The 54,961-nt window shown below is 63.2% G+C and carries 57 protein-coding genes and 1 tRNA gene (2 of these 58 cut by a window edge); 21 read left to right on the forward strand and 37 right to left on the reverse strand.

Annotated features, from left to right (window positions below; genetic code table 11):
* Nucleotides 1–442, reverse strand: partial view of a sensor histidine kinase gene (locus ABIB66_RS16795; protein ID WP_354255045.1) — the beginning only. Its footprint begins 1,832 nt before the window's first position; only the first 442 of its 2,274 coding nucleotides appear in the window; the start codon lies at nucleotides 440–442; its stop codon lies off the left edge, out of view.
* Between the two features lie 311 nt (nucleotides 443–753).
* On the reverse strand, nucleotides 754–888 hold the full coding sequence (locus ABIB66_RS16800; protein ID WP_354255046.1) for a hypothetical protein: 135 nt from the start codon (nucleotides 886–888) through the stop codon (nucleotides 754–756).
* 150 nt (nucleotides 889–1,038) lie between these two features.
* Between ABIB66_RS16800 and ABIB66_RS16805 the strand changes: the two genes are divergently transcribed.
* The gene (locus tag ABIB66_RS16805; RefSeq protein ID WP_275168340.1) at nucleotides 1,039–2,019 is read left to right on the forward strand and encodes a helix-turn-helix domain-containing protein; all 981 of its coding nucleotides are present in this window, start codon (nucleotides 1,039–1,041) and stop codon (nucleotides 2,017–2,019) included.
* 560 nt (nucleotides 2,020–2,579) lie between these two features.
* Here the strand turns inward: ABIB66_RS16805 and ABIB66_RS16810 are convergent.
* Complete coding sequence (locus tag ABIB66_RS16810; protein ID WP_354255047.1) at nucleotides 2,580–4,019, reverse strand: DUF1254 domain-containing protein; 1,440 nt, start codon at nucleotides 4,017–4,019, stop codon at nucleotides 2,580–2,582.
* Between the two features lie 1,079 nt (nucleotides 4,020–5,098).
* On the opposite strand from ABIB66_RS16810, the gene ABIB66_RS16815 reads away from it, so the two are divergent.
* Complete coding sequence (locus ABIB66_RS16815) at nucleotides 5,099–7,114, forward strand: hypothetical protein (protein ID WP_354255048.1); 2,016 nt, start codon at nucleotides 5,099–5,101, stop codon at nucleotides 7,112–7,114.
* A 116-nt stretch (nucleotides 7,115–7,230) separates the two neighbouring features.
* On the opposite strand, the gene ABIB66_RS16820 is transcribed toward ABIB66_RS16815, so the two are convergent.
* Together ABIB66_RS16820 and ABIB66_RS16825 are read right to left on the reverse strand one after the other, a co-directional pair.
* Nucleotides 7,231–7,737 (reverse strand): hypothetical protein, encoded by a 507-nt coding sequence (locus tag ABIB66_RS16820; RefSeq protein ID WP_354255049.1) that lies wholly within the window; start codon nucleotides 7,735–7,737, stop codon nucleotides 7,231–7,233.
* 30 nt (nucleotides 7,738–7,767) lie between these two features.
* On the reverse strand, nucleotides 7,768–8,082 hold the full coding sequence (locus tag ABIB66_RS16825; protein ID WP_354255050.1) for a hypothetical protein: 315 nt from the start codon (nucleotides 8,080–8,082) through the stop codon (nucleotides 7,768–7,770).
* Between the two features lie 31 nt (nucleotides 8,083–8,113).
* Here ABIB66_RS16825 and ABIB66_RS16830 point away from each other — a divergent pair.
* A tRNA-Thr gene (locus ABIB66_RS16830) sits at nucleotides 8,114–8,179 on the forward strand.
* Nucleotides 8,180–8,331: 152 nt separating this feature from the next.
* Here the strand turns inward: ABIB66_RS16830 and ABIB66_RS16835 are convergent.
* From ABIB66_RS16835 to ABIB66_RS16880, 10 genes are all read right to left on the reverse strand, one after another.
* Nucleotides 8,332–8,526 carry a prolipoprotein diacylglyceryl transferase gene (locus ABIB66_RS16835; protein WP_354208644.1) on the reverse strand — a complete coding sequence of 65 codons (195 nt, stop codon included), beginning with the start codon at nucleotides 8,524–8,526 and terminating at the stop codon, nucleotides 8,332–8,334.
* Nucleotides 8,527–8,845: 319 nt separating this feature from the next.
* Complete coding sequence (locus tag ABIB66_RS16840; protein WP_275168346.1) at nucleotides 8,846–9,073, reverse strand: DUF6894 family protein; 228 nt, start codon at nucleotides 9,071–9,073, stop codon at nucleotides 8,846–8,848.
* 3 nt (nucleotides 9,074–9,076) lie between these two features.
* Nucleotides 9,077–9,808 carry a Crp/Fnr family transcriptional regulator gene (locus ABIB66_RS16845; protein ID WP_354255051.1) on the reverse strand — a complete coding sequence of 244 codons (732 nt, stop codon included), beginning with the start codon at nucleotides 9,806–9,808 and terminating at the stop codon, nucleotides 9,077–9,079.
* Nucleotides 9,809–9,989: 181 nt separating this feature from the next.
* On the reverse strand, nucleotides 9,990–10,403 hold the full coding sequence (locus ABIB66_RS16850) for a GFA family protein (RefSeq protein ID WP_354208641.1): 414 nt from the start codon (nucleotides 10,401–10,403) through the stop codon (nucleotides 9,990–9,992).
* 74 nt (nucleotides 10,404–10,477) lie between these two features.
* Nucleotides 10,478–11,908: an outer membrane protein assembly factor BamB family protein gene (locus ABIB66_RS16855; protein ID WP_354208640.1), complete on the reverse strand. Its 1,431-nt coding sequence runs from the start codon at nucleotides 11,906–11,908 to the stop codon at nucleotides 10,478–10,480.
* Nucleotides 11,909–11,955: 47 nt separating this feature from the next.
* Complete coding sequence (locus ABIB66_RS16860) at nucleotides 11,956–12,315, reverse strand: c-type cytochrome (RefSeq protein ID WP_354208639.1); 360 nt, start codon at nucleotides 12,313–12,315, stop codon at nucleotides 11,956–11,958.
* Nucleotides 12,316–12,417: 102 nt separating this feature from the next.
* Nucleotides 12,418–13,131 (reverse strand): class I SAM-dependent methyltransferase, encoded by a 714-nt coding sequence (locus ABIB66_RS16865; protein WP_354255052.1) that lies wholly within the window; start codon nucleotides 13,129–13,131, stop codon nucleotides 12,418–12,420.
* A gap of 254 nt (nucleotides 13,132–13,385) precedes the next feature.
* Entirely contained in the window at nucleotides 13,386–15,083 is a 1,698-nt protein-coding gene (locus ABIB66_RS16870; RefSeq protein ID WP_354208636.1) for a methyl-accepting chemotaxis protein, read from the reverse strand.
* A gap of 167 nt (nucleotides 15,084–15,250) precedes the next feature.
* A complete protein-coding gene (locus tag ABIB66_RS16875; RefSeq protein ID WP_354255053.1) occupies nucleotides 15,251–15,436 on the reverse strand; it encodes a hypothetical protein in 186 nt (61 codons plus the stop codon).
* 73 nt (nucleotides 15,437–15,509) lie between these two features.
* The gene (locus ABIB66_RS16880; protein WP_275168354.1) at nucleotides 15,510–15,674 is read right to left on the reverse strand and encodes a hypothetical protein; all 165 of its coding nucleotides are present in this window, start codon (nucleotides 15,672–15,674) and stop codon (nucleotides 15,510–15,512) included.
* Nucleotides 15,675–15,776: 102 nt separating this feature from the next.
* On the opposite strand from ABIB66_RS16880, the gene ABIB66_RS16885 reads away from it, so the two are divergent.
* On the forward strand, nucleotides 15,777–16,151 hold the full coding sequence (locus tag ABIB66_RS16885) for a hypothetical protein (protein WP_275168355.1): 375 nt from the start codon (nucleotides 15,777–15,779) through the stop codon (nucleotides 16,149–16,151).
* A gap of 303 nt (nucleotides 16,152–16,454) precedes the next feature.
* The gene (locus ABIB66_RS16890) at nucleotides 16,455–16,709 is read left to right on the forward strand and encodes a hypothetical protein (protein WP_275168356.1); all 255 of its coding nucleotides are present in this window, start codon (nucleotides 16,455–16,457) and stop codon (nucleotides 16,707–16,709) included.
* Nucleotides 16,710–16,748: 39 nt separating this feature from the next.
* On the opposite strand, the gene ABIB66_RS16895 is transcribed toward ABIB66_RS16890, so the two are convergent.
* The 4 genes from ABIB66_RS16895 to ABIB66_RS16910 all read right to left on the reverse strand — a co-directional run bounded on the left by ABIB66_RS16895 (nucleotide 16,749) and on the right by ABIB66_RS16910 (nucleotide 19,417).
* Nucleotides 16,749–16,991: a hypothetical protein gene (locus tag ABIB66_RS16895; RefSeq protein ID WP_354208635.1), complete on the reverse strand. Its 243-nt coding sequence runs from the start codon at nucleotides 16,989–16,991 to the stop codon at nucleotides 16,749–16,751.
* A gap of 250 nt (nucleotides 16,992–17,241) precedes the next feature.
* Nucleotides 17,242–17,949, reverse strand: coding sequence for an outer membrane protein (locus ABIB66_RS16900; RefSeq protein ID WP_354208633.1), 708 nt, complete (start codon nucleotides 17,947–17,949; stop codon nucleotides 17,242–17,244).
* A 287-nt stretch (nucleotides 17,950–18,236) separates the two neighbouring features.
* Nucleotides 18,237–18,632, reverse strand: a complete 396-nt coding sequence (locus tag ABIB66_RS16905; protein WP_354208677.1) for a hypothetical protein — start codon at nucleotides 18,630–18,632, stop codon at nucleotides 18,237–18,239.
* A gap of 389 nt (nucleotides 18,633–19,021) precedes the next feature.
* Complete coding sequence (locus ABIB66_RS16910; RefSeq protein ID WP_354208632.1) at nucleotides 19,022–19,417, reverse strand: His-rich protein BRANT; 396 nt, start codon at nucleotides 19,415–19,417, stop codon at nucleotides 19,022–19,024.
* A gap of 252 nt (nucleotides 19,418–19,669) precedes the next feature.
* Between ABIB66_RS16910 and ABIB66_RS16915 the strand changes: the two genes are divergently transcribed.
* Together ABIB66_RS16915 and ABIB66_RS16920 are read left to right on the forward strand one after the other, a co-directional pair.
* A complete protein-coding gene (locus tag ABIB66_RS16915; RefSeq protein ID WP_354255054.1) occupies nucleotides 19,670–20,212 on the forward strand; it encodes a tetratricopeptide repeat protein in 543 nt (180 codons plus the stop codon).
* A gap of 107 nt (nucleotides 20,213–20,319) precedes the next feature.
* Nucleotides 20,320–21,708 carry a serine hydrolase domain-containing protein gene (locus ABIB66_RS16920; protein WP_354208631.1) on the forward strand — a complete coding sequence of 463 codons (1,389 nt, stop codon included), beginning with the start codon at nucleotides 20,320–20,322 and terminating at the stop codon, nucleotides 21,706–21,708.
* Here the strand turns inward: ABIB66_RS16920 and ABIB66_RS16925 are convergent.
* Nucleotides 21,695–23,266: a S10 family peptidase gene (locus ABIB66_RS16925; RefSeq protein WP_354255055.1), complete on the reverse strand. Its 1,572-nt coding sequence runs from the start codon at nucleotides 23,264–23,266 to the stop codon at nucleotides 21,695–21,697. The two genes, ABIB66_RS16920 and ABIB66_RS16925, sit on opposite strands and share 14 nt — an antisense overlap.
* 255 nt (nucleotides 23,267–23,521) lie before the next feature.
* On the opposite strand from ABIB66_RS16925, the gene ABIB66_RS16930 reads away from it, so the two are divergent.
* From ABIB66_RS16930 to ABIB66_RS16940, 3 genes are all read left to right on the forward strand, one after another.
* Entirely contained in the window at nucleotides 23,522–24,301 is a 780-nt protein-coding gene (locus ABIB66_RS16930; protein WP_007602648.1) for an NAD kinase, read from the forward strand.
* Between the two features lie 88 nt (nucleotides 24,302–24,389).
* Nucleotides 24,390–24,935, forward strand: a complete 546-nt coding sequence (locus ABIB66_RS16935; protein ID WP_007602647.1) for a response regulator — start codon at nucleotides 24,390–24,392, stop codon at nucleotides 24,933–24,935.
* Between the two features lie 29 nt (nucleotides 24,936–24,964).
* A complete protein-coding gene (locus tag ABIB66_RS16940; protein ID WP_354208630.1) occupies nucleotides 24,965–25,543 on the forward strand; it encodes an Hpt domain-containing protein in 579 nt (192 codons plus the stop codon).
* Nucleotides 25,544–25,657: 114 nt separating this feature from the next.
* Here ABIB66_RS16940 and ABIB66_RS16945 read toward each other — a convergent pair whose 3' ends face one another.
* The 4 genes from ABIB66_RS16945 to folE all read right to left on the reverse strand — a co-directional run bounded on the left by ABIB66_RS16945 (nucleotide 25,658) and on the right by folE (nucleotide 29,336).
* Entirely contained in the window at nucleotides 25,658–26,833 is a 1,176-nt protein-coding gene (locus ABIB66_RS16945; protein WP_354208629.1) for a DUF2336 domain-containing protein, read from the reverse strand.
* A 202-nt stretch (nucleotides 26,834–27,035) separates the two neighbouring features.
* The gene (locus ABIB66_RS16950) at nucleotides 27,036–28,067 is read right to left on the reverse strand and encodes a lytic transglycosylase domain-containing protein (RefSeq protein WP_354208627.1); all 1,032 of its coding nucleotides are present in this window, start codon (nucleotides 28,065–28,067) and stop codon (nucleotides 27,036–27,038) included.
* 126 nt (nucleotides 28,068–28,193) lie between these two features.
* A complete protein-coding gene (gene hisI / locus ABIB66_RS16955; protein WP_275168366.1) occupies nucleotides 28,194–28,616 on the reverse strand; it encodes a phosphoribosyl-AMP cyclohydrolase in 423 nt (140 codons plus the stop codon).
* Between the two features lie 27 nt (nucleotides 28,617–28,643).
* Nucleotides 28,644–29,336 (reverse strand): GTP cyclohydrolase I FolE, encoded by a 693-nt coding sequence (folE, locus tag ABIB66_RS16960; protein ID WP_007602630.1) that lies wholly within the window; start codon nucleotides 29,334–29,336, stop codon nucleotides 28,644–28,646.
* A 231-nt stretch (nucleotides 29,337–29,567) separates the two neighbouring features.
* Here folE and ABIB66_RS16965 point away from each other — a divergent pair, with 231 nt between their 5' ends.
* Nucleotides 29,568–30,023, forward strand: a complete 456-nt coding sequence (locus tag ABIB66_RS16965; protein ID WP_354058546.1) for an iron-sulfur cluster assembly scaffold protein — start codon at nucleotides 29,568–29,570, stop codon at nucleotides 30,021–30,023.
* 58 nt (nucleotides 30,024–30,081) lie between these two features.
* Here ABIB66_RS16965 and ABIB66_RS16970 read toward each other — a convergent pair whose 3' ends face one another.
* A complete protein-coding gene (locus ABIB66_RS16970) occupies nucleotides 30,082–30,981 on the reverse strand; it encodes a COG3904 family protein (RefSeq protein ID WP_354208626.1) in 900 nt (299 codons plus the stop codon).
* 253 nt (nucleotides 30,982–31,234) lie between these two features.
* Here ABIB66_RS16970 and yidD point away from each other — a divergent pair, with 253 nt between their 5' ends.
* Nucleotides 31,235–31,579 carry a membrane protein insertion efficiency factor YidD gene (yidD, locus tag ABIB66_RS16975; RefSeq protein ID WP_275168369.1) on the forward strand — a complete coding sequence of 115 codons (345 nt, stop codon included), beginning with the start codon at nucleotides 31,235–31,237 and terminating at the stop codon, nucleotides 31,577–31,579.
* Nucleotides 31,580–31,664: 85 nt separating this feature from the next.
* Nucleotides 31,665–31,877 carry a hypothetical protein gene (locus tag ABIB66_RS16980; protein WP_354058540.1) on the forward strand — a complete coding sequence of 71 codons (213 nt, stop codon included), beginning with the start codon at nucleotides 31,665–31,667 and terminating at the stop codon, nucleotides 31,875–31,877.
* Between the two features lie 9 nt (nucleotides 31,878–31,886).
* Here ABIB66_RS16980 and ABIB66_RS16985 read toward each other — a convergent pair whose 3' ends face one another.
* From ABIB66_RS16985 to ABIB66_RS16995, 3 genes are read right to left on the reverse strand one after another with little or no spacing between them, the layout of a single operon-like run.
* Nucleotides 31,887–32,843, reverse strand: a complete 957-nt coding sequence (locus ABIB66_RS16985) for a PDR/VanB family oxidoreductase (protein WP_354208625.1) — start codon at nucleotides 32,841–32,843, stop codon at nucleotides 31,887–31,889.
* Complete coding sequence (locus ABIB66_RS16990; RefSeq protein WP_354208624.1) at nucleotides 32,840–33,361, reverse strand: MOSC domain-containing protein; 522 nt, start codon at nucleotides 33,359–33,361, stop codon at nucleotides 32,840–32,842. Before ABIB66_RS16990 ends, ABIB66_RS16985 begins: the two co-directional genes overlap by 4 nt.
* A gap of 55 nt (nucleotides 33,362–33,416) precedes the next feature.
* Nucleotides 33,417–34,730 carry an MFS transporter gene (locus ABIB66_RS16995; protein WP_354255056.1) on the reverse strand — a complete coding sequence of 438 codons (1,314 nt, stop codon included), beginning with the start codon at nucleotides 34,728–34,730 and terminating at the stop codon, nucleotides 33,417–33,419.
* A 354-nt stretch (nucleotides 34,731–35,084) separates the two neighbouring features.
* Here ABIB66_RS16995 and ABIB66_RS17000 point away from each other — a divergent pair, with 354 nt between their 5' ends.
* Complete coding sequence (locus ABIB66_RS17000; protein WP_354208622.1) at nucleotides 35,085–35,648, forward strand: helix-turn-helix domain-containing protein; 564 nt, start codon at nucleotides 35,085–35,087, stop codon at nucleotides 35,646–35,648.
* A 20-nt stretch (nucleotides 35,649–35,668) separates the two neighbouring features.
* Here the strand turns inward: ABIB66_RS17000 and ABIB66_RS17005 are convergent, their stop codons facing one another.
* Nucleotides 35,669–36,880: a hypothetical protein gene (locus ABIB66_RS17005; RefSeq protein WP_354208621.1), complete on the reverse strand. Its 1,212-nt coding sequence runs from the start codon at nucleotides 36,878–36,880 to the stop codon at nucleotides 35,669–35,671.
* 2 nt (nucleotides 36,881–36,882) lie between these two features.
* On the reverse strand, nucleotides 36,883–38,250 hold the full coding sequence (locus ABIB66_RS17010) for an APC family permease (protein ID WP_354255057.1): 1,368 nt from the start codon (nucleotides 38,248–38,250) through the stop codon (nucleotides 36,883–36,885).
* Nucleotides 38,251–38,612: 362 nt separating this feature from the next.
* Between ABIB66_RS17010 and ABIB66_RS17015 the strand changes: the two genes are divergently transcribed.
* Nucleotides 38,613–39,923: an alpha/beta hydrolase gene (locus ABIB66_RS17015; RefSeq protein ID WP_354255058.1), complete on the forward strand. Its 1,311-nt coding sequence runs from the start codon at nucleotides 38,613–38,615 to the stop codon at nucleotides 39,921–39,923.
* 165 nt (nucleotides 39,924–40,088) lie between these two features.
* Nucleotides 40,089–40,421, forward strand: coding sequence for a GrlR family regulatory protein (locus ABIB66_RS17020; RefSeq protein WP_354208617.1), 333 nt, complete (start codon nucleotides 40,089–40,091; stop codon nucleotides 40,419–40,421).
* A 30-nt stretch (nucleotides 40,422–40,451) separates the two neighbouring features.
* Here ABIB66_RS17020 and ABIB66_RS17025 read toward each other — a convergent pair whose 3' ends face one another.
* Nucleotides 40,452–40,829, reverse strand: coding sequence for a hypothetical protein (locus ABIB66_RS17025; RefSeq protein WP_275168379.1), 378 nt, complete (start codon nucleotides 40,827–40,829; stop codon nucleotides 40,452–40,454).
* Nucleotides 40,830–40,921: 92 nt separating this feature from the next.
* Nucleotides 40,922–42,094 carry an MFS transporter gene (locus ABIB66_RS17030; RefSeq protein ID WP_354208616.1) on the reverse strand — a complete coding sequence of 391 codons (1,173 nt, stop codon included), beginning with the start codon at nucleotides 42,092–42,094 and terminating at the stop codon, nucleotides 40,922–40,924.
* Between the two features lie 186 nt (nucleotides 42,095–42,280).
* On the opposite strand from ABIB66_RS17030, the gene thrS reads away from it, so the two are divergent.
* The 3 genes from thrS to ABIB66_RS17045 all read left to right on the forward strand — a co-directional run bounded on the left by thrS (nucleotide 42,281) and on the right by ABIB66_RS17045 (nucleotide 46,351).
* Nucleotides 42,281–44,362 (forward strand): threonine--tRNA ligase, encoded by a 2,082-nt coding sequence (thrS, locus tag ABIB66_RS17035; protein WP_354208615.1) that lies wholly within the window; start codon nucleotides 42,281–42,283, stop codon nucleotides 44,360–44,362.
* 93 nt (nucleotides 44,363–44,455) lie between these two features.
* A complete protein-coding gene (locus ABIB66_RS17040; protein WP_354208614.1) occupies nucleotides 44,456–45,019 on the forward strand; it encodes a nitroreductase family protein in 564 nt (187 codons plus the stop codon).
* A 63-nt stretch (nucleotides 45,020–45,082) separates the two neighbouring features.
* Nucleotides 45,083–46,351 carry a serine hydrolase domain-containing protein gene (locus ABIB66_RS17045; protein ID WP_354208613.1) on the forward strand — a complete coding sequence of 423 codons (1,269 nt, stop codon included), beginning with the start codon at nucleotides 45,083–45,085 and terminating at the stop codon, nucleotides 46,349–46,351.
* On the opposite strand, the gene ABIB66_RS17050 is transcribed toward ABIB66_RS17045, so the two are convergent.
* Nucleotides 46,337–48,799 carry a putative bifunctional diguanylate cyclase/phosphodiesterase gene (locus ABIB66_RS17050; RefSeq protein WP_354255059.1) on the reverse strand — a complete coding sequence of 821 codons (2,463 nt, stop codon included), beginning with the start codon at nucleotides 48,797–48,799 and terminating at the stop codon, nucleotides 46,337–46,339. The genes ABIB66_RS17045 and ABIB66_RS17050 overlap by 15 nt on opposite strands.
* A gap of 1,018 nt (nucleotides 48,800–49,817) precedes the next feature.
* On the reverse strand, nucleotides 49,818–50,669 hold the full coding sequence (locus ABIB66_RS17055) for a LysR family transcriptional regulator (RefSeq protein ID WP_354208611.1): 852 nt from the start codon (nucleotides 50,667–50,669) through the stop codon (nucleotides 49,818–49,820).
* An 86-nt stretch (nucleotides 50,670–50,755) separates the two neighbouring features.
* Between ABIB66_RS17055 and ABIB66_RS17060 the strand changes: the two genes are divergently transcribed.
* A complete protein-coding gene (locus ABIB66_RS17060; RefSeq protein WP_354208610.1) occupies nucleotides 50,756–51,748 on the forward strand; it encodes a zinc-dependent alcohol dehydrogenase family protein in 993 nt (330 codons plus the stop codon).
* Nucleotides 51,749–51,827: 79 nt separating this feature from the next.
* Here the strand turns inward: ABIB66_RS17060 and ABIB66_RS17065 are convergent, their stop codons facing one another.
* Together ABIB66_RS17065 and ABIB66_RS17070 are read right to left on the reverse strand one after the other, a co-directional pair.
* On the reverse strand, nucleotides 51,828–52,067 hold the full coding sequence (locus ABIB66_RS17065) for a hypothetical protein (protein WP_354208609.1): 240 nt from the start codon (nucleotides 52,065–52,067) through the stop codon (nucleotides 51,828–51,830).
* Nucleotides 52,068–52,411: 344 nt separating this feature from the next.
* Nucleotides 52,412–53,485, reverse strand: coding sequence for an RgsD C-terminal domain-containing protein (locus tag ABIB66_RS17070; protein ID WP_275168388.1), 1,074 nt, complete (start codon nucleotides 53,483–53,485; stop codon nucleotides 52,412–52,414).
* A gap of 241 nt (nucleotides 53,486–53,726) precedes the next feature.
* On the opposite strand from ABIB66_RS17070, the gene ABIB66_RS17075 reads away from it, so the two are divergent.
* Nucleotides 53,727–54,770: a patatin-like phospholipase family protein gene (locus ABIB66_RS17075; RefSeq protein WP_354058503.1), complete on the forward strand. Its 1,044-nt coding sequence runs from the start codon at nucleotides 53,727–53,729 to the stop codon at nucleotides 54,768–54,770.
* 17 nt (nucleotides 54,771–54,787) lie between these two features.
* Here ABIB66_RS17075 and ABIB66_RS17080 read toward each other — a convergent pair whose 3' ends face one another.
* Nucleotides 54,788–54,961, reverse strand: partial view of a CBS domain-containing protein gene (locus ABIB66_RS17080; RefSeq protein WP_007611784.1) — the final stretch only. The gene runs 255 nt beyond the window's last position; 174 of the gene's 429 nt are visible here — the last part of the coding sequence; its start codon lies off the right edge, out of view; its stop codon occupies nucleotides 54,788–54,790.

The following is a 54,961-nucleotide window of genomic DNA, read 5'->3' on the forward strand; positions in this document are numbered from 1 at the left end:
AAGTCGACCGGGTGACATCCGAGAATACGACGGGAACCGCCGGGCCGACCACGTCGCGATACTTCAGGATGAAAGGTATCGCCGAGACGCCGATTACGAACAGAAGGTCAAAATGTACGCCGTCGTATTTTTCGCGAAGGAAATTGGCCATTCGTGAGGCGTGGGCCTCATCCGGACGTCGGGCCAAATCCAAATATTCGGCGTCGATTTCGATCCGCTCGGCAGAACGTTCCAGAAAGCGCTTCCGGACCGCATCCGAAACCATTGCAGTAGCCGGGAACGTATAATTGTATGAGTGAAGAACTAAGACCCGCCGCGATGCATCTTCAGCCTGAGATTGCGCGATGAGAATCCAAGGCGCGAAAAAAATCAGCAAAAATACGCCGCGCCAAAAGCGCGCGTACCTAGCAGCCGGCCAACCACCCCGATCGCAGGCTTTCACGGAGTTCGTCCATTCGAAACTCGGGCGAGAATAGAGCATTCCTTCGGGAACTGTCGAGTCGTGAACTCGGCTTGGGGCCGTGGCGGGACAAAGCCGCATTGGATAGAGCCCAGCGCCCCATATCCTTCGGCTCTGCCAAGGTGGGACCTTGGTCCAATTCAGCGGTGCGGTTTGGCCGAATATGTTCCTCACGTAGATACCTTCGCTGCGGCGGCGGCACACCCGCACTCCACAGCGGGCGCGAAGACAACTCTTGATCCATCAATTCACGTTCCGGGCGACCAAACGCTTCATCTCGCAAGACGGCGACATCAATGCGCCAAATTCACTATTTCAAGTTGTTTTTGACCGGCCGGCAGACCGGCAGCTTGGTCGGCCAGTGCGTCGGCGACTTTGTCGCACTCGTCCGCTGTCAGCTTGATCGGCTGCTCTGGCTCCGTGCCCATAACCCTCCCCGACCCCCTCAAACCTTAAAGCAAAAGGGTGGCCAACCAGATCGCTTGATTTGGAGCCCGCGGCCGAGCCGCTAACCCGAACCGTCCGATAAGAAACACGCGCCACACTCAACACGTGTGCCGAAAACTGCGGAGGAGAAGATGGATCGGAGTGCGACCCTCAGTTTTGAAGATCCACTTTGTTACCAGGCCGCGATCACGACTGCGAATTTCGAGGTGCTACCCACGTCCGGCAGTTCCTTCAAAGGGGAACTGACCAAGGTTCGCCTAGGCGAGCTATTGCTCCAACGCTTCTTCCACAATTTGCCCACGATCAACTCCGGGTTCATCAAGCCCGGACGCAGCGTACTTACATTCCTGACGTCATCGTCCCCAGCTAGTATGCGGCACTGCGGGATGGACGTTTCGTCTGGGACCATTATCGTCAATGACAGTGACGAGATACACCAGCAGACCGAGGCCGAGTTTCGTCTAGGATCGATATCTCTTGAGATGCCCAGACTTGATGCGGCTTGCCAAGTCATAGCCGGTTGCGATTTGTTTTCGAGCTCTTCGCAAAGGCAGCTTGTTCGGCCAGATGCTGCTATGATGTCGCGGCTGCTGAACCTGCATGAGATAGTGGGCCAAATCGCTGCGAACGCGCCTGAGATTCTTATCGTCAACGAGGCGGCGCGCTCTTTGGAGAATCAGTTCATCCATCTATTGGTCAGGTGTCTCACCGAGAGCGCCTCTAGTCGATCCATTAACTGCGGCCTGCGTCAGGCTCGGATAATCGCAAAATTCCATGAATATCTCGAAGCTAACCCAAACGTGCCGCTTTATTTAGGAGACATATGCGGAGCGATCGGAGCTGCGGAGCGCAGCCTTCGCGCCGCCTGCGAAATACATCTCGGTATGGGTCCTATCCGCTACCTCGCGCTGAGGAGAATGCACCTTGTTCGCCGTGCACTCTTGCAAGCCGGTTCTTCCACGACAACGGTGACAAGAATTGCCATGGAGCACGGATTCTGGGAGCTGGGGCGCTTCTCGGTGAATTACCGCGCGATGTTTGGGGAAACACCTTCGGCTACGTTGTTCCGAGCCACCGCGCGACCGAGCCTACGGATGGCCGATGTGGCGTGAGCGCTCCCAGCAGAATTCATCTGGTAAGTGCAACATCCTTGAAGGAGGCGACTAGCGCCATCTCCAGCTTTCCCCTCCTGCCGCGATGTTGATCCCCGGCCTGTTCTGACGCGCAGTCGGGCATCAGCAACGTTGCGGTGACGGATTCGTTTTGGCTTCCGACATCTTCAAGATCCCGGTTTACTGTCCGATGGTTAGTCATGTAATTGGTCAGCTTCGAGCCAGACCGGAATATTCTCCGACGGGATTGACGCTCTTGGCTGGTGCGGGAGGATAGTCCCTGCCGTAACGATCAATCCGCCGTTCAACTTGGCTCGTGCAAACTCCTTGGCTTCTGATTCGGTTTCAAACGTCTTGGTTAAGCGGGGATGTCGCCGTCTCGAGACCGTGCCATCCGGCGGAACTTCGAAAGTGACGTACCAAGTGTGTTTCATTCCGTCATACCGCCAAGGGGCTGTCAGTAGCCTATCTCCTCGCTGAAGAAAAAAGCGGCCACCCTGCGCTGAGTTCTTCGCATTTCGACCCGCAGCAGATAATTTTCTATCGACGCATGACTTCCATCAGACACGCTTCACACCGGGCGGCCTCCACGTCCCTTCGCCAGCTGGCAGGATCGACGGCGGCATAGGGTTTGGCCAGTACAGGCGCATCACGAGATAGATCCTGTCATCGGGCGCAGGGAGCCAATTCGCCTCCTTGTCCGCGCCGGGACTGTCCTTTTGAATGTACAGCGTCAGGGAGCCGTCCGCGTCCTTTTTCATTGTCGACATCATTGGAGAGTTGATGAGGTACCGATTGAGCCGGTTCTTGACCAGTAGCTGGCTCTTGCCATCGTACATCGTAACTGACCAGAACGCATTTACTGGCGGCAGCTGGCCCGACGCGAAGGTGATTGTGTAGTTGTGCTTGCTGCTGTCGAGCGGCTCACCACTCGCGTCCACTCGGGTATAGGGATACATGGCTTCGACAGCATCATTGCCGTATAGGCCGCCCTTGGCAGCGCCCGCTCGCATGACCCAATCGCCGTTGTAGAAGGTCTCGTCGCCAAAGAACGAACCAACATTCCAGCCGTCGACGTTTTTGTTTCCGGCGGACAGCCATGAGTCTACCTTCTCCTCACCCCGCTTCATCCCCAGAAGGATTTCGGCTTTGTGTTCGACCGATAGATCTTTGAACGCGAAAGTCTTGCCGGGCCCGATGCCGATCTTTGCAAGTTTCGCACGGATCGATTTGTCTCTCGCTGTCTCGGGGACAAATTGCAGCGCCGCGTCGAGATATTGGAAAAAGTTACCTTTGATGCCAGCCGTGGTGGCAGGAAGAAAGTCGATCGGGGGCGCGGCGGGCGGCGCGGGTTGTCTACGGTATGCAGAAAGCGGCTGCGCCTTGTACCCGGACTGAACCTTCTCGACGTTCGACATATCGCCAGGATTGAAGAGCTGAGTACGGAAAATCGCGAGCGCGAACGGGGTCGTTGATTGAAAGACCTGCTTGACCCCGCTGGGCGTTTCACCCTTCCAGCCCGGAGCAACCAGCAGATAGTCACCCGCCTCGCTCCCAGTGGCTCGTGTGCCGATGTAGCCAAAATTGTAGGTATTGCCGTCGATGAACTGGACCGAGTAGTAACGGTCCTTTTCAGTCATCGGGACCGAGACAACGATTGCTTCAGCGCGGAGATCCAGCCAGAGCAACGAGTAAGGAGTGTCGCTGTTCGGGGTAATGACAGCGGTGTCCTCCGGGGTAGCGACGCGATGCTGGTTGTTGATTTCGTTGAAAGGCGCCTTGAACTGCCCCGAATTCCTATCAACCGCGAATTCCTGCATCACCGCATAGTTCATCACGAGCGGCAAGCCGAAGATGAAACCTTCTTCGGCGATGTCCTTCGCCTCAAAAATACTCGGCCATTCCGGTCTGTTTTGGGCATGCACGTCAGTGGATACCAACGTAGCGGACGCGAGCCCCGCGATTGCAGCAGAGCGGAGCAACTCCCGTTTTGTAAGCATCTAACAACTTCCTTCCGTCTCTCGCCTCGTCAATGACGTTCGGACAGGAAGCACAATAACCAGGGTTTTGGAGTGCTGACTATGCGAAATCGGCGAGCTCAGGCTCGCTTCTGGTGGCGCGAATGACCCTGGAGTGTGAACTCGAGATTCGCGCGATGCCCGGAGAATATCTCAACAACTGGTTTTTGACTGGTTCAGCGCTCTCATCAGTCGTCCGGGCCCGGCGAAGGTCAAGATGAAGGCGCGCGAGCGCTTCCGCGCGGCGTCCGCCAACCAAAAGACGGGATCATTATCGAGGGGGCCGCCGCCTCTGGATCATGACCTCGGTAGCCTAAGCCGAGGCAACCGCGTCGCCGAACGCGCCTTTCGCCCGTTCGTCTTCTCATCTACCACACCATTTCCAAGGTGCCTCTCGCAATTCATCCGCCCTCGCCAGGCGTAGGTCCTTCTTTGCAGCATCGTAGGCCGGCAACATCGCTTCCATCCACAGCAGCATGCCTGCATTTAACTAAACGACAGCAGCCTTCCACGATTGTACACCTCCGGCTGACGTTCCGTAGGAAAGGTAATTACCTTGCGGCCGGAGTTGATTGCTCCTTTGTGGACGCGCGGCAACTCCTCGCTAAAGCGCCGCATCCACAATTTGTTCATCACCATTTGAGTCAATTCGGCGCGGAATTGTCCTCTTTCGTGGGAAACCTTTTCCAGTCTCCAGCCCGGATCGCGGCTGGTAGAGTTGCGGATCTTCGAAGGCGAAGACTTTGCTCCAAGGCACTTTCATCTCCGCTAGATAATGCTTCGCACTCGCCCCCAGAGTGAATGGGATGCGTTCACCCTTCGAGCAGTGTTGAAATGACTACTCAAATTCGGCCGTGGGAAAAATCCTAGCAACCGCAGATTGGCTCGCCGCGGCCGCGAATTCGATACCGGGAATTACGTTTGGCCGTTTTCGCATAGTCGCGATTACCGAGAGGCATTATCGAACAAGAGGCCTGGCAAGAGACAATAACAAGCTCGAATATACACCCCGCTCATTGCCGGTGACTGCGTTGAGCAACTTTGGAAAAGGGGAGCCTCCGGTGATCAAATTTGCCAAAGTGCCCTTGGTTCTGGCGATCCTGACCTTCGCACTCGCATGTGCCTGCGAGACTGCTGCCGCTTCGGTGCGCGTCGCGGGCCAGGTCCAGGCCGGCGGTGGACCGTTCGTAAGCTCGACCATCACCCTGTGGGGTGCGAGTGCGGGCGAACCCAAGCAGTTGGCTCAGGCAAGATCGGACAGTGACGGCCGATTTGAGCTTCGAACTGACGAAACACCCGGCAAGGACGTAGTCCTGTATGTGATTGCTAAAGGTGGCGCAGGTACTAAAACCGGCAGCGGCGACAATCCGGCGACCACTCTGTTGAGCGTGCTGGGCAACAATCCTCCCGCGCAGGTCGTCATCAACGAGATGACTACCGTCGCGTCGGCGTTTACTGCCGCCCAATTTATCAAGGGCGACTCCATCTCTGGCAATCCACTCGGTTTACGCATCGCCGCTGGAAATGCTCCAAACTTGGTTGATCCGACCACCGGGGCATGGGGCAAGGTGCTCCTTGATCCGCTCAACAGCACGCAAACCACCACACTTGCAAGCCTAAACACTCTAGGCTCGCTGATTGCGGCGTTTGCGACCGCAGGTAATGATGATTGGCGAGCCCGCTTCCTCAAGGCCGCCACCACCAGCAGCGGCGTGACGCCGAAGACCACGCTCGAAGCGATGGTAAGCATCGCCCGCGAGCCCTGGGCAGACCCAAAGACACTTTACGCGTTGTTCGATGAAGCCTACCCGCAACCCAAGGACGGCGCCCGACGCAAGGCGCCGTTCGTGCCGTACTTGGCTTACGTCCCCGATGACTTCGCTCTCTCGCTTTGCTTCGCAGGCGGCGGGGTTTACTCGGCCGGTCGTCTGATGTTCGACCCCGAGGGCAATCTTTGGAGTGGACAAAATTGGATGGCCGGTTCGCAGTCTGGCGTCAATCAAAGTACCGGCGGCGGTGTGGCCAAACTCTCGCCCGCCGGAACCGCGCTCTCGCCACCAATCACGGGCTTCACCGGGATGGGTGTTGATGGAGTCGGCTGGGGCACCGCTGTGACGCGGGATAGGGTTTGGACCACGAGTTTTAACGGAAAGATTTTCGTGATGGATTTCGACGGTCGCCCCAGCGCCATGGAGAGCGACTTTCCTTTCAAGGAGAAATTTCTTGGCCTCATGGGCATCGGCGTCTCGGCAGGCGGTGATGTCTGGATTGCAGATGGCTCCGACAATCAGTTGCTGCACTTTCCTGGTGGGCGGGTGAAGGACGGCCGGATCGTCAAAGTCGCCGGTCTGAAGTCTCCCTTCGACATCGTCGTCGATGGCCAAAATCGGGTTCGGGTCAGCAACTCTCAGTCGGACACCGTCGTCCGGTTTGACGCCGGTGATCCCTCTAAAACGGAAACATTTCGCGCCGGGATTGGTGTTCGTGCTCTCGCGCTCGACAGTAAGGGGAACGCTTGGGTGGCCAGCAATATGTCGCTCGACCTCCCCCCGCCGGTCATTCCCGACGGCGCGTCTATCATGGAGCAATTCAAGATCGCGGCGGGACACATGCTCAAGGTCCTCGAGACCAACCCCAAGATGGTCACCGGCGTCGTCAACATGATCCGTCCCGACGGCTCCCAGCCTGCTCCGATGGGCTTCACCGGCAACAAAGCAGTCAGTGTGCCGTGGGGCTTGAATATCGACGGTAACGACGACGTCTGGATCGGCAATTTCTGGGGCCGTGGTGTCGTGTTGATGGCGGGTGACAACACCACGAGTCATCCGGCGGGTACGAAGACTGGCGATGCCATCCACGTTTTCAGAGGCGGCAGCATCCAAATGCTGACCGATGTATCAATTGATGCGGCCGGCAACGTTTGGGCGGCTAATAACTGGAATGATCTCAACGGAGCCGCCGCGCCTGACCCTCTTCGTCCCACTTCGACATGGGGTGGAGGTTCGGGCATCACGGTCATTTACGGAGTAGCGGGCCCGGTAAAGCCGCCGCGCATGGGCAAGGTCCAAAGGTACTGAACGAGATGAATTGAAAGATCCATTTTTGTGGGTGCCCCAGAAAATGTGGTGCCCACTTCTGGATCAGGGATGGAAAGATCACCCGCGCCTGGCGACTACACCCACACCGGAAGGATTTAGGCAAGCGCCCTCGCGGAACGCGCCTTGGCTCGCCCTCTCGTCTTTTCGTCCGGCAACCTCGTCGCCAACGCGGCCTTTCGCATTTCGACTGCCTTCGCCAAGCGGGGGTCCTTCTTTGCAGCTTCGTAGGCCGGCAACACCGCTTCCATCCACATCAGCATGCCTTCGGCCTTGAACACGACGCGGTCGGCGGCGCTGTAGACGGTCTGGGTAATGGCAGCGACCTCGCGCGACATTTTGTCTGCGCCGCTCACGCGATGATCCAGAAGCGCGGATGCATATGCACCTTCCCCGAAATTCTCAAAGAAACTCGTGACCGACCGACGCTCGTCATGAGGGCCAATCCGGTTCGGCAGCCCGACAACAGTAAGCAGATCCGGCCATCCCGGTTTGCGACCTGCCACGGCATCAAGCGCGTGATTGAGGGAGGAAGGGGTAATCGCCTTGTCCAAGTAGGCCGGTGCGCGATTATCGTTGCGTTGTTTCGCGGCAAGAGCGCGCACAAAATACTTGTTGCGATCTTGCGGAAACGCTCAGGCCGACACTGCGCCTAACTGTTGTTTCGAGTACCGCGCCACTCTTTCGAGGATCTCGATCGCAATAGGCGGAACGCTCAGCTTGATTTCGCGCTTGTTTTTCACCTCGTCGGGTTTCCAGGTATAGACGCGCCAACCGACACGTTCCGGGGCGGGATCAGGAACCCAGCGATCGGAGCGCAAGGCGAGCATATTCACCAGAGCGGAGCTTCGTTGGGAGATCATCCATGAAACCTGCAGGGCACCCAGGACGGCATCGTTGTTATTGCCTCCCAAAGGGCCTGCCGGATTAACCTCCTGTACCGTCAACAAATTTTGCGCTTTCCACCCCCTCCATGGGATAGCCTGTTTACAGAAGAGCGGTTTTGTAAACCGAAGGTCGGGGGTTCAATCCCCTCAGCCGGCACCATTCGCCGCCGGAATCGACAACTTAGCGGGCCCTACCCAGGGTAGTCGGCGAAACTTTCGGTTATTTGTCGATGCACCAGCTTTCACGACGGGGCAGCCGTGGTGCGTTACAATTGTCCTCACCGTGAAGCTTGGGTCCAGAAGTCGTATACGTCAAACGTTGTCGCGCATTTGCTTTCGTCCAATGCGATGGCCGATCACGCCAAAGACTACCGCCAGGAAGAGCATCACGGGGAACTTGCTCCAACCTGGTCCGCCGAAAACAAATTTGTTCACGGCGAGTGCAAGCATCACGCCGTGGCCAGCAAAGATCAGGCCCTTCCACCGAATCGTCCAGTCACGGCTCATTACCGATCCCCTTTTGAGAGTTGGACATCAGTGCCATACGGCCATCGCGCCATCTGTGAGCAACCGCACGCAAGAACTTCGTTGCAATGAGCCCACTTAAACTGCAACGCCCCCGCAAATCAGGCGCGGTATACGATTGTTTGAATCACGATGGTCCTGTCACTGAAAAACAGGAACATCTATAACGACCAAGCCCATCACCTTTGCGCTCGTGGCAGACCCATGCTCGTCCTTCAGCCATTTCATCGTCAGCAGCGGCCCAAGGGTCTCTTGAATGTCCTTAGGGGCTAACGACGCCTAGAATCGATTTCCGACGCAATCACGTCAGAGCTTTCCGAGCGACCGTCACACTCAACTCGAGCAGCGGGTGCTTCTCGTTCCTGACTGTAATAAGGACCTGCGTCCCCTTTGCCGACGCGACGTCCCTGGCAATGGAGGTCGCCATCGCGATCGCCTCTTTTTCGGCGGCTTCTGGGCCGGGCAAATCCATCCCATCCTCGTCGACCGCAGCAAAGAAGTCGTCCTTGATGTCGAAGTAAAACTTCATGGCTCACAGCGACGGATTGAGATGAAGGTAAAGCACATCGAAGTCTGCTATTTCGCGCAGCCTGGCTTCATCAAGGATCGATATTCGTCCCCGCTCCAAGTCCAACACGCGCTGAGCACGCAGCTGCTGAACGACGCGATTCATGTGAACCACACTCGTGCCAACGGCGTCGGCGAGGAGTGCCTGCGAGGCCGGAAAATCGAAGGATAGGCCGTCCGCTCGGCCGATCGCTTTCAATCTGGTGTAAAGCTCAAGCACGAGGTGCGCCACGCGGCTTGTGGCTTCGCGTTGACCGACGTTGCAAATCCACTCCCGGAAGATCGCGGCGTCAGTCAGTGTATCGCGCCAAAGCGCTTGAGCCACGTTGGGCCGCTTTCTTATCAGCGAACGCACCGCTGCATGCGGAATGAAGCCGAGAACGCTATCGCCAAGGGTGCTGACGTCATGGTCCATCACATGGAGAAAGAGACCCTGCAGATCGGGAATGTCACCGGGTTGGTGAAAGGCCATGATTTGGCGGTGGCCATTGCCGACGATCTTGGATCTCAGGATGAAGCCATCAACGACAAGGCAGCATGCCGAAGGTCGATCTCCGAGAGAAACGACCGGCTGACCGCCAGCCATCCGCTTCACCGTGATTGGCAGATCACGGATAGCGACCTCGTCCTCTTCATCAATTTCGGTGCTGACCCGCAACCGCTTCAAGAAAGGTTTGAAAATTTCCGCGTTATTCATCGTTAGCTCCGGTCGGCAAACGAGTTTTTGTGACGTTCGTTCCAATCCGGACCACTAGCTATTGTCTCACGCGAAGCAGAGGGGCTGCCGCAAATTCCAACGCCTCTCGGCGGGAACCGAACGGGAACGGCGTTAATTCATCCCGCCGCGAAGCATTGGCGCAAAATTTGACGCGCAACTCTCACTTCGAATGCTTCGGCGCGCTGCCTTGGTGGAAGTGCTCAGCACCTGATATCTCCACCCAGGCATGTTTCGACTGCTCGAAAACCGATCGGATGGGGGCCGGGTAGTTCGGAGCCGCGATCGCGCCGACGGCAACGCCGATCATCGCAGGCAGATTGTCTGCCTTCCAATAGACCGTCGAACCGCACTCGAGGCAAAAATAGCTACGGACCTGGCCGCCGCTTGCGGCTGTCCGGACGTACTCCTTCGACGCCCCCGAGATCGCAACGCCCTCCGCCGGATAGAACGCACCGACGCCGAACGGCGCGCCGGTTCGACGCTGGCAGTCGATGCAGTGGCAGGCAACGACGAGGCCGGACGGTCCTGGAAGCGACAGCGCCAGAGCGCCGCAACGACATCTCGCGCCGATCATCGAAACTCCTTCCTCTCAGTTGGCTGACGGGTTCTGTCGCTCGGCTGGAGCGCAGGGCGATCCAGGACGGACCCTCACTCCTTCGCAACCTCGAACGCCAGCAGTGCGTTGCCGGCGACGCCGCCCCACTGGCCGTAGCCGGAATTAGTGTAGAGCATGCCGCCGGCGATGATCGGCCCGGGGCCGTCGATCGCGCCGCCATGAGCAGGGGCGCCGTTCACCGTCGTATAGTCTCGCGCCGTGTCGTATTCCCACAACAGCTTTCCGTCAGCTGTCGCGTAAGCGCGCAGGAAGCCGCTGACGCCGCCGGAAAACACGACACCGGGGATCAGGCTCACGGCAGCCGAGAGCGCAGGGCTGCATTGGAGGCGATCGCCACAGGCGACAGGAGATACTTCCATCGCAATTTTTCCACTGGCGAGGTCGAGGCCGAACAGACCGCCGCCTTGGGTGGAATCGAGCCGCCGCGTACCATCGCGCAGGAACCGCACGTCGGAGTTCGCGACATAGATGCGATCCTGGTCGGCGGCCGAGCCCCACTCGCTGCCGCCGAGCGCACCGCCCTTCCCGATCCGCGTCTGCCACAGGATTTTGCCACCATCATCAGGATCGAGCGCGTGCACGACGCCGGACTTCTGCGCGATGGCGAGAACGCGCCTGCCGTCACGCAAGGTCACGAGGATCGGCGACTGGCCAAAATCGTGGTCAGGCCCGTGATCTTCCGGACAATTGGTCTTGTCCGCGCCGAAGCACGCGACGATGAAGGCGTCGCTCGGGGTCGCTTGCTGCTTCCAGAGCAGCTTACCGGTCGCAAGCTCGAAAGCGAGGACCGCATCGGCGGTTGCGGCCGGCGGATTCGAATAGGAATTGCTGGTCGCGACGTAGACGGCGTCGCGTTTCGGATCAATCGTCGGTGCCGACCACACCGCCGCGCCGGACGGGCCGAACAGCTGCGTGCCTCTTGCATTCTTGCCGGTCGGATGCGGCACCTCGGGGATCGTGTAAGCCTGCCACACCGGCTTGCCCGTCACTGCCTCGAGCGCGACCACGCTGCCGCGGAAAGTACAGCATTCGTAACTGGCCTGCGAACCGGCGGCCTCCTCCAGCGAGGAGACCGGGACGTAGAGCACGCCGGAATGCAGCGTCGGTGCTCCGGTGATGCGCGCTGCCGGATGCTCCTCGATCTTCGTCTTCCAGATCAGCGCGCCAGTCAGTGCGTTCACCGCATAGGCATTGGCGCGCAAGTCACCGAAGAAGATCGCGAACTGACCGGTGCCGGGAAGCGGCCCGAAGCTGATCGCCGCGCGCACCGCGGCATCGGTCGGCAGCGTCCACCGCGTGCAGCCGCTTCGCGCATCGAGCGCGTGCACCTTGCGGTCAGCGCCGCCGATGAACAGCAGACCGCCCAGGATGGTCGGCGGCGCAAACGACACCGAGGCGCCGGGAAAGGCATAAGCCCATTTCAGCCGCAGGCGCGGCACCTCTTCCGCGGTCAGGCCGGCCATGTCGGCCGGCTGGAAGCGGCTGTTGCCAGCGTCGACGCCCCAGCCATTCAGCGCGGACCATCGAGCGGCTGCGGAAAGAAGTTGACCTGCTGCGTGCAGCGTCCCTCCGCATCGACTGCATTGTCGCCCACCGCGGCCTTGCCGGTGACGAAGGCAGCAATCGAGCGCCGTTCCGAGTCGCTGCGGTCCTTCGCCATCGCCGCCATGCTGCCGGAAGTCAGCGTTCCCAGCACATGATCGAACGACATCGCCTGCATGGCGCCGCGGCCGGGCACACGGCTCTGGCCATCACCGCCGTCGTGACATTGCGCGCAGTGGCTTGCGTAGAGCGCAGCGCCGTCCTGCTGCGCCAGCGCGGGCGCACAGCACCAGACCAGCATGGCGACCACGACAACACTCGGTCTCATGGCGTGCTCCGGCATCGTCACCGCAATGCGAGACGGCATCATGCAACCCAAAGTATAGCGCGACGGCAATCACTGACGCAACGGACGTTCCGCTCGCGTCCGTCATATCCCCCGGGCAGTGAGGACACCATCGGGCAGTTCATCCATCGCCCACAGCCCGAGGCTCTTGTCCCGCCAGCCGCCGTCGCCTTCTTCGCAACGCTCGTTGATCAGCGCGCGCGGTGCCGGCCAGTCGAACGGCGCCTTCTCCATGTTCAGCGCCCGCCAGTCGCCGTCCTCGCAATCGCGATTGCCGTCCCATTCGGGAAAGGTCGTGACCAACAGGAAATGCGCCCCGCTGGCGCGAAAGTTCGCGACGGCACGGGCGATATTGCCGAAACTCAAATGCACCAGGCAGTCCCGGCACAGAACGACATCCGCGCGCGGCAGTGCATCGCGCGTGATGTCGGCAACGAGAAATTGGCCTGACAACTCGCCGCCAGCCACCCGCTGGCGATTGGCCGCGATCAGCGACGGCACGATGTCGATGCCGGTATAGTCGATATCCAGCTTGATGCGGCCGATCCAGCCCGCGTCGCCGCAGGGCGCATCGAGCAGCGAGTGCGCGCCGAGCCGTTGCAGCAGTGCAGGAAGCGCCTCGCGGATCGCGGCGGTCGCGGGATCCTCGGAGCCGAGGCCCGACACCGAACTGGCTGCGCCCCACAGGTTGGTCTGCTCGATCCGCTCGAACCGCGCGGCGAGATCGAGGCCCGCGAAATTATCGCGGTCGGCGACGAACCGCTCATGGGCGAGCACGGGTGAACGCTTGGAGATCATGGACGGGATGTGAATTCCGGCGCAGCCGCACTATACAGGCAAAGCGAGCGGTCCGAAACGGTCCGTAAGCGAACCTGCTTACGTCATCTGTCGCGTCTGGTCCCATGCGCCCCACCACAGCCAAAGAGAAGGCCAGGATCGCCGCCGGCGCGGCGGCGGCCATCGTCATGACGGCCGTGCTGTTCGCATTCGCAATGGGATTTCTGCTGGCGCGATGAGTGCGTAGCGCGGCGGACGAAAGCCGCCGCGCTGACTCAGGCGGCGCGCACCGTGTGGAGGAATTTCCCGACTTGGTCCTTCAGCCGGTTGCTGTCGGTCGCCAGCATCTTGGCGGTGGAAAGCACCTGCGAGGAGGCCGAGCCGGTCTCGGCCGCACCGCGCTGCACGTCGGCGATGTTGGTGGAGACCTTCTGGGTGCCGTGCGCGGCCTGCTGCACGTTGCGCGAAATCTCCTGGGTCGCGGCGCCCTGCTCCTCGACGGCCGCGGCGATGGTCGAGGACACCTCCGACAGCCGCTCGATCGTCGCGGAGATGTCGCGGATCGCGTTGACGGATTCCTGGGTCGCGGTCTGGATGCCGGAAATCTGCTGGCTGATCTCGCCAGTCGCCTTCGCCGTCTGCTCGGCCAGCGTCTTCACCTCGGCGGCGACGACGGCAAAGCCGCGGCCGGCCTCGCCGGCACGTGCCGCCTCGATCGTGGCGTTGAGCGCCAGGAGGTTAGTCTGGCCGGCAATGGTGTTGATCAGTTCGACGACATCGCCGATGCGCGTCGCCGCAACCGAGAGCTCGCTGACGCGCTCCGTCGTGGTGCGGGCCTGGGTGACGGCCTCGCCCGCCATCCGCGCGGATTCCTGCACCTGCCGGCTGATCTCGTTAACCGAAGAGGACAGTTCTTCCGTCGCGGTCGCAACCGACTGCACGTTGACCGTGGCTTCGCCCGAGGCGACCGCGACGACGGAGGTCAGTTCCTGCGCACGTTGCGCGGTGGTGGCCAGCGTCGAGGACGACGCTTCGAGCTCGGTGGACGCCGAGCCCACCGTCTCGATGATCTCGCCGACCGCGCGCTCAAAGCCGTCGGCAAGGTTGACCATGTCGCGCTTGCGCTGATCGGCGGCCTGCTTCTCCACTTCGACCTGCGCAGCCTTGAGGCGTTCGACCTCGATCCCGTTGGTCTTGAAGATTTCGACCGTCCTGGCCATGTCCCCGATCTCGTCGCGGCGGTCCTTCTCGGGCACTTCGGTCTCGAGATCGTTGCGGGCAAGGCCCTCCATGGCGAGCTTGAGGCGGGCAATCGGCCGCGACATCGCATTGAGGCCGATGAACAGCGCGATCGCGATACCCAGGATCAGGCCGCCGGCGCTGACGCCGATCACGGTCCAGGTTGCGGATCTGGCGTCGCGGTTGATGGCGTCCTTGCGCTTGGCAACCGCCTGTGCGGTTTCGCCCACGAACTGGGCAATGCGCCCCAGGGCCGCATCCATCACCGGGTCGCACTCCTTGTGCGCGCGTTCGGATGCCGTCGCGTTCTCTTCCGGGCTGCTTGCGAGCGAGCCTGCCTTCAGCACCGGATCGCAGCCGGCGAATACGGCTTTCAGCTGGTCGCCGATGCTCTTGATCTGGCTCGCGCGCGCGGGATCGTCCTGCTCGGCTGCGTCGAGGTATTGGCGGATTTCATCGCGGTTCTGGGTCGCGGCCTTGAGGCGGTTGGCGTTGCCCGCCTCCGTCGCCTCGGTGAAGACCGCATAGAGCGCGGCATGATAGGTCTCGGCGCGGCGCTGGGCTCGCGTCAAGTTGAGCGCCGAGGATTGCGCGGCGGAAAGCTCGGCGAAGCCGTCGACAGTCGCCGAGAGTTCGCGCGTGCCGAAGCCCGCGACGGCGACCATGGCAAAGCCCATCACGGCCACGATCAGCGCGACCTTCCACACGATCTTCAGATTGTTCAAAACGCTCATTGCAGCGCCCCAGTGATTTCCGCCGGGGCATATTCCCAGCACCGTGCATTGGAACCAGCTGACGTTAAGATTTGATGCCAAACATCCCGAGTAGTCTTACGGAAAACTAACTATTTGGGCTTTCGCCGTAAGCTTCGCGTAAGCTTCGGACTATTCGGGGTGCGAGCCTAGCGTGGAAAACCGGAACCGGTCGCCGGCGTCAGTCGTTGTCGGTCCATGCGGATCAGGGAAGAAAACCGAAACATATTTCTGCTGGCGACCGTTACGCTGTGCTGTAGCGCACTGGCTGGAGCAATTGCGCTGTTCGAACCGGCTCCGGCAAAGCAGCAGGCAGAAGCGTCGGCGATCGGCATGATCGCTCCGACGCCAGTTCGGGTGGTCGGGGCCCCGTTCGAGCCCAACCTCAATCCGCGGGAGCGCTAGCGCTCACACCGGCGAGACGTCGGCGCCCTCCTCGGGACGGCGTTTGGCGCGGGCCAACTCCTCAACGATCGCGATCACCTCCGCCCGTTTGTCGGGCGGCAGCGACAGGAACGCGCGGACGAGTCTCAGGCCCTCCGCTTCGGTCGAATGGTCTGCTTTGGCATCCATTCCCCACTGTCGGGCGGTCGGGAAAAATATGCAATCCCCAGCCCAACACCTTCTTGATTCGGCTGGCCAGCTTTGCTGGAATAGCCCCAACAGGGGTGCACCATGAAGTGGATCGCGGAACGCGACGCGCTGATTGCGCAGACAATGGCCTTCGTCCAATCGGTAACCGGCAAAAAGGATGACTTGCATCCACCGGAGATCCCGACGGCGGCAGTGGCCGTGTCGGTGCAGATCGTCCCCGCCAACACCGTCGTCGAGACCGAGCCACTTCAGGCCGCTCCGCCGCAGCCCTTACCTCTGCCTCCGCCGCGGATGGCGAGCCACGACGTCCGCACCGAGATGCAGGCCCGCATCGCCAATTTCCGCAAGCATCAGGAGCGGTTCGAGCGCGAGCGCGAGGAATATTGCGCGGCCACCCTGACCAAACTGCGCGCCGCCATCGGCGACGCCTCCCCCCGTCCGCCGGCTGACAAGTAAAGCCGGGGCCTCCCGTCGCGGGCTACAGCCAGGACCACACCAGCCAGAGATTGGCCGCGCAGGCGCCGAAAAGGGCCAGCGTGAGGGGCAGCAGCATGTGCCTGCAAGAGGTTTTCAGGTCGGTCGTCATGCCCGAAAACATCCCCTGATTCCGCCAAACGAGTCCCGGGGATTCTTTTTTTCGGGATTCAGGACTCGTTAAGGACTCAGGCCCCCGCGACTTCGATCACGGCCGCGTGATCGACCGACGAACGGAACCCCTCCCCCGCAAAGTCGTTAATGCGCTTTCCGGGAGCGGGAAGAATGCCCTACGCCCTGTTCTGCAACGACGCCCAGATCAGCAAGGCCTATCCTGACGAGGCCGACGTCTGGAGGCTCGCGCAGCGAAGTGGCCTCGTCGTGGACATCTCCGCGGATGACAACCGTCCCGGGCCCCGCCGGGTGCTCGACAACGATTATGAGATCAAGCCGTGCCGGGCCGCACAGGGTGAGGACCCGGCCCGGAACAAAGCCGAGGCCGATCGCCAGGCCAGGATGGAGCTTGAGCTGAATTCCTGAGGACAGCTCGAAGTCGGGAAGCCAGAGCTCAGGAAAATCTCAGGGCGTTGCGGTCGCGAGCGAGGCCTGCTCGCCAGCCAGAGCCACGCAGGCCTTCCGGCGATGCAGCCCGCGGATCGCGCCGGTGACCTTCAGCACCTTGCCGGAAGAGCACGAGGCATCCTTGACGAAGGCCACCTCATAGGGTGCCAGCATCAGAGGCTCGGATTTGAGGATTGTTTGGGCAGCGCACGGCAAACCGAGGAAGCACGAGAGCACCACTGCCGACACCAAGATACGCATGTCCGTCGTCCCACCAGCCCGGTAATCGTCATATAACGCGTTCCGGCGCGCGAGTTCCGTAAGCGGCAAAAATTATTTTTGCTTTACCCGAGCTCCATGACGCGCGTGAGAACGCGCCCGCCAGAAAGTTTGCTTGCAAATGACGCGCCAGATGGTTGACGCAATGCAAACAAATCTCGCCAACGAGGGCCGGGCAAACGAAAGGCCGGCGAGAGCCGGCCTTTGTTAGTTCGTGGTCATTGGTGGCGCGTCAGTAGCGCGAGGCTGCCGGACCGCCCCAGCCAAAGCGGTAGTTCACACCGACCTTGACGGTATGCTCGTCCTCCCGGCCGCGGACGCCGACAACGTCGACCGGACCGGAGGTGATCGTCGTGCTGCCGAAGTTGTAATACTGGTACTCGGCCTTGGCCGACCAGTTCGGCGCGAACATGTATTCGAGGCCAGCGCCGACAGTGTAGCCGTCCTTGCTGTTGCCGGTGGCGGTGAAGGTCTGCGGAACGCCGGCGATATTGACGCCAAGGCCGCCGTTGCGCCAGGCATAACCGCCCTTGGCGTAAAGCAGCGTCGGACCCCAGGTGTAGCCGATGCGGCCAGTCACCGAGCCGAGCTGGTCGGTATTGGAGGTCACCTGCGTGCCCAGCGGGAACGTGGCACCGCTGTTGTTGGTCGGCAGCCAGGAATACTGGGCCTCGACACCCATGACCCAATTGGGCGCGAACTGGTAGTCGAAGCCGCCCTGGACACCGCCGAGGAAGCGCGCGTCGCTCGACTGGAAGCTGCTGTCGCCGGCAAAGGCGCCGCCGACATGGCCGCCGATGTAGAAGCCGGTCCAGTTATAGATCACCTGCGGCGGCGTGTAGGCCGGAGCCTTGGTGTAGGTGCGCGCCTGCATGTCGGCTGCGGCAGCCGGCGCGGCCAGCGCAAGCAGGGCAACTGCACCCAGCAAAATCCTCTTCATGATCATCCCCGTTCTTTCAATTACGACACTCAGGAAACAACGTGGCGTGAATTGGGTTGCTTCGCGGCGATGCCGGAACGTTGATCGTTCGTGACTGTGACGGAGCGGCAACAACGCCGTTTTGTTCCGTCCCGCAGGCTGGTACCGACGGTTTTTTTCCGTCGGCTGCAACCTGCCGTACCGATTAGTCGCAACGCAAAGCCACCCCGTTCAAAGCTCGCCGAAATGTGATCCCGCAACTCCGGCGGGCTCTGTTCTATCACCCGGCGATGAAGGTGGGCTTTGCGCTACCGCGTCATCTTTTCAAGTTCCGGAAAGGCTACGTAAACCGCGCCCGCGCACAGCTCGTTGGCGCGATCGACGACGCGGTCCGCCCGGCCGTTGACGAAGATCACGGCGCGTTCTCTCATGGCCTTGTAGGTGCCGTCGGTCTCGCGTGGGGTGAAGTGCAGGCAGCTGACATAGAACTGCCGGCCGCCGACCTCGCGCTGCACCGGCTCGGCCATACTGGCGTCACGCACGCCGACGGGGTTGTTCAGGTAGGTGCGCATCAAGGCCAGCGTATCGCCGCGGAAATTATCCGGGAACGGTTGTGGGCCTCCGGCCTGGGTCCCCTCCATCAGAGCCGGACGATCACCGCCGCTGCCGAAACATCCCGTGAGCGCCAGCGGCAGTGCCAGCATCAACGCCAAGCTCACTGCGCGTTCCGCTAGTCGCCGCACCGCTCACGCTCTCCGCTCGATCAGTCTCGGAGACGTTCCAGCCCCAAGGTTGCAATGATGCATTGTCTACAGGTGTTTTGCCCGACAAGTCAAACGGCTTCGTAAAATCCGCAGATGAGCCACCCGTCAAACCATTGATTTATCTAGCATCGGCTACTGTGCATGGGGTTGTTTTCGAGGTTTTGGTTGCGGCCGCCAAATCTGGGACGTTGCTCGCGGGCATCATCACGGTCGTACCGGCCCGCCGCCAGCACCTCGAGCTTTCGCGCAAGGCGTGACGAACGGGCCGGCCTGAATTCCTCACGCGGCGGCTGGGGCAATGCTAGGACGCCGCCGCGCAGGATCAGTGGTTAGCTGCGCTTGTCCATCGTCGCCGGCTTGGTCACGTCCGGCTGCGTCTTCAGCGACTTCTTCGCTGAGAGATGCTTGTGGTGGTGGCGATGCGTGCGCACGGTCTTGTGCTCGTCGGGTGTGACCGCGGCGTTGGCATTCATCGCCTTCGACTTCGCGTCCACCTTGGCATCCACCTTGGCGTCGGCCTTGACGTCCGAAGCCTTGACGTCCGAAGCCTTGGCACCAGCCTTGAGGCCGGCGTCGGGTTTCGCGGCGGTGGTCGACACCTTGGTCTGGCTCTGGTCCGCCTTGATCACCGGCGTGGTCGTCGTGGTCTTGCCGGTCTCGGCTGCGAAGGCCGGGGCCGCGATTACGGAAGCTGCGAGCAAGGCTGCGGAAATCGTCTTCAACATGGTTGGTCTCCTCTTGGAAGGATCTTGAGGCGGGCGCCCTCTCGCCAACCCTTTGATCGTAGGTTGGAGGCTAGAGGGCACGCACTGAACCCAATCTGAAGCCCGCAGCAGGCTTCCGTTCATCTGGATGACAAGTTTGTCATCCGGCCGCAGGACGAATAGGCCGGGATGCCGGGAATGTTTTTGCCTGATGGGTGTTCCGGTCTTTGGGCAATCGTGTAGGATCGCCACGTTCCATACCGGAGAACTTCGATGCGCAAACTCTCAACGCTTCTTGTGCCGGGACTTGTCGCCATGACATTGGCGGCCGGGCCGGCTCTGACCAGCGCCTATGCCGCAGGTGGCGACACCCCCTCGTCACCGCCAGCGTCGGACACCTCGACCAAAAAGGGCAAGAAGAAGAGCTCCTCCATCAGCGATCCGAAATTCCTTGCTGCCTATCGCACCGCCTACACCACGATCTATGACAATCACGACTACACCGGCGCGATCGGCCAGCTGAAGTCGCTCAAGCGCGACGACGTCGCCGACGTCGCCAATCTGATCGGCTATTCCTATCGCGAGCTCGGCGACTACCAGTCGTCGAAGGTCTATTACGAGCTGGCGCTGAAGGACGATCCGAACCACGTCCGCACCTGGCAGTATTATGGCCTCTGGCAGCTCGAGCAGGGCAACCGCGAGCAGGCGCAGTATCACCTCAACAAGCTCGCCTCGCTCGCCGGCACTGACAGCTCCGAATATCGCTCGCTCGCCGCCGCGCTCGACAAGCCGACCGGCGCGACCCTCGTCTATTAGCGCATCGCATTTTCGAATGAGGCGACCGGGCACAACCGCAGGGTTGTGCCCGTTCTGCGTTCTCGGCTAGCTTGCCCACCAATCCTCCCCTCGCAAATCGGTGCGCAATGGACAAGTGGCTGCGATCCGCGATCGACTACATCGGCTCCTGGATTGAATTCCAGCACACCACAATCCAGCAGCCGGGCGTCATGGTCGCCTTCGTCCATCGCGGCGAGGTCGTTGCCGAGCATGCGTTCGGCCTCGCCAATCTCGACACCGGCGAGAAGCTCACCCCGCGCCACCGCTTCCGCATTGCCTCGCACTCGAAGAGCTTCACCTCGGCCGGCATCATGAAGCTGCGCGAGCAACGCAAGCTCCGGCTCGACGATTCCGTTGGCCAATATGTCGCCGGCCTGCATCCGCGCGTCGCCGAAACGACGATCGCGCAAGTGCTCTCGCACAGCGCGGGACTGACGCGCGACGGCGCCGATTCCGGCCAGTTCATCGACAGCCGTCCCTATCTCGACGCGAGCGAGCTGCTCGCGGAATTGAAGCTGCCGACTGCAATCGAGCCGGGCACACGCTTCAAATATTCCAATCACGGCTTTGGCCTGATCGGTCTCGTCATCGAGGCCGTGACGAAGGAGCCCTACCCGGTCTGGATCAAGCGCGAGATCATCGAACCCGCGGGCCTGCGCGAGACCGAGCCGGATGCACCGCTTCCCAAGGGCGCGTCGTTCGCGCGCGGCCACACCCGCAAGCTGCCGTACGGGGAGCGATGCGTGATCCCCGGCGACAATCCCGCGCACGCGATGGCCTCCGCCGCCGGCTTCATCGCGACCGCCGCCGATACCGCCCGCTTCTACGCGCAGCTCGCGCCCAATGCGAAGAAGAGCGTGCTATCGGTCGCGAGCCGCCGCGAGATGACGCGAAACCATTGGCGCGTGCCGCAAAGTTTCGAGACCTATTACGGCCTCGGCGTCAACGCCGGCAAAACCGACGGCTGGGATTGGTTCGGCCATGGCGGCGGCTTTCAAGGTTACATCTCCCGGACCTGCTCCATCCCCGCTTGCGAGCTCGCGATCAGTATCCTCAGCAACTCCATCGACGGCGCGGCGCCGTTCTGGATGGACGGCGCGATGCAGATCCTGCGCGTCTTTCAGTCCCGTGGTGCACCCGACCGCCGCGTGCGCGACTGGACCGGCCGCTGGTGGACGATCTGGGGCGCGAACGACCTCGTGCCGGTCGGCAACCGCGTGCTGGTCGCCAATCCCCAGTTCAACAACCCGTTCATGGACGCCGCCGAGATCGAGGTCACCGGCCGCGACACCGGCAAGCTCGCCTGGGCCGCCGGCTACTCCAGCCACGGCGAGCCGGTGCGCCGCATCCGCGACAAGCGCGGCAAGGTTAGTGACGTCTGGATCGCGGGCGCCAACATCAAGCCTGCGGCCGTCGTGGCGCGCGAGATCGCGCGGAGATACAAGCCGCGCAAGCGCCCGCCTACTCCCGAATGAGAGTCTCGACCTCGCTCCGAAGGGCCTGCCGCGAGCCGTCGCGCGAATAGAACATGTGGCCGCCGGGATAGACCACGAACTTGACTCGCTGTGTTGCGAACGCCGGCAATTGGTCGAGCACCCGCTTCGAGCCGAAATAGGGCGTGGCGAGATCGAACAGGCCGTGCGCGACCAGCACGTTCAGCTTCGCATCCGTGGCGAGGATCTGGCGCAGCTCGGAGACGGACTGCGGCGGGTTGATGCCGCGCCCGAAATCCCAGTGACCCTCGACGGCGCCGTTCAACACCTCGTAGGAGCCATCGGGCCGCCAGTTGAGCTTGCGTGTCAGCAGCTCAACCGCGGCGCTCGTCAGCGGCGCTTGCAGCGCATCGCCGGAGGGATCACCGAACCGCGAGCTGCTCGAATCCGGATAGGGATCGAAGCCGCGCACCGAGGCATCGTAGCGCCCTGTGACCTTGCCGTTCTTGCGGTCGAACTCGCGGCGGAATTCGCCGACATCGAAGCGGCCGGCAAGCCGGCGGCTGACCGCCTGGTCGATGCCGGTGAGTTCGGCGACCTTATCGGCAAGACGATTGGTCGCCTCCTTGTCCGCCTCGCCCTTGACGAGGTCGGCCAGGAATTCGCCGCGTGCGTAAGCCTCGACGTCGGCGAGATCGGCACGCTTGACCGGGCCTTTCGCCTCGCGCGCCACCGCGACATAGCTCGGCAGCGTCGCGACATATTGCAGGAGGCTGGTGCCGGTGAACTCGCGGAAGTCCAGGAGTGGCGACACCAGGATCAATCCCCTGACGCCGACGCCGTGCTGGAGCTGCAACTGGCGCACCACCTTCGGCCCGCGAATGCCGCCATAGCTTTCGCCGGCGACGTATTTCGGCGAGGTCAGCCGGTCGTGCTTCTCCAGCCAGCGGCGGATCACCAACGCGATCGAATTGACGTCGCCGTCGACGGAGTAGAACGATTTGCGCGCGTCATCGCCGGTCGCGACAAAGCGGCTGTAGCCGGTGCTGACGGGATCGATGAAGACGAGATCGGTGAAATCGAGCCAGGTCTCCGCGTTCGGCTTCACCTCGGGCGAGGCGGACGGCGACAGCGCTTCGCCATCGAGCGGTAGCCGCCACGGCCCGGCCGCGCCGAACTGGAGCCATGCCGAGGACGCTCCGGGCCCGCCGTTGAACAGGAACGTGACGGGACGCGTCGCACGGTCGGCGCCATCGAGCTCATAGGATGTATAGGCGATGTCGGCCAGCGGCTCGCCCTTGCCGTCGAACACGCGGATCGATCCGGCGGTCGCTGCGAAGTTGAGGGTGCGGCCGGGAAGATCAAGCGTCTGCTTCGTGTTCGAATCCGACGGAAGACGGTGCGGCTCGGCGGATGACGATGCATTCTGCGACGCGCTTTGTGCGCCGCCGCGACCGCCCTTTTGTCCGGCCGCCGCCTCGGCGCGCGGCTGCGGCGGATCGTCGGCGCGCGCAAATCCTGCGAGCGCGACTGCCGACACTGCCAGCACCAGCACCAGCACCAGCGTCGCACGGCGGAGCGCCGGGATCTTCATGTTCATGATCGTTCTCCCTGCCCGGCTGCAAGAACCGGCGCGGACGGTGAGGCTAGCTCGGAATTGCGACGGTTTGGGGGATCACAGGCCCGGCCGCGCCTGAAGGGCCCGGTTAGGCATAAATCGACCCGGTTTTGTCTTCAGGCCGAGATGGCCAGTTGCCAGTCTCCTTTGAAGGGCGGTCCTCCTCGACAATCGAGGTCGAGATCGTTAGACGAGCCCGGCGGAACTTTCTCCAGCCAGCGGCCCTGCCCGGAAGCCATGACCAAGCCAGCGCGATACGACCGGATCGCCTTCGTCGCCAGCCCGAGCAGCGAGGCGCAAGCCGCCTTCGGCCAGCTCACCAGGGACTTCGGCAATTGCGATCCGAAGGACGCCGACATCGTGGTCGCGCTCGGCGGCGACGGGCTCATGCTCCAGACGCTGCATCAGCACATGCATACGGGCAAGCCGATCTACGGCATGCACCGCGGCACCGTCGGCTTCCTGATGAACGAGTACTCGACCGTCGATCTTCGAGCCCGTCTCGAGGCGGCGCAGGAATCCGAAATCCACCCGCTCCTGATGCGCGCGACCGACGCCAACGACCGCGTCCACCTGCATCACGCCATCAACGAGGTCGCCCTGTTCCGCCAGACCTACCAGGCCGCGCGCCTGCGGATCCTGATCGACGAGCGCGAGCGCATGTCCGAGTTGATCGCCGACGGCATCATGGTGGCAACGCCGGCCGGCTCGACCGCCTACAATCTGTCCGCTCAGGGACCGATCCTACCGATCAACGCCGCGCTCCTGGCGCTGACGCCGATCAGCGCCTTCCGCCCGCGACGCTGGCGCGGCGCGTTGCTGCCGAACACGGCTTACGTCGTGATTGAGGTGCTGGAGGGCGACAAGCGCCCCGTGGCGGCGGTCGCCGACCACGACGAGGTGCGCGATGTTCGCCGCGTCGAGGTGCTGTCCGACAGGACCATCTCGATGCGCATGCTGTTCGACCCCGGTCACAGCCTGGAAGAGCGTATTCTGCGCGAACAGTTCGGCTCTTGAGCCGCCTCGCCGGACTGCAGATCGCAACCCTTCATTAACCCCCGGCGAGATATGGTTAACGAAAGTTGACCGCTCCGGCCCGGGCTCCATGTTCCGCATCGATTTCAACAAGCTGCGTTTCCTCGTCTGCGACGACAATCCGCACATGCGCCGCATCCTGCGGACGCTGCTGCATTCCTTTGGCGCGCGCGAAGTCTACGAGGCCGAGGACGGCGCCACGGCGCTGGAAATGTACAGCCATTATGTGCCCGACATCGTCATCACCGACTGGGCGATGCCGATCTTCGACGGGCTCGAGCTGGCGCAGATGATCCGGCAGCCGGAATCCAAGGGCAATCCCTACGCGCCGATCATCATGCTGACCGGCCATTCCGAGAAGCGCCGCGTCACGGTGGCGCGCGATGCCGGCGTCACCGAATTCCTGGCCAAACCGATCTCGGCCAAGGGGCTCTACCAGCGCATCCTCAACGTGGTCGCCAGTCCCCGCCCCTTCATCAAGACCAAGACCTATTTCGGCCCGGACCGGCGCCGCAACATCAACTCCGCCTATATGGGCCCCGAGCGCCGCGTCGGCGAAAAGCACGAGGTGCTGCAGCAGCCCTCGCTGCTCGACAAGGCCCGCTCCACCATCTAGCGCAACGTCTCTCACGATCGAGGCCGACCATGGCGAAGAACAGCGCAAGAGACATCGAGATCACGGCCTTCGCCACGCATCAAATCATCACACAGCCCAACCCGCTGCGGTCGGTCCTGCGCCGTGTCGAAGAGAAGGACATGGACGATCCGGTCGGCCGCGCCGAACAGGCACTCGCGGGCCTCGCCGGCGAGTTCAAGGACTGGATGGCGACCGAGATCAATCGGCTATCGGCCGCCTACGTCGCCATCCGACACGACGGCTTCACCAAGGACAGGCGCGACGAGTTGTTTCGCGCCGCGCACGACATCAAGGGCGATGCCGCGACCTTCGGCTATCCGGCGGCGGCGGGCGTAGCCGAGAGCCTGTGCCGCGTCATCGAGCACGCGCCCGATCTCGAAAAGGTGCCGGCCGAGTTGTTCACGCACCACATCAACGCCATCCTCGCCATCGTGCACGAGAATACCAAACTCGACAGCATCAGCGTCTCCGCCGAGCTCGGCCGGCGCCTGCGGAAGGTCGCCGACGACTATCTCGCCCACGCCAACCGCGACCGCCCCGAGCATCTCGAGGTGATCCTGGCGCCCAGCATCGCGCCGGCGGGGTAGCTTTTCCCTCTCGTCATTGCGAGCGTAGCGAAGCAATCCAGACTGTTCCCGCGATGGGATTCTGGATTGCTTCGCTACGCTCGCAATGACGGAGTTTTTCGGAACCGGCTCGAACTACGCCGCAATCAGCTCGCCATACACCGGATCAACCGTCTCGTCCGCGACCAGCTCGTCGCAGAACAGCCTTGCCTCTTCGCGGGCGGATTCGGTGGCGAAGCGGCGCAGCAGGACCATCAGCGGCTCCGTCGCGCCGCGGTCGGTCTCGCAATGGGTGAGCACGCGCTCGACCATGCGGCGGCGCAGCCGCGCCGCATTGTCGTCGCTGTCGACGAAGCCTTGCTCGTGGCAGGCATCGAGGGCGACTTGGAAGGCCGCAAACGTCGTCTCGGGAAGCCCGGCGCGACGGAGCAGCGCGTGCAGGCTGTTGCCGCCGCGATCGTGCAGCAGCGCGGACACGCGCGCCAGCGGCAACTCGGCGAGCTCAGCCAGCGCCGCATCGAACAGGTCGAGATTACTCGACAGAAGCGCGCGCAGAATGAGACCCGCGGTGAGCTGGCCGGTGATGCGCAGGTGCCGAACCAGACCTTCCATGTCTTCGCCGCGCGAGCGCGCCGCGATGTTCATGGTGGAGCGGTCGCGCGCCTCCGTCGCGATGCGCTCGGCGCGGTTAGCAGTCAGCCAGTTCCGGGCCACGACGAATTGAGCCAGCGTCTCCGAGAGTTTTGCCACCAGCGCGGCGCGCGTTGCGGACGGCAGATCCTCCAGCACCAGCATCGCCTCGCGGATCGCAGCGAGATGGCCGTGACGCTCGACGATGCGATCCCAGGAGAACGGCGCAAGCTCGGCATGAGGATTTTCGATCAGCTCGAGCGCTGCCGCCGCGCAGCCGACTTCGGCAATGGCGGCGCAGACCGATACCGGTAGCGCGATGCGGCGCGCGACGGCGCACTGCACCTCGTCGTTGCCGGTCGCGACGATGTCGACGAGATCGGCGTCGATCAGCAGCGGAGAATGTTCGAGCACGGGCAACGCGACGGTCGGCTGGTCCGCCGACAGCGCCCGCACGATCGACGCCGGCGCCTCGGTGCTGCGCGCAAACGCCTCGGCCATCGCCTGCCGCACCAGCGGCGAGGCATCGTCGAGCAGCATCAGAAGCGCGCCTTCAGCAGCAACACGGTCGTCATGGGAAAGGTCTGAGATCAGCCAGGCCCGGGCCAGCGCCCGCGTTGCCTCAGCCCGCTCGCCAGCGGGCGCCGTCCTGATCCAATTGATGAACTGCCGAACGATCATGGTGCTTCCGGCTACGCAACGAAGACGAAGCGGTGACGGCTTGTCACCTGCAACACAAAATAAACCACGACGCTTAACAAAGCGTTCACCATAACTGGCTGGTTTTATTGACGTTTTGTTAAGGGAACAACGGCGACCCGCACGCGCCGGGACGTGCGCAGCAGCGTTCACGCTGCGACGCGTCCGAGACACGGGGTGCGTGTTAGCTTGAGAACGTGCCGCTGCGATCGCTGAAGAGATCAAGCGGCTGCGGCGGCCGGACGTCGGGCGTCGCCGATGCGGCCGAGGTCGCGACCGAGGTGAGCGAGGCATTGTTGCCCCACAATTTCTGCACGGTCGTCGAGACCGGCTGGGTGGTGTCGCCGGGCTGATAGATCGAGCGAAACACCGGCGTGCTCGGTGCATTGTCCGCGACCGTCATTGGCGCTGTCGCGCTGACCGGCGTTACCGCGCGCGTGTTCGGAAAGGTCTGGAGATACGCGGCATTGTCGATCAGCGGCGCGGCAGGCTGTACGCCGTTGGCGCTCGCGACCTGCGTGGCCGACGGCGTGCCGCCATACATCGCCATCGCGCTGCGGGTGGCTTTCGAATTTGCCGCGCTGGCGTAGCGTGCATCCAGCACCGAATAGACCTCGGAGACGCTGCGCGCGCGGCCGTCCTTGGCGTAGAAGATCGAGCGATTGGCGGAGGCCGCGTTAGGAAACAACCGCGCGCCGACCGCTTGCGGATTGTCCTCGGCATTGGCGATCAGTTTCGCGGCGCCGCCGACCCCCATGAAATGCGCCATGTAGAGTTCGCTGTCGGACGGCCTGCGGCCGAGCAGGCCGGTGAGCTTGAAGCTGTTCGACTGCGTCAGCGCAGCCGCCATGCTAGACGCGGCCTCCGGATCGTCGCGCAGCTTCATGATCGACCGCTTCATCGCGGGATCATCGACGGTGTAGGTGCCCGACGACGTCCTGGTGATGGCGTCGGAATAATTGCCATAGCCGAGCTGGGTGCCCGCTTCCTTCACCGTGCCGAGCCAGGTCTGGTCGATGAACTGGTAGAGCCCGTGCGCCGATGACGTAGTCGCCCCCGCCGTGGGATCGAAATCCGATTCCATCTTGGCGGTGGTCAGCATGTACTGGAAGCTGACGCCGCCGACGTTCGAAGCCTGCTTGATCGCACCGGCGACGCGTGCCCGCGACGGATCGAGAACCGCCGTCGGAGAGGCACTGGAATTGTCGACCGACATGATGAAATGCCCGCCCCGCGCGGCGTTGAGGGGCGCCGGCAATACGGCGCCCTAATCGTCTCACCGTGGGACAGGTATGGTTAATGCGGGGTTAATCCGGGCCGGCACCTCCGCATGACGGAAGGACTACTTCTTGTACACCGCGTCCGGATCGAACAGCCTGTCTGCATCGACGAAGACGAGCCTGGCGCCGCCGTCTTCGGCCTCGACCTTGCGGTAGAAGCAGGAGCGGCGGCCAGTGTGACACGCGGCACCGATCTGCTCGACACGGAGCCAGACCGCATCCTGATCGCAATCGGTGCGGATCTCGACCACACGCTGGGTCTGACCTGAGGTCTCACCTTTTCGCCACAAGGCATTGCGCGAGCGGCTGAAGTACCAGGCCTCGCCGGTCGCGATGGTCTTGCGCAGCGCCTCGTCGTTCATGTGCGCGACCATCAGCACGTCGCCAGTGGCGACGTCGGTCGCAACGACGGTCACGAGGCCGGCCGCATCGAACCTGGGAAGGAAGGCGAGACCTTCCTCGGTTTCATGAGAGTGAGCGGACACAACGCCCTCGCCGGTCTGTTCGCGAGGTCAGCGCTGCAGGCCTCGCACCAGGGACAGAAAACGGGCCTGCTCCGCCGGATTGTCGCGGAACATGCCGGTGAAGCGGCTGGTGAAGGTGGAGGCGCCATGCTTGGCGACGCCGCGCACCGACATGCAGGTATGCTCGGCCTCGATCAGCACGGCAACGCCGCGCGGCTTGAGGATCTCGTCGATCGCCGCCGCGATCTGCGCGGTCATGTGCTCCTGGGTCTGGAGCCGGCGGGCGAAGATGTCGGTGAGGCGCGCAAGCTTCGAGAGGCCGACCACGCGTTCCACCGGCGTGTAGGCGATGTGCGCCTTGCCATAGAACGGCATCATGTGATGCTCGCATTGCGAGGTGAACTCGATGTCGCGCACAAGGACGAAATCATCATAGCCGGCGGTCTCGCCGAAGGTGCGATCGAGCACCTCGGCTGGGCACTGGTGGTAGCCCTGATAGAGTTCGTCGAAAGCCTCGACCACGCGGCGCGGCGTGTCGAGCAAACCCTCGCGGTTGGTATTCTCGCCGATATAGGCGAGCAGCGTCTTAACCGCCTGCTCGGCCTCGGCGCGCGCGGGGCGCGGCTGGTCGGCGCGGACGGCGGCTGCGAGGAATTCGGAAGGATCAAGCTCCGCCGGACGGCTCTCGGGCTGCCGGTCGGAGGGCTTGTTGGGGCGGATGGATTTGATGGTAGCGTCCATGTCTACTCCGTTCGACGGCCTTGCGGCCGGAGTGTCACCGGCAGACGGGGCGGCGAACCGCCGGACGCCTGAGAGAACAGTTTCGGCGAAAAGATCTGCAAGTTAGAACGCCGACAGCACGGTTCTGGATCACACCACTGCCGCAGCGCTGGGCTGTTTTTCCGCCAGTTCCGACCCTATATAGGGCCGTGGACGGCGCACGCCAAGGCCGATCCTGCTGGACTCCATCACATGCTGAACGACATTTATAACAAGCGGATCATCGAACTGGCCGGGAATATTCCGCGGCTCGGACGGTTGTCGGACCCGGATGCCACCGCCACCGCCCATTCCAAGCTGTGCGGCTCGACCGTCAAAATCGACCTCAAGATGGAGGGCGACAAGGTCACCGACTTCGCCCACGACGTGAAGGCCTGCGCGCTGGGACAGGCGTCTTCATCCATCATGGCAAGTCAGATCGTCGGATCGACTGCGAGCGAACTCCGCGAGTTACGCGAAACTGTTCGCAGGATGCTGAAGGAGAACGGCGCGCCTCCTGAAGGCAAATGGGAAGAGATCAAGTTCCTCGAGCCGGTCCGCGACTACAAGGCGCGCCACGCCTCGACGCTGCTGACCTTCGATGCCGTGGTCGATGCCATCGGCCAGATCGAGGCGAAGGCGAAGCAGCCGGCTGCGGCGCAAGGCTGATTCCGGAGGCTGATTCCGGGCTCGTCGCTGGGCCCGAAATGAAATCGGCAATTCGAGGCTACTTCTGCGACGCCGCAACCGGCGTGGCCACGCTGCCCGTCGGGACCAGCGCTTCCGCCGTCTTGGTCGATTTGGCAGGCTGCTCCGGTTCCGCACCGAACCTCGCCTGGGTCTTCGGTGCAAGCTCCGCCATTGCCGGCGCCGAGATGTCGACATGCGGCAGCACGTCGGCCACGAGATCCGTCGTCACGAGATTGGTGAGCTTGAGCTCCCCTGCATCGAGCTCGTGCAAATCTTCCCAGGGCGGGACGCTGAGCGCGAGCGACAGCAGATCGCCGGCACCGCCCATGTCGAACGTGTATTTGGCGAGCCGGCCGATGTCGCGCTCCACGATCATCAGGTCCTGCGCGCTGTAGCTCGCCGCCTTGGCATCATCGGCGCGATCGCCCATCCAGATCTGGTGGACCCGCACATGGGCCGCTTCCGGCACGTAGCGCTTCTTGCCGGCCAGCAGCAGGAATACGCACATGGATTCGCAATAGGCCTGAGGCGCGACCGCCGGACGAACCGTCTGCCCGCCGCGGCTCTGAACGCTGATGCCGACGGTGGTCAAAAGTCCGAGATTGCGGAAGCGCCGGCCGAGCGTGATCGCGTCGTTGACGGATCCGCCGCTGGAATCGAGCACCACGGTGGCGCCACCGAGCTGGCGTCCGCGGGAAAACTCTTCGAAGTCCCTGGGCGTATCGGCGGTGATGATGCCGACCGCGCTGACCCAACCGCGGCAATTCGGCTCGCAGGCGACCCAACCGAACTTCATCGGCAGCTTGCGCTCTTCGAGGGCAACACCGGCCCGAGCCGACGACCCAAGGGTCGCGACGGCGCCAGCCAACACGACTCCACAAGCAGCGGTTCCCACCAGCAACCAGCCGCGAAGTTTGAGCAACTTCAGAAGTTTCAAACTGGTCCCTTCCCCAAGTCCCAAGCTTTAGCCCAAGCCTTACAGCGAGCCGACTCAGCCAAGCCCCGTTCTGACGTTCCAATGAGTCTCACATGAACGTCACAAAAATGGTATCCGGGGGAATACAGCTCGTCCATAGGCACTTGCTGCACTGCTCCCAAAAAGCATGCAAAATATGACGTACAAACAACAGCTTACAGTTCCCTGCACCGGAACCGCGCAGAACCTCGCCCAGGATCTCAGCAAAGCGCCCATGAAGCAATCAGCCTGCGAGCACTGTTCCAATCCCGTCGCGGGCGCGCTCCGGCTTCCGCGCAAATTCGGCCGTGCGCTGATCTGGCTCTACCGCCACACGCTCTCGCCGCTGGTTGGCTACAATTGCCGGCACCTGCCGACCTGCTCGGTCTATGGCGACGAGGCGATCGAACGGTTCGGGCTGTGGGCCGGCGGCTGGATGACGCTCGCGCGCCTGCTCCGTTGCAACCCATTCGGCACCTCGGGCATCGACAACGTGCCCCTCACCGCGCCACAGGGCGCACACTGGTACTCGCCTTGGCGCTACGGCCGCTGGCGCGGCGTCAACGCATCCCAAGACTGATGCGGCGCCTTAGGCGTCGCTCCCCTGAGTGGAACCGAAATTCTCCCCTCGCGTTGATGTGATGCTCCCGCGGGAGGAAACAACAATGCGCTGGAAAATCAGCCCTCATTTTCACGTCAGGTCTAGACCGGATTCGCGGGGTGGTTCGCGAGGCCACGATCCCAGAACCCTCGACATGCTCGCCATCATCGCTCTGCTAATGCTCGTCGTCGGCTCCGGCTGGTATTTGGCGACGAGCACTGCCACGCCGCCCAGCACAACGGCATTCATCGTGCCGAGCCAGAGCGTGCACTGGTAGGGCTAGACTTCAGAGGTCCAGCACCAGCCGGTCGGCGTCCGATCCGGCGACGCAGATCATGAGAAAGCGTTCGCGCTCATAGGGCGACAGGACGCGATCGCGGTGCACGGGCTTGCCCTCGATCCAGCCGACCTTGCAGGCGCCGCAGATGCCGCCGCAGCAGGACGTCGATATGTCGATGCCTCGTTCCTGCAAGGCGGCCAGCATGGTCTGGCCGGCGCGAACCGGGATTTCCGTCCCCGTACGCGCCAGCGACAGCACGAATGGCTTTGCGTCGGGGTCGATCACCGGCCGCGGCGCCACGAAACGCTCGATGTGAACGTTGGCTGCGGGCCAGGCTGCGGTCACCCCCTCGAACTCTTCGGTCATGCCTTCGGGCCCGCAGCAGGCGACCATCGTTTGCACCTTAACCTCTCCGACCAGCGACGCCAGATCCGGACGCCCGGCGCAGGACGTGCGGTGCACGACGACACGCCCCGCTTCCATCAGCGGCGCGAGGTGTGCGGCAAGCGGCACCTCCTCGCGCACGATGAGGTGCAGCACAAAGTCTGCATTGCCAATCTGCAGGAGGTGACGGGCCATCGACAGGAACGGCGTCACGCCGATGCCACCCGCGACGAACACATGGCGCGCAATGTCCGCACCCGGCTCCAGCCCGCCGCGCGGCAGTGACACGCCGATGACGTCGCCTATGCCAACCTCGTCGTGAAGCGCGCGCGAACCGCCGCGCCCATCGGCCTCGCGTTTGACCGCGATGACGTAACGTGAGTTGTCGGCGGGCTCGTTGCACAGCGAATAGGTCCGCACGAGACCGTTCGGCAGATGCAGGTCGATGTGGGCGCCAGGCTTGAACGGCGGCAGGGTCCAACGGTCGGGATCGGCCAGCGTGAACACCTTGATCCCCGCACCGGCCCCTTCGATGCCGGCGACAACCGTCTTGATCGTCGTGATGGGCCGTACGCTCATACCGCGTTCCGCACGGTGTCGCCGACCCTGACGATGCCGCCTTGCAATATCCTGCAGTTCAGGCCCGAGCGGTTGATGAGCGGATCGAAGATCGCCTTGCCGGTGATCTCCTCGATATGCCGGCATGGAATCGATAATCTGGTTGCTTCCAGCAAGGTCTCACCTAACCAGAAGCGGCGGCCGACCAGATGATTCAACGGCACGCCCTCGACCGTCACGTTGCGGCGATGCTCCTCGGGACCGAGTTCGATTCCCGCGTCGCGCTTGAGCGCGATCAAGGTTTCGAGCTCGAACAGGGTGACCTGCCGGCCCTCCTCGGGCTTGTGCGAATAAAATCCTTCCTCGCGCCCGATCATGTAGCGGTCGCCCTCGATCCCTTGGCCGGCGACGAGAACGAGCTGCTCCATCGCGCGCATTGGCAGGAACGCGCGTGGAGCGAGATGGAGGAAGCGGACTAGGCCAGTCCAGCCGAGGCGTGCTGTGCTATCAGCCGAGCCGGCGCCTATCTCATCGAGCATGACAAAATCCTTGTGAGAAGCGATGGCGCGCCGCCAGCAGCGGCGCGCCGCGGGATCAGGTCAGTTCCTTGTTCGCCATTTCCGGCGCGAACATGGTCGCGGTCGCCGTGATGGCGGCGCAGCCGATCAGCAGCAGTGAAACCGGCCAGGTGGCACCGCCACTCCAGGCCATCAAAGCCGCCGCAATCAGCGGCGTCAATCCGCCACTGATGGCCGCCCCGACCTGAAACCCGAGCGAGGCGCCGCTATAGCGCAGCCGCGCGGAAAACAGCTCGGAGTACCAGGGCGCGCCGATACCGAACATCACCATCTGCCCGAAAGTAATCGCGACCACGATGGTGCAGATGACGAGGGTGGGATCGCGGGTGTTGAGCAGCCAGAACAGCGGAAAGGCAAACAGCGCCGAAAACAGACAGCTTGCATAGAACATCTTTTTGCGGCCGACGATGTCGGACAGCCAACCGAACAGCGGAATCGCGAGCAGCGCGACCAGCGATGCCGCGAAGGCGCCGTTCAACACCACCGTACGAGACAAGCCAAGATTCGCCGTGGCATAGGACATCACGAACACGCCGCCGATGCTGGCGTAGGCGATCTCCGAGATTTTCAGCCCGACCGCGGTAAAGAAAGGCCGGCGGTGATGCCTGAAGATCTCGACCAGCGGCAGACTTGCGACCTCCTTTTTGGCCTGGACCTGACGGAAGGCCACGGTCTCTTCCATGTTGAGGCGGATGTAGAGACCGACGCCGACCAGCAAGATCGAGATCAGGAACGGAATGCGCCAGCCATAGGACATGAACTCACTTTCCGGCAGGCTCGCCACCAGCGCAAACATGCCGATCGCGGCGAGATTGCCGATGGGATTGCCGACCTGCACCATGCTGCCGAGCAGGCCGCGGCGGTGCGTCGGGCAATTCTCCACCACCATCAACACCGCACCACCCCATTCGCCGCCGAGGCCAATGCCCTGGAGGAATCGCAGGCCAATCAAGAGCAGCGGCGCGGCGATCCCGATCTGCTGATAGGTCGGAAGCAGGCCGATCAGGAAGGTGCCGATGCCCATCACCATGATCGTGATCGCGAGCATCGCCTTGCGGCCCACCCGGTCGCCGTAGTGACCGAAGATCGCGGCGCCAAGCGGTCGCGCCAGAAAGCCGACCGCATAAGTGCCGAAAGCCGCGATGGTGGCGAGCGTGGGATTACCGGCAGCGAAGAAGACCTTGTTGAAGACCAGGGCGGTCGCCGTGCCGTAGATGAGGAAGTCGTACCATTCGACGGCGGTGCCGATCACGCTGGACCACACGATCCGCCGCAAGCTCGCCGCTTCGTCCGGCGCTACGTTCAGGGTTACGTCGTCTGCTACGGTCATCGATGTCTCCAAAAGTACCGGCGCCAGGGGAAGCAGTTGGTTCTGTCCACGGAGCCCATCGGCAGCCAGGACGTAAAAATCGATCATGTTTACTGTTGGAAATCAACGGCGCGGAACGCGGCAATTGCCGTGCGGAGGGGCAAAACACGCTTGCTGCACTGTTTCTGAGCTATTTTTAGGCGATATTCCATTGCTTCTGCTTACAATATCCGCGCCCTTGCTCTAAATTTCTGCGCATGAGTTTTCCTTTGGAATACACTTGCACGCTGGCGGAAGCGACAGCGCCCCCCGACGGACTGGCAGTCGGGCGACATCTGTTGCAAAAGAGACATCAGCAGTTCGGGAGACTCATGCGTGCTTGATGTCAGCAAAGCGGCAGCCGTCGGGGCCAATATTCGCCAGGCGCGGATCGCCAAGGGCCTGACACTGGACCAGTTTGCCAGGCAGAGTGATCTCACGCGCGGCTATATCTCGCTGGTCGAACGCGACCTGAAGATCCCTTCGCTCGCCGCCCTGCTGCGGATGGCAGCCGCGCTCGAGGTCAACGTCGCGACTTTCTTCGACCCGAACGCCGAGCCGGCGCCGCGCTACACGCTGTTCCGCCGTGAAGGCGGCAACGTCCCGCTGTTTCAGGACACCTTTGGCGTGGTACCACTGGCAACCGGCCGCACCCGCAAGATGATGGAGCCGTTCCTCCTGAGCCCGCCGCACAAATCGGCGACGCGCGCCTCGCATGCGGGTGAGGAGTTGCTGTTTGTCATCAACGGCAAGATCGCGATTAAGCTCGACGGCGAAGAACTCGTCCTCGGCAAGGGCGATTGCCTATATTTTTCAGGCGAGACACCACACGAGGTCAGGAGCCTCGGCCGGCAGAAGGCGGAGGTCCTGGTCGTCGTCGCCCAGAGCCCGGCGGCATAACGCCGGGCCTGGCACCAGGCTTAACGGGACCAGAAAAAGCGCCCGGGCGGCGGGACCGGCTCGGGCCGACGTGGCCGCTTCGGACGCGGCGGTTTCGGCGACGGCTCGGCGGACGAGGTGGTCTCCGCGCCCGGCGCCGTCTCGCTTCCCGGCACCTTCACCGACAGCAGCAAGTTCGACTCGTGCATCCGCCAGCGGTAGCCGACGCCGAAATCGATTGGCTGGGCGCGCGTGAACAGCGCGGCGTAGCGTTCCTGGTAGCGGCCGGGAAATTCGCCGATCGGTCCGAGATAGCGGCCGAACGGGAAGAACCGCCATTGCCGCGAATTGTAGTTCGAAAGCGGAATGCCGGAATCGTCCTGGACGATGGTCGCGCTGTTGGCGAGCAACCAGTCGCGCGCGACGGTGAAGTTGCCGGAGTGCAGCAGATAGGACGCACTCTTGATCAGACTGTTGCCGGGACCGAGCGTCTCGCAGAATTTCAGGAAGCCGGCGGCGCGCGCACCTGAATTGGAGAGATCGGTGGAGAAATAGTACAGCGTGCGTGCCTCGCCGTCGGGGCCGGCGAAGGTGATGCGGGCGCCGCGCGTCGCGTTCGGTCCGGGATTGTCGTTGCCGACATGCACGCCGCCCTTGTCGTCGAGTGCGATCATCTCGACATTGCGGATGGTCTTGCCGGAACGGACGAGGAAGACATAGAGGATCGGCAAGGTGCCGTTGACCTGGTTGGTGTGCAGGTCGACCTTCATTTGCTTGGTGATGAAGAAGGAAAAACTCAGGATCGAGCCGAGCGAGCGCTCGACATTGTAGAGCGCGGCGCCGACCGAATTGCGCGGCAATCGCGTCAGGTCAGCCACCGCACCGACCGGCTCCAGCGCGCCGAGCACGTAGGTGCTGGCCTTGGGATAGAAGGCGTTGGCGTAGAGGAAGTCGGGGCCGCTGAACAAATAAAACATGGTCGGCCTGGGCGCCGCCAGATTGACGTCGGCCCAGTTGCGGATCTTCGAGAGCTGCCGCTCCTCGAGCTGGGCGAAGGCGCCGTCGAAGAATCTCGCATGGCGCTGCCAGACCGGGTCCTTTGTCAGCGGCACCAGCGGCGAATCCGCCGAAGGCTGCATGCCCGCGAGGAAGCGCGCTGTGTCGTCGAAGGTTGCCTCGGCGGCACGTGCGGACGGGACGGCCGCAGCCAGCAAGGCGAGAGCCACGGCCGCAATTCTCATGGGTCGAAACATGTCTATTCGCGATTGTGTGACCTGCCAGCGGCGACCGGCCGCCTGCGGAAAACAGCATAAATCAACAGGCCCGAGACCATGACGAGCATCCCCAACAGCGATTGCACGGGCCGCTCGGTCAACAAATAGTACATCATGAACCCGGTCACGAGCAGGAAAACGAGCGGCGTGAACGGGTATCCCCAGGCACGATAGGGCCGCGGCAAGTCGGGATCCGTGATGCGCAGCTTGATGACGCCGGCGACCGTGAAGAACGAGCAGAACAGCAGTGCGAACTGGATGAAATCGAGCACGGCCTCGAAGCTGCGCGTGAACAGCAGCAGATTGGCGACGGCGAGCTGAAACAGGATGGCATAGGCCGGCGCGCCACGCACCGAGCGCTTCGAGAACACGCGCAGCGCCGGAATATCCTCTCCCATCGTCATCATCACGCGCGGGCCGATCCACATCATCGCGCTGATCGAGGAGATCAAGCCGAAACAGATCATCGCGCCGACGATCCGGCCGCCGAGATTGCCGAAGATCGCGCTGCCGGCGACGCTGGCGACGTCGAGCTGATCCGCGAGCGCGCCGACCGGCGTCGAATGGAGAAACACCGCATTCAGCGCAACGTACAGCACGAGCACGATCAGCGTGCCCGCGAGCAGCGCACGCGGCAGGTCCCGCTGCGGCATGTTCATCTCGCCGATGATGTACGTTGCGGCATTCCAGCCCGAGAACGAATACATCACGAATACGAGCCCGATCGCAAAAGGCGCGCTGACGATATGCGCGAGATCGCCCGCCTGCGGCGTGAAGGCGATCGGCTGCGGCACGCCGACGATGAAGCCGGCAACCAGGAAGGCAACGATCAGCACGACCTTCAGGATGGTCGAGATCAACTGGAACGTCGAGGAGTGCCTGACGCCGGTCAATTGCACGAGCGAGACCAGCCACACCACGGCGATGGCAAGCGGGATCGGCGGCACACCGGGGACGACCGATTTGGCGTATTCACCGAACGCCATCGCGGCGAGCGCGACGGGTGCTGCAAAGCCAACCGTCGCCGACACCCAGCCGGCGAGAAAGCCGAAGGCGGGATGATAGGCACGGCCGAGGAAATTGTATTCGCCGCTTGAGCGCGGAAACATCGCGCCGAGCTCGCTGTAGGAGAATACCCCGCACAGCGCGACGATGCCGCCGACGGTCCACAGCAAGAGGATCGAGAAGCCTGAGGGAATGTCCTTGACCTGGAAGCCGAGGCTGGTGAAAACGCCGACCCCGATCATGTCGGCCACGACGATGGCGGTTGCGACCAGAACGGAGACCCCCGACCCGCTTCCGGTTAGCCGGCCGGTCCAGGGTGCAGTACCCGCATCTGATGCCGTCATCGCCGTCCTCAACCTCAGGCGTCACGCCTCGTGGGAAGCATCGTGCAGTTCGGTCCAGTCAATTCAAGCAGGGTTAACAAGGGTTAAATGAGGCGGGCAAAATCGGTACTTAAACACCATTGTTGCACGGTCCGAGGCAATAAAGCTTCGCAAACACCGGGACTTCCCGTCTCCCTCCCCCACAATCAGGACACGATTGCGTGGTCCCTTTGAGCGTTCCGGATGTGGGGAAGTTTCTCCGGACACTTAACGTCGCCTAAAGGCCCATCGGCTCAGTTGCCTTAATGACTGCCGATGGACTTGTGGTCATGACTTGGGGTCATGGGTGAATGGTCGGGGCCGTTCCGAAACCGAGAGCTGACATGCGCGCCGACCGGACGACGTCCGGCGCGCGCGGTCGTGCGCTCCGGATCGCCCTGATCTCAGCCTTGGTGCCGTTGTCGCTGACCCTGGTTCAATGCGGCAAGGCACCCAATCCGGCAGCGCTCGCGGCGAACTCGCAGGCCAACGTTCAAGGCAACGCCCAAGCCAACGTCCAGGTCGTTGCGAAGACAAACCAGCAAGTCGCAAGCAACGACACGTTCGAGGATCGCTTCCCGGCCCCCCAGTTCAGGGAGCGCTTCCCATCCGCCAGCGAGGGTTTTCTGCAACGGCAGATGTCGGACTTCGCACCCAAGCGCGCCGTGCAACCACAGCCGGAGCAGGCGCCTTACAAGGTCGCTTCGCTCGCCCCGCAGGCCCCCTACCAGCGTCCGCCGCGCGAGGACCTGACAACGCTCGTCAGCATGAAGTCGTCAGCCTTCCCCTATTTCGGCAACAACCCCGCCTCCGACGCGCCGTTCCTCAACATCTCCAAGGGCGACCGCCGCGGCCACCGCAGCTATTCCGGGCGCGTGTTCTGGCAGGACGAGACCTACAACGATAATCGCGTTCTGATGCACGTGCCCGAACATTTCGACGTGCGGAAGCCAGGCGTGATCGTGGTGTTCTTCCACGGCAATGGCGCAACACTCGAGCGCGACGTCCGCGATCGACAGCTGGTGCCGCAGCAGGTCACTGATTCCGGCGCCAACGCCATCCTGCTTGCGCCGCAAATGGCGGTTGACGCCGCCGATTCCAGCGCAGGCAAATTCTGGCAGGCCGGCGGCCTCAAGCGCTTCCTGGACGAATCTGCGCACCATCTGGCCCGGCTCACCGGCGATCCCAACAGCGCGCGTGCCTTCGCCAATATGCCGGTCGTGATCGTCGGCTACAGCGGCGGCTTCCTGCCGACGGCCTGGAGCCTCGAGGTCGGCGGCATCAGCGATCGCGTCCGCGGCGTCGTGTTGCTCGACGCCGTCTATGGCGAGATGGACAAGTTCGCCTCATGGATCGAGAGCCACCGCTCCGGCTTCTTCGTCAGCTCCTACACCCGCTACACCGCGCGGCGCGACCGCGAACTGATGAGTACGCTGCGGCAGAAAGGCATCACCGTCTCCGAAGACATGGACGGCCCCTTACGTCCGGGCAGCGTGGTGTTCGTCGAAACCGGGGACGGCATCACCCATCGCGACTATGTGACCCGAGCGTGGACGCGGGACCCGCTCAAGGACGTCCTGGTCAAGATGTCGGCAACGCCATCACTCGCGCTCACGCGCGTGGCCTCCACCAATCCATCCGCGTCGAGCCGGTAAGTTTGCGATATTGCGCCCGTCGGCATTTGGCTGCACGGCCCGCAATTCTCTCGAGCCTTGACAAGACGTGCTGTTGATGGCCGACGGTCCCGGGGCCGACCGGATTGTTTCCGCTGGCAACAATCATACTTTGCCGGCCAAGTTGCATTGGGATTCTGCGGGGACATGCAGTGCGTCAGGGGACTCTACAAGGTCGACTTCCACACGGTTCACGGCACCGGTTGCGGCGTCGTCTATGTGACGGAGGGCAAGATGCGCGGCGGCAATTCCGCTTTCGCGTTCATCGGCACCTGCACGGGCGAAGGCGACAGCATCAAGGTCAAGATCTCGACCGAGCGCTACAATGACGACCCGTCCTTCAAGGCGCTGTTCGGTCTCGACCGGATCACGCTGACGCTCGCGGGACGGGAGGATGGCGACACCGCGGAATTCGAAGGCACCGCACTGCAACTGCCGGGCGTTGCCTTCAGGGCCGTGTTGAGCCGGGTCAGCGACTAGCCGCCCGGCTGCCGGACTTTGCGATCTGCCTCAGGTTTTTGGCAGCTTCGGAATGCTTTCGGCAAAGCCGTTGAAACAAGCCAGCCGCTCGTCCTCTTCCTTGAAGAAACGGCAATCGGCGTAGCCTTTGGCCTTCGGCGGCTTCGGTTTCGGTGTCGGCGCGATCACGGCGTCGTAGCAATTGAGCCGGTCCTTGGTGCCGTCATCGAGGTCGAGGCAAGCCTGGAGCCGCGCCGCGATCGATTGGGGCTTGCCCTTCGGCGCCGCAGCCGGCTTGGCCGCAGCCTCCTTGCTGCCCTTGGGCTTGACCTGCACCAACGGCTTGTCCCCGATCATTGGTGGCTTGTCGGCTTGCGCGAAAGCGGAAGCTGAATAGAGCACCGCGGCAACCGCCAGAATCATCCTCATTTCAGTCAACCCTCTTTGGTCCCCATGACCGGCCTTCTAGCCTCCCGGCGCGCGGTTTGCCAAGCACCTTGCGCACACGGACACGCTTCCGTTCAGGCCGGGGCGGCAGTTGCCGGCCGGGGCCGGGTCAGGACCACCAGGATCAGCGCCAGCACGACAAAACCGACCGCGACAAAGCCGAGCGTATGCAGGAGCTCGCGGGCGAACAGCAGTCCGCCGACGGCAGAGCCGACCGCCTGGCCGATATAGAGGACGGAGGTGTTCAGTGCGACGGTCGCCGATGCCAGCGACGGTGCGGCTGAGACCAGCCGCACCTGCTGCATCGAATTGGTCGAGGCAAAGCCGAGGCCCCAGATCGCGACCGCACCCGCCATCAACGCGAGCGTGCCGGCGCCGAGCGCCCAGCCCGTGATTCCTGCAAGCAGCAGGCAGGTGAACAAAAGCGAGGTGCGATAGGGCCCCGAGGTGTCGACGATGCGGGTCGCGATGACAACGCCGAGGAAGCCGCAGACACCATAGAGAGCGAACACCAGGCCGATCGCATCGGCCCCTGCGCCGGTCAGCTTGTTGAGCAGCGGCCCCATGAAGGTGAACACCACGAACTGCCCGGACATCTGCAACATCGTGATCGCAAGCAGAAGCAGGATCGTCCTGTTGCGACCAACCGCGCTCCAGGTCTTCAGATCCACCGGCGTCCCCTTCAAGCCCGCCGGCAGCCGCATCAGCAACAGCAGCAAGCTGAGGCAACCAAGGGCGCCGATCCCGCCATAGGCCGCGCGGCAGCCATAGCGGCTGGCGATGAAGGTGATCAGCGGCAGGCCGACGGCGGCAGCGAGCGACCAGCCGAGAAAGATGTAGGCAATCGTGCTGCCGCGACGCTCCACCGGCACGATCAACGCCGCCGTGCCGGCGGCCTGCGGCGTGTAGAGCGCGCCGACCGCGAGCATCACCAGGCGGATGACGAGGAGGCTTGCATAGTCGGGCGTAAAGGCTGAGGCCAGATTGCCAAAAGCGAGCACCGCCAGCGTCGTGGCGAGCAGCGTCCGGCGCTCGATCCGGCTGGTGAGCCAGGCCGTCAGCGGCGAGCCGATGCAGAGGATGATGGCGCCGAAGGTGATCAGGAGCCCGGCCGCATGGATGCTGACGTCGAGCCCCGTCGCCAATTCGGGCAGCATGCCGGCAGGTGCCAACACCGAGCAGCCGGTGACGAGATTGCCAAGCAGCAGGGCGGTTGGCGCAAAGCGGCCGACGCGTGCATTTTCCATGCAAACGCATGTAGAGCCGCCTTGCGACCAGTTAAAGGGCGTTGCCCGGAATAGTTCGTGCAGCGCCCCCGCTTTTGCGCGCCGGTTTCTTGGAAATGCCGGATTGCGCAGGCCGAATCGCCTGATATATCGCTCGTTCCCGCTTACCTGCGCTCGTTCGCAGGAGTGAGCCTCAGGAGACATGCCATGACCGACCAGCCCAACGACCAATCCAAGGACCCATCCAAGTCCGAGCAGCCCAAATCCGAATCCGGCTTCCAGTACAGCCTCAGCAATTTGAGGCCCGTGACCCCGCCGGAAAAAATCACCCTTACCTTCCCCGACGGCGCCCGGCGCGAATACGCCAAGAGCATCACGGGCCTCGAACTCGCCAAAGGCATTTCGCCGTCGCTGGCCAAACGCACGGTCGCGATGGCGCTCGACGGAGTGGTCTCCGACCTCGACGATCCCATCGAAACCGATGCCAGGATCGAGCTGATCAACCGCGACGATCCGCGCGCGCTCGAGCTGATCCGCCATGACTGCGCCCACGTGCTGGCCGAAGCCGTGCAGACGCTGTGGCCGGGCACCCAGGTCACCATCGGCCCCGTGATCGAGAACGGCTTCTATTACGATTTCTTCCGCAACGAGCCGTTCACGCCGGAAGACTTTGCCGCGATCGAGAAAAAGATGCGCGAGCTCATCGCGCGCGACAAACCTTTCACGAAGGAGGTTTGGGATCGCGAAAAGACAAAACATGTGTTCCGCGACAAGGGCGAGGCCTTCAAGGTCGAGCTGGTCGATGCCATTCCCGGCAACGAGCCGATCAAGATCTATTACCAGGGCGACTGGTTCGATCTCTGCCGCGGCCCGCACATGACCTCGACCGGAAAGGTCGGCAACGCCTTCAAACTGATGAAAGTGGCCGGTGCCTATTGGCGCGGCGACAGCAACAACCCGATGCTGACCCGCATCTACGGCACGGCATTCGCCAAGCAGGAGGACCTCGACGCTTATCTGAAGCAGATCGAGGAAGCGGAAAAGCGCGACCATCGCAAGCTCGGGCGCGAGCTCGATCTCTTCCACTTCCAGGAGGAAGGCCCGGGCGTCGTGTTCTGGCACGCCAAGGGCTGGACCATCTTCCAGCAGCTGATCGCCTATATGCGGCGGCGCCTGGCCGGTGACTATAGCGAGGTCAACGCCCCGCAGATCCTCGACAAGTCGCTGTGGGAGACCTCCGGCCATTGGGGCTGGTATCGCGAGAACATGTTCGCGGCGCAGTCGGCCGGCGAGGAGGCCGAGGACAAGCGCTGGTTCGCGCTGAAGCCGATGAACTGCCCGGGCCACGTGCAGATCTTCAAGCATGGCCTGAAGAGCTACCGCGACCTGCCGCTGCGGCTCGCCGAGTTCGGCGTGGTGCACCGCTACGAGCCGTCCGGCGCGATGCACGGATTGATGCGCGTGCGCGGCTTCACCCAGGACGACGCGCACATCTTCTGCATGGAGGATCAGCTCGCCGACGAGTGCCTGAAGATCAACGAACTGATCCTGTCGACCTACGCCGATTTCGGCTTCACCGGCGACCTCACCGTCAAGCTGTCGACCCGGCCGGAGAAACGCGTCGGCACCGACGCGATGTGGGATCACGCCGAGCGCGTGATGGCGACGGTGCTGCGCGAGATCCAGTCGCAGAACAATCACATCAAGACCGAGATCAATCCCGGCGAAGGCGCCTTCTACGGGCCGAAGTTCGAATATGTGCTGCGAGATGCCATCGGCCGCGACTGGCAGTGCGGCACCACGCAGGTCGACTTCAACCTGCCGGAACGGTTCGGTGCGTTCTACATCGACCACGACAGCGGCAAGAAGCCGCCGGTGATGGTGCACCGCGCGATCTGCGGTTCGATGGAGCGCTTCATCGGCATCCTGATCGAGCACTATGCCGGCAACTTCCCGCTCTGGCTGTCGCCGGTGCAGGTGGTGGTCACCACCATCACGTCGGAAGCCGACGAGTATGCCAAGCAGGTGCTGGAGCAGGTCCGGCGCGCGGGACTTCGGGCCGAGATCGACCTGCGCAACGAAAAGATCAACTACAAGGTTCGCGAGCATTCGCTGGCCAAAATTCCGGCAATGCTCGTGGTCGGCAAGAAAGAGGCCGAGACGCAGTCCGTCTCGATCCGCCGGCTCGGCAGCGACGGACAGCAGGTGACGACGATGGTGGAGGCCATCGCCGCCCTCGTCGACGAGGCGACCCCGCCGGATGTGAAGCGGGCGCGCGGCGCAGCCTGACATCTGAAATCGGTCTAAACTCGCTTTCGGTTGCGGGCGTGCATGCCTATGTGGGGACTGCACGCCCGACGACCAGCCGAAGAGGAAACCGCAGTGCCCGACGCCATCGAACTCCTGAAGACCCGCCGCTCGGTCAAGCCGCGCGAGATGTCCGGTCCCGGCCCCTCCCCGGCCGAGCTCGAGACCATCCTCACCATCGGAGCGCGCGTGCCCGACCATGGCAAGCTCGCGCCCTGGCGCTTCATCATCTTCGAGGGCGATGCGCGCCAGCGCGCCGGCGAGGTGATCGCAAAGGTGTTCGCCCGGAAGAATCCCGGCGCGCCGGCGGCCGATGTCGAGACCGAGCGCAAGCGCCTCATGGATGCGCCGCTGGTGATCGGCATCGTCAGCTTCACCAAGCCGCATCCCAAGGTGCCGGCCTTCGAGCAGGAATTGTCGGCCGGCGCCAGCGTCATGAACATCGTCACGGCCGCGACCGCGCTCGGCTACGGCGCCTGCTGGCTGACCGGCTGGTTCTCGTTCGATCGCGACGTGCTGGATGGCCTCGGCCTTAAGCCGGACGAGAAACTCGCCGGCTTCGTCCATATCGGGAAGCCGACCAAGCCGAGCGAAGACCGTCCGCGACCGATCCTTTCTGAAATCGTAACGCGATTTTAATCGAAGGCGTGTTGACGCCTTCGACGTCTTGCGGCTTTGATCCCGGCCAGGGAGGAAGCCCGGATGAAGCGTCGTGAATTTCTGGTCGGAGCCGCGCTGCTGGCCGGCACGATGGCGCGGGCGCGCGCTGCAGACACCCCTGCTCCGTCGTCCGACGGACTCAACCGCATCACAGCGTATTTCGACAACGAGGTGACGAGCGGCCGGCTGCCGGGCGCCGTGGTGCTGGTCCAGCAGCACGGCAAGCCGGTCTATCTGAAGACTTTCGGCGTGCGCGACACCAGGACGGGCCTCGCGATGACGCCCGATACGATCTTCGCCATCCACTCGATGACCAAGCCGGTCACGTGCCTTGGCGCGATGATGCTGATCGACGAGGGCAAGCTCGCGCTCACCGACCCCGTGTCGAAATACATTCCCCTCTTTGCCGACACCAAGGTGGGCCTCGAGGTCACCAATCCCGACGGCACGTTGCATCTGGATCTCGTGGCCCCGATCCGTCCCGTCAACATCGAGGATCTGCTGCGGCACACCTCCGGCATCAGCTACGATTATATCGGCGGCAAATGGGTCGAGCAGGCCTACAAGGCCGCCAACATCTTCGAAGGTCAGTTCAACAACAGGGAATTCGCCCAACGTATCGCGAAGCTGCCGCTGGCACGGCAACCGGGAACGCTGTGGCGCTACGGTCATTCCACCGACGTGCTCGGCAGTGTCATCGAGATCATCTCGGGCCAGACGCTGTACGAATTCCTCAAGCTGCGCATTTTCGATCCGCTCGGCATGAGCAGCACCAAATTCGCGCTGGCGACTGAGGACGAGCTCGCGCGGATGGCGCGGCCGCTGCCGAACGACAACATCCTGCTCGCCGGCGAACGCGACCGCCTCGACCATCCCGAATGGCAGTCCGGCGGCGGCGGGCTGCTCTCGACGATCACCGATTATCAGCGCTTCTCGCAGATGCTGCTCAATGGCGGCGAGTTCGACGGCAAGCGCTATCTGAGCCCCGCCGCGTTCAAGGCCATGACGACCGATCACGTCGGGCCGGGCTCGGGCGTCGGACGCGATTACTTCTATTTTCCGGGCGACGGCTTCGGCTATGGCTATGGCCTCGCGGTGCGGACCGATCCCGGCAATGCCAAACCGCCACCGCCGGGCTCGCTCGGCGAGTTGAAATGGGACAGCGGCAGCGGCACCTATTTCGGCGTCGATCCCAAGCTCGACATGGTCTACCTGCTGATGCAGCAGACCCAGAACGAGCGCAGCCGCATCACGCCCGCCTTCAAGGCGCTGGTCTACGATTGCTACCCGCCCGAGCTACGCCGCCCGTGACGCGCGCTGGCCGAAATCGGCGAGCAGCCTTGCGATCTCGGCGGCGGGCCGCGCCGCGCTGAACAAGAAGCCCTGGACTTCGTTACAGCCTTCGGCGCGCAACCACGCGAGCTGATCCTCGGTCTCGACGCCTTCCGCGGTCGTAGTGATGTTGAGGCTGCGGCCAAGCCCCGAGATCGCGCGAACGATCGCGACGCAATCGGGCCGCCCTGCCAGATCCTTGACGAAGGAGCGGTCGATCTTGATCTTGTCGAAGGGGAAGCTGCGGAGATAGCTGAGGCTGGAATAGCCGGTGCCGAAATCATCCATGGAGATGCTGACGCCGAGCTCGCGCAACTGATGCAGGATGGCGAGATTGGCATCGGTCTCGGCCAGGAAGATCGACTCGGTGATCTCAAGCTCGAGCCGCTTCGGCGACAGACCGGACTGCGCCAGGGCCGAGATCACGACCTGAACCAGATTGCGGCTGCGGAACTGCGCCGGCGATAGATTGACCGCGACCTTGACCTCGACAGGCCATTTCACCGCTTCAGAACAGGCCTCGCGCAGCACCCACTCACCAAGTTGGGTGATCAGGCCGATGTCCTCGGCGACCGGAATGAACTCCGCCGGCGAGATCATGCCCTTGTCGGGGTGATGCCAGCGCAGCAGCGACTCGAAGCCGGAGATGCGGTCGGAGGCGATCGATACCAGCGGCTGGTAGTGCAGCTCGAATTCGCCATTCGCAAACGCGCGGCGCAGATCGAGCTCCATGTCACGGCGCTTCTGCGCCTGCAGATCCATCTCGCGCTCGAAGAAATGATGCACGCCGCCGCCGTCCGACTTCGCCCGGTACAGCGCCATGTCGGCGTTGCGCATCAACTCTTCCGACGTCGTACCGTCGCCCGGCGACAGGGCGATGCCGATGCTGGCGCCGATCACCATCTCCTGCCCGTCGATCTCATAGGACGCCTTCAGCATGTCGATCAGCAAGCTCGCGCAGGCGCTCGCCTCGTTGGGCGAGACGTCGGCTGCCAGGATCACCGCGAACTCGTCGCCGCCGAGCCGGGCCGCGAGATTGGCGCCGCGGACCGCGGTGCTCAAACGGGCCGCAACCTCCTTCAATAGGCGATCGCCCACCGGATGACCGAAGGAATCGTTGATGTTCTTGAAAAGGTCGAGATCGATGTAGAGCACGCCGACCCGTTTTCCGGCGGCCTGGTCGAGCGCCTGCTTCAGGCGCTCCTGGAAATATTCGCGGTTCGGCAGATCGGTGAGCCCGTCATGGTGTGCCATGTGGGCGATCCGCGCCTCGGCCTTGCGCCGTTCGGTGATGTCGACCACCGCGACCAGATAGCCGTCGCGATCGTCGAAGGCGACGCGACGGCCGAAGGTCAGCACCTCGATCTCGCTGCCGTCGGCACGCAGATGCCGCCAGTTGCGCGAGGAGTGATAGGCGTCGCCGATGCGTTCGAGCGCCTCGGCATGGCTGTCCCACTCGTCCTGCGGCCAGATCTCGTGCAGTTTCATGCGCAGGAAGGTGGCGCGGCTGTAGCCGTAATGCTGGACCGCGGCGTCGTTGACGCTGAGAAACTGCTTGCTCGCGGCGTCGAACACCCACATCGGCATCGGGTTGTTGTCGAACAGCAGGCGGAACGAGGCGTCGCGCCGCTTCAACACTGTGACATCCGAAATCGTCAGCGAGACCACGTCGGCGAACGCGGTGGCGCTCAGCCGGAGATGCCGTCCGTCGCTCTCGATCTCGAGCTGCTCGCCGCGACCGCCGGAGACAGTCTTGAGCAGGAATTCCATGACCTCGAGCGAGGCCAGCAGCGTGTCTCCCTCGCCGATCCGGCGCCACAACAGGCCCGCGCCTTCGGCCTTCAGCAGCAGGCCCGCACTCCTGTTGTGGTGCACGATCTGGAGATCGAACGGCTTGCCACCCGCGTCGCGCAGCGTCGCCAGCGAGACCACCGCGTCGTCGGTCGACGCGAAGATCGCGTCCAGGAGATTGTATTGCGCGCCGCGTTCGTTGATGTAGGCGCCGACCAGCGTCGCGCCCCAGCGCGAGGCGGTCGGCAGCGCCAGCACATCGTAGGTCCTGACCATGCCGTCGCGCACGCAATGGGCGCTCGCCTGGTGCGGCCGGCCTTTGGCGAGCGCGCTCGCCGCGGCTTCCGACAGCGCGGTGGCGCAATCGGGCGAGAGCGCAGCGACCGGGATGTCCCAACGCTCTTCGCCGAGCCATTTCTGCACGTAGCGTCCGCTGCGCGACAGTTCGAGCGCGCCATCGCCCTTGAGCAGCGCGATGTGGTCGGCGAGCCGTCCCAGGCTGCCGAGCATCACGTCCTCGTAGCGCGGCAGCCGCTCGCCCGGCTTCAACGCGGCACGCCATTTGCGCTGAAGCACCGGGATGTCGTCGAACATTTCGGCGGCCGGTTTTCCCGACACTTTCTTCGCGGCACTCATGGCAGTCCCCAACGCACTTTCCCGTCGCATCCAATGCAGCCGCGCTTAACGGCGTGTAAAGAGCGCGCGAGCGCGGGTTCCGTTCCGCGATTATGACAGTTTAAAGTCGGGCGTTGGTTAGTGGGCGTTAGAGACTATGACGGTTGTGCGAAGGCGTTGCGTAGGAGGCGCGTGAGACCGAAGCTTTGGCGCACCGCTGCATCGTCATTGCGAGCGCAGCGACGCAATCCAGACTGCCCACGCGGAAAGACTCTGGATTGCTTCGCTGCGCTCGCAATGACGGAGCGTAGGCAAGAGCGTCGCTCTTAAATTCACATCTCGCTTGTAGGCACACCTTCGCATCCTCGCGGCGTGTTCGCCCGAGCTTTGCTTGGTCGCCTCACCCTCAACTGAAAGAGGGCGCAGGGAAGACCGGGTGCCGGCTGGCACCCGCGGTCCACTGTGCGAGATTGTGGTAACTAGATTGCACAGCGGCATACAGGTGAAGCCCAACACACGGCCTTCCCTGCGCAGTGGTTTTACGGCTTATGTCGCGCTCTCCCCGGGGAGCGATGCACTATTGCCCCCGTTGCCTTGCGGATGACCGATGCACGCGCCCCGGTCGGGCCGCGACATCACCGCAACACTTGGCGCACAGACCCCGGGCGCCAGGACCACACGATTTTGCCGTACGCAGGCTGCACCGGTCGTGTGCGCGACGCCTTCGCTCACGGTTGCCCGCCCTGCGAAACTCTTCGCGCCGATGTGGCCTGCGTCCACCCGTCCGGCCCGCGTTCGTGACGATCGCGATACGCCCCTCTTCCTTGGGCCGGAGTAGGCGACACATACGCCGTTTCCGAATTTCGGTAAAGTGGAATATTTTTGCCAGCGTGCGTTGACTGACAGCTTGGGTGTTTTGCCCGACAGGCACCGCAAGGTCTTGTAGCCCGGATGAGCGAAGCGATATCCGGGATTCCTACCACGGGCTGTCCCGGGTATCGCTTCGCTCACCCGGGCTACGGCAGCGTGTCAGGAGCCATCACCCTGCCAATCGCTCGATCACGAGATCGAGCAGCGCGCGCAGGCGGGTGAGGCGCTTGAGATCGCGATGATAACCCACAAAAGTGTCGCGGCCGGGTGGCGTCGCCCCGATGTCGAGCGCGACCAGCCGGCGGTCACGGTCGCCGAGCGGGCGCGGCAGCATCGCGAGCCCGCCGCCGCTCGCGCAAAGCTCCGCCTGCGCCTGCCTGTTGTTGCTGCGCGAGGCGATTTCCATATTCGGCAGCGTGCGCTTCAGCCACAGGGCATCGGGCATGTCGGCGAATTCGGTATTCATGGTAACAACGCGGACACCGCTTCCGTCGCCCGCGCGTGGCGGCTTGCTGCCTTTCTTGCCGTAGAGTGCGTAGGGAATGTGGAGCAGCTTTCGGGAGATCACTTCAGGCTCGCTAAACGGTTTGATGCGGAAGACGAGATCAGCCTCGCGGCGCGGCAGGCTGTAGAGGCGCGCATCGGTCAGAAGCTCGACGGTCACCTTGGGATGGCGCTTGCCGAAGGCGGCAATCACCGGCGAGAGTATCACCGTCCCGAACCAGTCCGACGACGACAGACGCAGCAAGCCATCGAGCTGCGTCTCCGCACCGGACGCACGCCGCTCCAAGGCGAGCGCCTCCTCTTCGATCCGCTCGGCATGGCGCAGCACAGCCGTTCCCTCGTCGGTCGGCACGAAACCATCCGCCGTGCGCTGGAACAGCGTTTGCCCGAGCGACTGTTCGAGCGCGCGAAGTCGCCGTCCCATCGTCGGCTGGGTCTGGCCGATCTTGCGCGCGGCCGCGCCGAGAGTGCCTTCGCGCGCAATCGCCAGGAAGATGCGCAGATCGCTCCAGTCCACCGGAAGCCTCCTCATCGTACATTCTCATTCCTTCCCATGCAAAAATTCATGAGCATATTGGAGGCCAGAAACGGAGCAAGACGATCATGACGAGACAATCGACCATGCGCGCGGCCGTCCTGGAGGCCCACAACGCGCCCCAGCGCCTCTCAACGATCTCCAGGCCCGAGATCGGTCCGCGCGAGGTGCTGGTGCGAATCCGCGCGAGCGGGATCAATCCGCTCGACACCAAGATCCACGCCGGCGCCGCGGCGCATGCGCGCCATCCGCTGCCTGCGATTCTCGGACTGGATCTCGCCGGCGTGATCGAGCAGACCGGACATGACATCTCGCGGTTCAAGCCGGGCGACGAGGTCTATGGCATGACGGGAGGCGTCGGCGGTGTACAGGGATCGCTCGCCGAATTCGCCGCTGTCGACGCCGACCTGCTGGCGCTGAAGCCTGCCAATCTCAGCATGCGGGAGGCAGCCGCCCTGCCCCTCATCTTCATCACGGCCTGGGAAGGACTGATTGACCGCGCGGCGCTGAAGGCCGGCCAGAAGGTGTTGATCCATGGCGGCGCAGGCGGCGTCGGCCACATCGCGATCCAGATCGCGCGCGCGTTCGGAGCAGATGTGTTCGCGACCGGCTCGGCATCGCAGCGCGCCACCATCGAAGGTTTCGGCGCGACCTTCATCGATCGCGATACCGCCATCGCGACTTATGTTGCAGAGCATACGGGCGGCCGCGGCTTCGACGTCGTCTACGACACCGTCGGCGACAAGGTCCTCGACGCCTCGTTCGAAGCCGTACGCCGCTTCGGCCATGTCGTGAGCGCGCTCGGATGGGGTACGCATGGGCTTGCGCCGCTCTCGTTCCGCGCCGCCACCTATTCCGGCGTGTTCACGCTGCTGCCACTGCTGTCAGGCGAAGGCCGCGCGCATCACGGAGAGATCATGTTGGAGGCCACACGCCTGATTGAGGCGGGCAAGCTCTTGCCGCTGCTGGATCCGCGGCACTTCACGCTGGAGAGTGTCGATGACGCCTATGCGCTGATCCGCGATCACGCGACGCAGGGCAAGCTCGTCGTGGATATCTGACGGCGCTGGCAGAGAAGTCTCGTTGTCGGACGGACCGAAGCGCAAGCCGGGCTGCGGAGACCCGCACGCGCAGCTGCGACTAGTCCTCGCTGGACGTCGCCAAGCGATTGCTCAGATGGGCCTGCGACAGCAGAAAGAACAATGCGCGCTCGCCATGATATTTGGCGGACGGCCGGGTGCGCTCGAAGCCATCGGCAAATTTCTTGCCGGATTGGTCGCACACCTGCCACCGCCAGCCGAACCGCTTACGCCTGGTGAGGATCACTTCGAACATGCCGACGAGCTTGGCCCCTGCTCCTTGCCGGTCTCGCAGACGCACGAGCCTGCTCCGGCCTCCCCCATTAGAGGGATGCCCGACATATAACCCAGCAGGATGGAAAGCGAATGAAATTGATTATCGGAAATAGGTATCTTGCACCGGCTTTGAGGAAGTCGCGGCGAGGCTGGAATAAGCCGGCGGTGCCGGTGTTGATCGGTCCTGCTTGGTAGCGCTGACAAAGCTATTCAAGTCGCAACACCAAGCGGCGTAGCGGAGAGAATTCGCCTTCGCACACGTGACGGGACTGGCGGTAATAAGATAAGGGAGATCCGTGCGCTGAATGAGAAGTGTTCACTGGGCACGAAGACCAGCGTCGGGCCGCATCCGGCATCACCGCTCAAGCATTACCGCGCGACGACTTCCACTTCGCCGTCGACGCCGTTGACGACGTTGAAGCCGCGCTCGTAGACCTTGCCCTCGTTCTTGGCGATGGCGCGGTATTCGCCTTCGGAGAGCACGACGCGCGGGAAGGCGCCGATCGATTCCTTGATCACGTCGCCGCCCGGGGTCAGCACCGACCAGGCGGTGTTGGCGAGCGCCTCGCCGCCCCTGTCGCTGACGAGCTTGAGCGTGATGACGGCGGCGCGGTGGGTGATGGTGACGTCGGTGAGCTTGCTGACCTGGACGCGGATGTCCGAGCGCACCACCGAATTGGCGTCGCCGTAATTCGAGATGATGTAGTAGGTGCCCTCCGGCAGCAGCACGACGTCGCCGGCTGCGACGTTCGGCACCAGGGAGGCGCGCTCGCCGGATTCGAACTGGCTGCCCTTGTAGATCGCGAACGAGATCTGGTTCTGCGGAATGCGACTGGTGCCGACGCGGCCCTCGATGCGCAGGCCGCCGGCCGGCAGCACGAAGGATTCGCGATCGGTCTCGGCCTTCAGGCTGACGGTGCGCACCGCGCTGACCAGGCCAAAGGCGACGTGCACGACGTAATTGCCGGGCGGCAGCACGATGTTCGGCGTGGCATTGCGGTCTTCGCGGATCAGCTTGAAGGTGCCGTTCTCGTCGGGACGATCGGCAAACACGCGCCAGACCAGACCGCTGGTGATCGGCGGGGTGTCCTTGCCGTATTTCGCCGTCAGCGACAGCACGCCCTGTCCGGGCACGGCCGCGTTGAGCGGCGCGGCGGACGGCACGGTCGTGACCGCGGGCGGCGGCATGCTGGGCGTGGTCGGCTGCAACAGGGTCGGCGGCAGGCTCGGCGGTCCAGCACCCGGGCCGGAGGGCGGCGCCAGGCTGACGGCACCGCCGGGATCAGGCACCGACGCGGGCGGCACCGGCGGTGGACGATCGGAGAAAAGCTGCGCCTGCGCAGCATTTTGGCCAAGAGTATAGAGGCAGGCAGCAAGGACCAAGGCCGGCAGCAGCGATGCGCTGCGCCGCCATCCGATGATGCCGTCACCCCCGAGAGTCATGCCACCTGCTTTTCACCGAAAACGCGGCAAATTCAAGCCTCTGACTCCCCGAGAAATACGGCCCGACACCGTTTTGGAACCCGGTTGACGCCTGCGTGATTACCCCAGGGGCATCCGTCCCTCGCCATACTCCTGCCCCGTGCGCTTCCCAAACCGGCATAAACCATGCTTCGGCCCGGTTCTGGCGGAGCGCCAGTACGGTGCCTAGTCTGATGGCGGGTCCCGGCGTAGGAGAGTTTCGGTGCTGGACATATTGAAGGGGCGGGGTTCGAACAGCGATAAGGTCGCCGAGAAAGTCGGCCTGGGCAGCATCCGCCGGCCGGTGATCGGCCTTGCGCTTGGCGGCGGCGCCGCGCGCGGCTTCGCTCATATCGGCATTATCCGGACCCTGCTTGCCAACGGAATCGTGCCTGACGTCGTGGTCGGCACCTCGATCGGCGCGGTGGTCGGCGGCCTCTATGCGGCCGGCCGGCTCGATACGCTGGAAGAATGGGGCCGCAGCCTGCAAGGGATGCGCAACATCCTTGGCTACCTCGACATCCGCCTCAACGGCTCCGGCCTGATCGGCGGCGAGAAGCTGGCGACCCGGCTCGAGGCTGCCTGCGGCCAGAGCCAGATTGAGGATCTCCCGGTCAAGTTCGCTGCCGTCGCGACCGAGGTCCGCACCGGCCACGAGATCTGGCTGACGCGCGGCCGCGTGGTCGACGCGATGCGCGCCTCCTATGCGCTGCCCGGCATCTTCTCTCCGGTCCTGATCGGCGATCGCTGGCTGGTCGACGGCGCATTGGTGAACCCGGTGCCGGTCTCGGCCGCCCGCGCGCTCGGCGCCGAAATCGTCATCGCCGCAAATCTTTCCAGCGACATCTTCACCTATTCGACGACGGTCTATTCGCACGGCGCGATACCTGAGCCGGTGATCCCCGTGGCCGAAGAGCCGACGTCAAAGCGGCGCTTCCCGAGATTCTTCTCGCCCGAGAAGACGGTGAAGCGCGAGTTCTTCGGCGGCGGCAGCGCCCGGCCCGGCCTCTCTTCGGTGATGGTCGACGCCTTCAACATCATGCAGGACCGCATCACCCGCGCCCGCCTCGCCGGCGATCCGCCCGATATGCTGATCACACCTCGGATCGGCCAATTCGGCTGGTTCGATTTCCACCGCTCCGAGGACCTCATCGCCCTGGGCACCCGCGCTGCCGAGCGCGCGCTGGAGTCCATCCAGGAGGCAATCCACGAACTGGCGCCGGCGCCCGAGGGCACCGCGCCGAAAGCCGACCAGCAGCAGGACTGATCAGGCCGTCTTACTCATCAGGCGGTCTTGATGTAGTCGCGCAGGGCTTCCTGCTCGGACTCGTATTCCTGCACCCGGCGCTTGACGATGTCGCCGATCGAGATCAGGCCGACCACCTTGCCATTGTCGACCACGGGCAGATGGCGGAACTTGCCGGTGGTCATCATCTCCATGAGCTCGGCGACCGTGTC

Origin of the sequence: Bradyrhizobium sp. F1.13.3, from assembly GCF_040548265.1 — a bacterium.
GTDB lineage: Bacteria > Pseudomonadota > Alphaproteobacteria > Rhizobiales > Xanthobacteraceae > Bradyrhizobium.

Bases quoted from the DNA above. Each gene is read 5' to 3' on its own strand.
- ABIB66_RS16800 (WP_354255046.1), bottom strand. From the start codon at position 888: ATGGGCACGGAGCCAGAGCAGCCGATCAAGCTGACAGCGGACGAGTGC.
- ABIB66_RS16805 (WP_275168340.1), top strand. From the start codon at position 1,039: ATGGATCGGAGTGCGACCCTCAGTTTTGAAGATCCACTTTGTTACCAG.
- ABIB66_RS16810 (WP_354255047.1), bottom strand. From the start codon at position 4,019: ATGCTTACAAAACGGGAGTTGCTCCGCTCTGCTGCAATCGCGGGGCTC.
- ABIB66_RS16835 (WP_354208644.1), bottom strand. From the start codon at position 8,526: ATGAGCCGTGACTGGACGATTCGGTGGAAGGGCCTGATCTTTGCTGGC.
- ABIB66_RS16840 (WP_275168346.1), bottom strand. From the start codon at position 9,073: ATGAAGTTTTACTTCGACATCAAGGACGACTTCTTTGCTGCGGTCGAC.
- ABIB66_RS16845 (WP_354255051.1), bottom strand. From the start codon at position 9,808: ATGAATAACGCGGAAATTTTCAAACCTTTCTTGAAGCGGTTGCGGGTC.
- ABIB66_RS16850 (WP_354208641.1), bottom strand. From the start codon at position 10,403: ATGATCGGCGCGAGATGTCGTTGCGGCGCTCTGGCGCTGTCGCTTCCA.
- ABIB66_RS16855 (WP_354208640.1), bottom strand. From the start codon at position 11,908: ATGGCCGGCCTGACCGCGGAAGAGGTGCCGCGCCTGCGGCTGAAATGG.
- ABIB66_RS16860 (WP_354208639.1), bottom strand. From the start codon at position 12,315: ATGAGACCGAGTGTTGTCGTGGTCGCCATGCTGGTCTGGTGCTGTGCG.
- ABIB66_RS16865 (WP_354255052.1), bottom strand. From the start codon at position 13,131: ATGATCTCCAAGCGTTCACCCGTGCTCGCCCATGAGCGGTTCGTCGCC.
- ABIB66_RS16870 (WP_354208636.1), bottom strand. From the start codon at position 15,083: ATGAGCGTTTTGAACAATCTGAAGATCGTGTGGAAGGTCGCGCTGATC.
- ABIB66_RS16875 (WP_354255053.1), bottom strand. From the start codon at position 15,436: ATGCCGATCGCCGACGCTTCTGCCTGCTGCTTTGCCGGAGCCGGTTCG.
- ABIB66_RS16880 (WP_275168354.1), bottom strand. From the start codon at position 15,674: ATGGATGCCAAAGCAGACCATTCGACCGAAGCGGAGGGCCTGAGACTC.
- ABIB66_RS16885 (WP_275168355.1), top strand. From the start codon at position 15,777: ATGAAGTGGATCGCGGAACGCGACGCGCTGATTGCGCAGACAATGGCC.
- ABIB66_RS16890 (WP_275168356.1), top strand. From the start codon at position 16,455: ATGCCCTACGCCCTGTTCTGCAACGACGCCCAGATCAGCAAGGCCTAT.
- ABIB66_RS16895 (WP_354208635.1), bottom strand. From the start codon at position 16,991: ATGCGTATCTTGGTGTCGGCAGTGGTGCTCTCGTGCTTCCTCGGTTTG.
- ABIB66_RS16900 (WP_354208633.1), bottom strand. From the start codon at position 17,949: ATGAAGAGGATTTTGCTGGGTGCAGTTGCCCTGCTTGCGCTGGCCGCG.
- ABIB66_RS16905 (WP_354208677.1), bottom strand. From the start codon at position 18,632: ATGCTGGCACTGCCGCTGGCGCTCACGGGATGTTTCGGCAGCGGCGGT.
- ABIB66_RS16910 (WP_354208632.1), bottom strand. From the start codon at position 19,417: ATGTTGAAGACGATTTCCGCAGCCTTGCTCGCAGCTTCCGTAATCGCG.
- ABIB66_RS16915 (WP_354255054.1), top strand. From the start codon at position 19,670: ATGCGCAAACTCTCAACGCTTCTTGTGCCGGGACTTGTCGCCATGACA.
- ABIB66_RS16920 (WP_354208631.1), top strand. From the start codon at position 20,320: ATGGACAAGTGGCTGCGATCCGCGATCGACTACATCGGCTCCTGGATT.
- ABIB66_RS16925 (WP_354255055.1), bottom strand. From the start codon at position 23,266: ATGAACATGAAGATCCCGGCGCTCCGCCGTGCGACGCTGGTGCTGGTG.
- ABIB66_RS16930 (WP_007602648.1), top strand. From the start codon at position 23,522: ATGACCAAGCCAGCGCGATACGACCGGATCGCCTTCGTCGCCAGCCCG.
- ABIB66_RS16935 (WP_007602647.1), top strand. From the start codon at position 24,390: ATGTTCCGCATCGATTTCAACAAGCTGCGTTTCCTCGTCTGCGACGAC.
- ABIB66_RS16940 (WP_354208630.1), top strand. From the start codon at position 24,965: ATGGCGAAGAACAGCGCAAGAGACATCGAGATCACGGCCTTCGCCACG.
- ABIB66_RS16945 (WP_354208629.1), bottom strand. From the start codon at position 26,833: ATGATCGTTCGGCAGTTCATCAATTGGATCAGGACGGCGCCCGCTGGC.
- ABIB66_RS16950 (WP_354208627.1), bottom strand. From the start codon at position 28,067: ATGTCGGTCGACAATTCCAGTGCCTCTCCGACGGCGGTTCTCGATCCG.
- folE (WP_007602630.1), bottom strand. From the start codon at position 29,336: ATGGACGCTACCATCAAATCCATCCGCCCCAACAAGCCCTCCGACCGG.
- ABIB66_RS16965 (WP_354058546.1), top strand. From the start codon at position 29,568: ATGCTGAACGACATTTATAACAAGCGGATCATCGAACTGGCCGGGAAT.
- yidD (WP_275168369.1), top strand. From the start codon at position 31,235: ATGAAGCAATCAGCCTGCGAGCACTGTTCCAATCCCGTCGCGGGCGCG.
- ABIB66_RS16980 (WP_354058540.1), top strand. From the start codon at position 31,665: ATGCGCTGGAAAATCAGCCCTCATTTTCACGTCAGGTCTAGACCGGAT.
- ABIB66_RS16985 (WP_354208625.1), bottom strand. From the start codon at position 32,843: ATGAGCGTACGGCCCATCACGACGATCAAGACGGTTGTCGCCGGCATC.
- ABIB66_RS16990 (WP_354208624.1), bottom strand. From the start codon at position 33,361: ATGCTCGATGAGATAGGCGCCGGCTCGGCTGATAGCACAGCACGCCTC.
- ABIB66_RS16995 (WP_354255056.1), bottom strand. From the start codon at position 34,730: ATGACCGTAGCAGACGACGTAACCCTGAACGTAGCGCCGGACGAAGCG.
- ABIB66_RS17005 (WP_354208621.1), bottom strand. From the start codon at position 36,880: ATGTTTCGACCCATGAGAATTGCGGCCGTGGCTCTCGCCTTGCTGGCT.
- ABIB66_RS17010 (WP_354255057.1), bottom strand. From the start codon at position 38,250: ATGACGGCATCAGATGCGGGTACTGCACCCTGGACCGGCCGGCTAACC.
- ABIB66_RS17015 (WP_354255058.1), top strand. From the start codon at position 38,613: ATGCGCGCCGACCGGACGACGTCCGGCGCGCGCGGTCGTGCGCTCCGG.
- ABIB66_RS17020 (WP_354208617.1), top strand. From the start codon at position 40,089: ATGCAGTGCGTCAGGGGACTCTACAAGGTCGACTTCCACACGGTTCAC.
- ABIB66_RS17025 (WP_275168379.1), bottom strand. From the start codon at position 40,829: ATGAGGATGATTCTGGCGGTTGCCGCGGTGCTCTATTCAGCTTCCGCT.
- ABIB66_RS17030 (WP_354208616.1), bottom strand. From the start codon at position 42,094: ATGGAAAATGCACGCGTCGGCCGCTTTGCGCCAACCGCCCTGCTGCTT.
- thrS (WP_354208615.1), top strand. From the start codon at position 42,281: ATGACCGACCAGCCCAACGACCAATCCAAGGACCCATCCAAGTCCGAG.
- ABIB66_RS17045 (WP_354208613.1), top strand. From the start codon at position 45,083: ATGAAGCGTCGTGAATTTCTGGTCGGAGCCGCGCTGCTGGCCGGCACG.
- ABIB66_RS17050 (WP_354255059.1), bottom strand. From the start codon at position 48,799: ATGAGTGCCGCGAAGAAAGTGTCGGGAAAACCGGCCGCCGAAATGTTC.
- ABIB66_RS17060 (WP_354208610.1), top strand. From the start codon at position 50,756: ATGACGAGACAATCGACCATGCGCGCGGCCGTCCTGGAGGCCCACAAC.
- ABIB66_RS17070 (WP_275168388.1), bottom strand. From the start codon at position 53,485: ATGACTCTCGGGGGTGACGGCATCATCGGATGGCGGCGCAGCGCATCG.